General features: G+C 35.5%; 49 protein-coding genes (2 of these 49 cut by a window edge). 39 read left to right on the top strand and 10 right to left on the bottom strand.

Annotated features, from left to right (window positions below; genetic code table 11):
* Positions 1–3, bottom strand: partial view of a LacI family DNA-binding transcriptional regulator gene (locus CBF30_RS09525; RefSeq protein ID WP_126825858.1) — the 5' end (the start) only. Its footprint begins 978 nt before the window's first position; only the first 3 of its 981 coding nucleotides appear in the window; the start codon lies at positions 1–3; its stop codon lies off the left edge, out of view.
* Between the two features lie 13 nt (positions 4–16).
* A complete protein-coding gene (locus tag CBF30_RS09520; RefSeq protein WP_126825855.1) occupies positions 17–1,522 on the bottom strand; it encodes a sucrose-6-phosphate hydrolase in 1,506 nt (501 codons plus the stop codon).
* A 201-nt stretch (positions 1,523–1,723) separates the two neighbouring features.
* Here CBF30_RS09520 and CBF30_RS09515 point away from each other — a divergent pair, with 201 nt between their 5' ends.
* From CBF30_RS09515 to CBF30_RS09465, 11 genes are all read left to right on the top strand, one after another.
* The gene (locus tag CBF30_RS09515) at positions 1,724–3,685 is read left to right on the top strand and encodes a sucrose-specific PTS transporter subunit IIBC (protein WP_126825852.1); all 1,962 of its coding nucleotides are present in this window, start codon (positions 1,724–1,726) and stop codon (positions 3,683–3,685) included.
* Positions 3,686–3,882: 197 nt separating this feature from the next.
* Positions 3,883–5,601: an ABC transporter ATP-binding protein gene (locus CBF30_RS09510; protein ID WP_126825849.1), complete on the top strand. Its 1,719-nt coding sequence runs from the start codon at positions 3,883–3,885 to the stop codon at positions 5,599–5,601.
* Positions 5,598–7,367 (top strand): ABC transporter ATP-binding protein, encoded by a 1,770-nt coding sequence (locus CBF30_RS09505; protein WP_126825845.1) that lies wholly within the window; start codon positions 5,598–5,600, stop codon positions 7,365–7,367. Before CBF30_RS09510 ends, CBF30_RS09505 begins: the two co-directional genes overlap by 4 nt.
* Before the next feature lie 214 nt (positions 7,368–7,581).
* The gene (locus CBF30_RS09500; RefSeq protein ID WP_126825842.1) at positions 7,582–7,953 is read left to right on the top strand and encodes a YccF domain-containing protein; all 372 of its coding nucleotides are present in this window, start codon (positions 7,582–7,584) and stop codon (positions 7,951–7,953) included.
* A gap of 62 nt (positions 7,954–8,015) precedes the next feature.
* Entirely contained in the window at positions 8,016–8,672 is a 657-nt protein-coding gene (locus CBF30_RS09495) for a helix-hairpin-helix domain-containing protein (RefSeq protein WP_126825839.1), read from the top strand.
* A 53-nt stretch (positions 8,673–8,725) separates the two neighbouring features.
* Entirely contained in the window at positions 8,726–9,214 is a 489-nt protein-coding gene (locus CBF30_RS09490; protein WP_126825836.1) for a ComE operon protein 2, read from the top strand.
* Complete coding sequence (locus CBF30_RS09485) at positions 9,192–11,561, top strand: DNA internalization-related competence protein ComEC/Rec2 (protein WP_126825833.1); 2,370 nt, start codon at positions 9,192–9,194, stop codon at positions 11,559–11,561. Before CBF30_RS09490 ends, CBF30_RS09485 begins: the two co-directional genes overlap by 23 nt.
* Positions 11,562–11,569: 8 nt before the next feature.
* Entirely contained in the window at positions 11,570–12,589 is a 1,020-nt protein-coding gene (gene holA, locus CBF30_RS09480) for a DNA polymerase III subunit delta (RefSeq protein WP_126825829.1), read from the top strand.
* 83 nt (positions 12,590–12,672) lie between these two features.
* Positions 12,673–13,518: an aldo/keto reductase gene (locus CBF30_RS09475; protein WP_126825826.1), complete on the top strand. Its 846-nt coding sequence runs from the start codon at positions 12,673–12,675 to the stop codon at positions 13,516–13,518.
* Positions 13,519–13,816: 298 nt separating this feature from the next.
* Positions 13,817–14,974 (top strand): MFS transporter, encoded by a 1,158-nt coding sequence (locus CBF30_RS09470; RefSeq protein ID WP_126825823.1) that lies wholly within the window; start codon positions 13,817–13,819, stop codon positions 14,972–14,974.
* A gap of 13 nt (positions 14,975–14,987) precedes the next feature.
* Complete coding sequence (locus CBF30_RS09465; protein WP_245975062.1) at positions 14,988–15,836, top strand: YitT family protein; 849 nt, start codon at positions 14,988–14,990, stop codon at positions 15,834–15,836.
* 88 nt (positions 15,837–15,924) lie between these two features.
* Here CBF30_RS09465 and CBF30_RS09460 read toward each other — a convergent pair whose 3' ends face one another.
* Together CBF30_RS09460 and CBF30_RS09455 are read right to left on the bottom strand one after the other, a co-directional pair.
* The gene (locus CBF30_RS09460; protein ID WP_126825816.1) at positions 15,925–16,299 is read right to left on the bottom strand and encodes a DoxX family protein; all 375 of its coding nucleotides are present in this window, start codon (positions 16,297–16,299) and stop codon (positions 15,925–15,927) included.
* 71 nt (positions 16,300–16,370) lie between these two features.
* Positions 16,371–16,739, bottom strand: a complete 369-nt coding sequence (locus CBF30_RS09455) for a PaaI family thioesterase (RefSeq protein ID WP_126825813.1) — start codon at positions 16,737–16,739, stop codon at positions 16,371–16,373.
* A 138-nt stretch (positions 16,740–16,877) separates the two neighbouring features.
* On the opposite strand from CBF30_RS09455, the gene menB reads away from it, so the two are divergent.
* The 12 genes from menB to CBF30_RS09395 all read left to right on the top strand — a co-directional run bounded on the left by menB (position 16,878) and on the right by CBF30_RS09395 (position 30,926).
* Positions 16,878–17,693 (top strand): 1,4-dihydroxy-2-naphthoyl-CoA synthase, encoded by an 816-nt coding sequence (gene menB / locus CBF30_RS09450; protein ID WP_126825809.1) that lies wholly within the window; start codon positions 16,878–16,880, stop codon positions 17,691–17,693.
* Between the two features lie 12 nt (positions 17,694–17,705).
* Entirely contained in the window at positions 17,706–19,157 is a 1,452-nt protein-coding gene (gene menE / locus CBF30_RS09445) for an o-succinylbenzoate--CoA ligase (RefSeq protein ID WP_126825804.1), read from the top strand.
* A 51-nt stretch (positions 19,158–19,208) separates the two neighbouring features.
* Complete coding sequence (locus CBF30_RS09440; RefSeq protein ID WP_170169003.1) at positions 19,209–20,540, top strand: isochorismate synthase; 1,332 nt, start codon at positions 19,209–19,211, stop codon at positions 20,538–20,540.
* The gene (gene menD / locus CBF30_RS09435) at positions 20,534–22,240 is read left to right on the top strand and encodes a 2-succinyl-5-enolpyruvyl-6-hydroxy-3-cyclohexene-1-carboxylic-acid synthase (RefSeq protein WP_126825797.1); all 1,707 of its coding nucleotides are present in this window, start codon (positions 20,534–20,536) and stop codon (positions 22,238–22,240) included. Before CBF30_RS09440 ends, menD begins: the two co-directional genes overlap by 7 nt.
* Before the next feature lie 9 nt (positions 22,241–22,249).
* Positions 22,250–23,089 carry a 2-succinyl-6-hydroxy-2,4-cyclohexadiene-1-carboxylate synthase gene (menH, locus tag CBF30_RS09430; RefSeq protein WP_126825794.1) on the top strand — a complete coding sequence of 280 codons (840 nt, stop codon included), beginning with the start codon at positions 22,250–22,252 and terminating at the stop codon, positions 23,087–23,089.
* Positions 23,070–24,161, top strand: a complete 1,092-nt coding sequence (gene menC, locus CBF30_RS09425; protein ID WP_126825791.1) for an o-succinylbenzoate synthase — start codon at positions 23,070–23,072, stop codon at positions 24,159–24,161. Before menH ends, menC begins: the two co-directional genes overlap by 20 nt.
* A 103-nt stretch (positions 24,162–24,264) precedes the next feature.
* On the top strand, positions 24,265–25,200 hold the full coding sequence (locus CBF30_RS09420) for a hypothetical protein (RefSeq protein ID WP_126825788.1): 936 nt from the start codon (positions 24,265–24,267) through the stop codon (positions 25,198–25,200).
* A 167-nt stretch (positions 25,201–25,367) separates the two neighbouring features.
* Positions 25,368–26,075 carry a response regulator YycF gene (yycF, locus tag CBF30_RS09415; protein ID WP_126825785.1) on the top strand — a complete coding sequence of 236 codons (708 nt, stop codon included), beginning with the start codon at positions 25,368–25,370 and terminating at the stop codon, positions 26,073–26,075.
* Positions 26,076–26,090: 15 nt separating this feature from the next.
* Positions 26,091–27,920, top strand: a complete 1,830-nt coding sequence (gene walK, locus CBF30_RS09410) for a cell wall metabolism sensor histidine kinase WalK (protein WP_126825782.1) — start codon at positions 26,091–26,093, stop codon at positions 27,918–27,920.
* Positions 27,917–29,266: a YycH family regulatory protein gene (locus tag CBF30_RS09405; RefSeq protein ID WP_126825779.1), complete on the top strand. Its 1,350-nt coding sequence runs from the start codon at positions 27,917–27,919 to the stop codon at positions 29,264–29,266. The genes walK and CBF30_RS09405 overlap by 4 nt, the downstream gene beginning before the upstream one ends.
* The gene (locus tag CBF30_RS09400; RefSeq protein ID WP_126825776.1) at positions 29,247–30,071 is read left to right on the top strand and encodes a two-component system regulatory protein YycI; all 825 of its coding nucleotides are present in this window, start codon (positions 29,247–29,249) and stop codon (positions 30,069–30,071) included. The genes CBF30_RS09405 and CBF30_RS09400 overlap by 20 nt, the downstream gene beginning before the upstream one ends.
* Before the next feature lie 48 nt (positions 30,072–30,119).
* Positions 30,120–30,926 carry an MBL fold metallo-hydrolase gene (locus CBF30_RS09395; RefSeq protein WP_126825773.1) on the top strand — a complete coding sequence of 269 codons (807 nt, stop codon included), beginning with the start codon at positions 30,120–30,122 and terminating at the stop codon, positions 30,924–30,926.
* Positions 30,927–31,079: 153 nt separating this feature from the next.
* On the opposite strand, the gene CBF30_RS09390 is transcribed toward CBF30_RS09395, so the two are convergent.
* Positions 31,080–32,348, bottom strand: a complete 1,269-nt coding sequence (locus CBF30_RS09390) for a S1C family serine protease (protein WP_126826376.1) — start codon at positions 32,346–32,348, stop codon at positions 31,080–31,082.
* 379 nt (positions 32,349–32,727) lie between these two features.
* Between CBF30_RS09390 and rlmH the strand changes: the two genes are divergently transcribed.
* Positions 32,728–33,207, top strand: a complete 480-nt coding sequence (rlmH, locus tag CBF30_RS09385; protein WP_126825770.1) for a 23S rRNA (pseudouridine(1915)-N(3))-methyltransferase RlmH — start codon at positions 32,728–32,730, stop codon at positions 33,205–33,207.
* Positions 33,208–33,767: 560 nt separating this feature from the next.
* Here the strand turns inward: rlmH and CBF30_RS09380 are convergent.
* The 3 genes from CBF30_RS09380 to CBF30_RS11855 all read right to left on the bottom strand — a co-directional run bounded on the left by CBF30_RS09380 (position 33,768) and on the right by CBF30_RS11855 (position 38,587).
* Positions 33,768–35,777 (bottom strand): hypothetical protein, encoded by a 2,010-nt coding sequence (locus tag CBF30_RS09380; protein ID WP_126825767.1) that lies wholly within the window; start codon positions 35,775–35,777, stop codon positions 33,768–33,770.
* The gene (locus tag CBF30_RS09375; RefSeq protein WP_126825762.1) at positions 35,774–37,468 is read right to left on the bottom strand and encodes an Hsp70 family protein; all 1,695 of its coding nucleotides are present in this window, start codon (positions 37,466–37,468) and stop codon (positions 35,774–35,776) included. The genes CBF30_RS09380 and CBF30_RS09375 overlap by 4 nt, the downstream gene beginning before the upstream one ends.
* A 951-nt stretch (positions 37,469–38,419) precedes the next feature.
* Positions 38,420–38,587, bottom strand: a complete 168-nt coding sequence (locus CBF30_RS11855; RefSeq protein WP_170169002.1) for a hypothetical protein — start codon at positions 38,585–38,587, stop codon at positions 38,420–38,422.
* 778 nt (positions 38,588–39,365) lie between these two features.
* Between CBF30_RS11855 and CBF30_RS09370 the strand changes: the two genes are divergently transcribed.
* The 8 genes from CBF30_RS09370 to CBF30_RS09335 all read left to right on the top strand — a co-directional run bounded on the left by CBF30_RS09370 (position 39,366) and on the right by CBF30_RS09335 (position 49,330).
* Positions 39,366–40,568, top strand: a complete 1,203-nt coding sequence (locus CBF30_RS09370) for an MFS transporter (RefSeq protein ID WP_126825758.1) — start codon at positions 39,366–39,368, stop codon at positions 40,566–40,568.
* Positions 40,569–41,102: 534 nt separating this feature from the next.
* The gene (locus tag CBF30_RS09365; RefSeq protein WP_126825755.1) at positions 41,103–42,305 is read left to right on the top strand and encodes a PTS transporter subunit EIIC; all 1,203 of its coding nucleotides are present in this window, start codon (positions 41,103–41,105) and stop codon (positions 42,303–42,305) included.
* 1,131 nt (positions 42,306–43,436) lie between these two features.
* Complete coding sequence (locus CBF30_RS09360) at positions 43,437–44,393, top strand: radical SAM protein (RefSeq protein ID WP_126825752.1); 957 nt, start codon at positions 43,437–43,439, stop codon at positions 44,391–44,393.
* Positions 44,390–44,692 carry a hypothetical protein gene (locus CBF30_RS12185; protein ID WP_126826373.1) on the top strand — a complete coding sequence of 101 codons (303 nt, stop codon included), beginning with the start codon at positions 44,390–44,392 and terminating at the stop codon, positions 44,690–44,692. Before CBF30_RS09360 ends, CBF30_RS12185 begins: the two co-directional genes overlap by 4 nt.
* A gap of 17 nt (positions 44,693–44,709) precedes the next feature.
* Positions 44,710–46,293 (top strand): ATP-binding cassette domain-containing protein, encoded by a 1,584-nt coding sequence (locus CBF30_RS09350; RefSeq protein WP_126825750.1) that lies wholly within the window; start codon positions 44,710–44,712, stop codon positions 46,291–46,293.
* Between the two features lie 375 nt (positions 46,294–46,668).
* The gene (locus tag CBF30_RS09345) at positions 46,669–46,854 is read left to right on the top strand and encodes a hypothetical protein (RefSeq protein WP_126825748.1); all 186 of its coding nucleotides are present in this window, start codon (positions 46,669–46,671) and stop codon (positions 46,852–46,854) included.
* A 512-nt stretch (positions 46,855–47,366) separates the two neighbouring features.
* Positions 47,367–48,653: a lectin-like domain-containing protein gene (locus CBF30_RS09340; protein WP_126825746.1), complete on the top strand. Its 1,287-nt coding sequence runs from the start codon at positions 47,367–47,369 to the stop codon at positions 48,651–48,653.
* Positions 48,654–48,679: 26 nt separating this feature from the next.
* Entirely contained in the window at positions 48,680–49,330 is a 651-nt protein-coding gene (locus tag CBF30_RS09335; protein WP_126825744.1) for a mucin-binding protein, read from the top strand.
* A gap of 42 nt (positions 49,331–49,372) precedes the next feature.
* Here the strand turns inward: CBF30_RS09335 and CBF30_RS09330 are convergent, their stop codons facing one another.
* Complete coding sequence (locus tag CBF30_RS09330) at positions 49,373–50,764, bottom strand: helix-turn-helix domain-containing protein (protein WP_126825742.1); 1,392 nt, start codon at positions 50,762–50,764, stop codon at positions 49,373–49,375.
* 276 nt (positions 50,765–51,040) lie between these two features.
* Between CBF30_RS09330 and galE the strand changes: the two genes are divergently transcribed.
* On the top strand, positions 51,041–52,033 hold the full coding sequence (gene galE, locus CBF30_RS09325) for a UDP-glucose 4-epimerase GalE (protein ID WP_126825740.1): 993 nt from the start codon (positions 51,041–51,043) through the stop codon (positions 52,031–52,033).
* A gap of 115 nt (positions 52,034–52,148) precedes the next feature.
* Here galE and CBF30_RS09320 read toward each other — a convergent pair whose 3' ends face one another.
* Positions 52,149–53,120: a dimethylarginine dimethylaminohydrolase family protein gene (locus tag CBF30_RS09320; RefSeq protein WP_126825738.1), complete on the bottom strand. Its 972-nt coding sequence runs from the start codon at positions 53,118–53,120 to the stop codon at positions 52,149–52,151.
* Between the two features lie 242 nt (positions 53,121–53,362).
* Here CBF30_RS09320 and CBF30_RS09315 point away from each other — a divergent pair, with 242 nt between their 5' ends.
* The 6 genes from CBF30_RS09315 to CBF30_RS09290 all read left to right on the top strand — a co-directional run.
* Complete coding sequence (locus tag CBF30_RS09315) at positions 53,363–54,133, top strand: SDR family NAD(P)-dependent oxidoreductase (RefSeq protein ID WP_126825733.1); 771 nt, start codon at positions 53,363–53,365, stop codon at positions 54,131–54,133.
* A gap of 17 nt (positions 54,134–54,150) precedes the next feature.
* Positions 54,151–54,609 (top strand): MarR family winged helix-turn-helix transcriptional regulator, encoded by a 459-nt coding sequence (locus CBF30_RS09310; protein ID WP_126825730.1) that lies wholly within the window; start codon positions 54,151–54,153, stop codon positions 54,607–54,609.
* Between the two features lie 644 nt (positions 54,610–55,253).
* The gene (locus tag CBF30_RS09305; protein WP_126825726.1) at positions 55,254–56,207 is read left to right on the top strand and encodes a S41 family peptidase; all 954 of its coding nucleotides are present in this window, start codon (positions 55,254–55,256) and stop codon (positions 56,205–56,207) included.
* 30 nt (positions 56,208–56,237) lie between these two features.
* Entirely contained in the window at positions 56,238–56,462 is a 225-nt protein-coding gene (locus CBF30_RS09300) for a hypothetical protein (RefSeq protein ID WP_126825723.1), read from the top strand.
* Between the two features lie 81 nt (positions 56,463–56,543).
* A complete protein-coding gene (locus tag CBF30_RS09295; protein ID WP_126825720.1) occupies positions 56,544–57,092 on the top strand; it encodes a hypothetical protein in 549 nt (182 codons plus the stop codon).
* 348 nt (positions 57,093–57,440) lie between these two features.
* On the top strand, positions 57,441–57,671 hold the beginning of the coding sequence (locus CBF30_RS09290) for a mucin-binding protein (RefSeq protein ID WP_170169001.1). Its footprint extends 3,480 nt past the window's final position; 231 of the gene's 3,711 nt are visible here — the first part of the coding sequence; it begins with the start codon at positions 57,441–57,443; the stop codon falls past the right edge of the window.

The raw sequence follows: 57,671 nt of genomic DNA, 5'->3' as shown, positions 1-57,671 counted from the left end.
CATCATTTCTCATCCTTTAGTTATGAATTGCAGTATCAAGTGCCCAAATTTTTCCCGTATAAGAAGTTTGTTTTTCTCCAGAAATGAAAAGATTCGTTTGGTTTTCATTAGGGAAAACACGGGAAGTTAAAACACGATAGCCTTCATTTATATAGATTTCTACAACAGAATGATCGACAAAAACGTTTAATTTTAAGTCCGTATTTTTGGGAATAGTTGCGGTTCTAATAGAGGAGTATTCTGTTGCAAAGACTGCACCTACTTTGCTTCTATCAACAGTGATTGTTCCTGTACTTGTATCAAAAGAAAGTGTCAACCCGCTGGTATGATTCTCATCTGCTAAAAGTGTAAGAGTCCCAGATTCATTTTTGGAAATAGTCAATTCTAACTCATAAGCATTTGAATGATTTTCTGCTAATAAGGTGGTGGAGCTGTTTAAGTTTCCTGTAAGAGAGCGTTCGTTTTTTCTTAGGCTTATCGTTTCTTTAACAGGATACTGATAAAGATGGCCGTCTTTAAGCGATAGTTCTTTGACAAGACTGAGGCAGTGAGCCCAGCCTTCTGTATCGGTTGGATAAGCTATTTCTGGCAGACCAATCCAGCTGACACAAAGTGCACGACCGTCAGGAGCATTAATCGCTTGAGTAGCATACACATCAAAGCCTTCATCTAAATGAATTAAGTCAGAAGCATCTTCAATCGTTACGGTTTGTGGATTGAAAGCTGAACCAGTAATATAAGTATTTGGATAGATATTGTTGTAATCAAGGACTTTTTTATCCAAGCCTTGCGGACAAAAAATCAAGACAGGCTGATTATTGACAAAGATAATGTTGGGGCACTCTACCATAAAGCCCATTTGCTCAGGTGTATACTGAAGTTGACCTAAAAAGGACCAATCGGTTAAGTTCTGAGAAGAATAGAGCACAATTTGTCCGTTGTTATCTGTATCTTGAGCGCCAATAGTGGCATAGTAGTGCCCATCATACGCAAAGACTTGGGGATCACGGAAATCCTGCGTGTAGCCTACAGGAGGCGCTGGAATTAAAGGCTGATCTATTTTTGTCATCGTATTGTCGCTGTTCATCCAAGCCCCGTTTTGGTACGCATGTCTATTCCAGTCTTTATCACGCACATTTCCAGTGTACATTAGAAACAACTTATCATCGACTGGAAAAGCAGAGCCAGAATACACGCCGTGACTATCATATTCGGTATCAGGGAGTAGTGCTAAGCCTTCGTAGCTCCAGTGGATTAAGTCGTCTGAAATCATATGGGCCCAAGATTTTACTCCGTGGACCGGTCCCATGGGATATGCTTGATAAAACATATGCCATTGCTTGTTGAAATAAGAGAAACCATTTGGATCATTTAGCAACCCGCTTTGAGGTTGGATATGATAGGATAGCTTCCATTTGGATTGGTTTAAGTTTTCAATTAGTTTTTGGATATAGGTAGGATCCCACTCTTGGTAGTTTTTATAGCGTAATGCAGTGGTCCATTCTTTGATTAAGTCTGACATAAAAATCTCCTCTCATGAAAGTGTTTTCTCAAGTAATAGATTACGCTATAGCCTAAAATATGTCAAACGATTAACACAAATATTTTCATATTCTAATCATTATTTTTAATTTTTAATTTTTTTAGTGTCAAACGTTTGACATATTTATAATTTATTGTATGATAGTCTCTGTGAAAACGATTTTAAAAGGAGGAAAAAGTAATGAATCATAAACAAGTGGCTGCTGATATAAATAAGGCTTTAGGAAAAGATAATCTTCAAGCAGCAGCACATTGCGCAACGCGGCTACGCTTAGTTCTGAAAGACTCATCTAAGGTGGACCACAAAGCGTTAGACGTACACCCAGATATTAAAGGAACTTTTGAAACAAATGGGCAATTCCAAATTATTGTTGGGCCTGGGGATGTTAATAAGGTTTACGACGAGCTCGTTTCAATGACAGGGGTAAAAGAGACTTCGGCAGAAGATTTGAAAGCCGTTGCAAATCAGGATAAAAAAGTAAATCCATTAATGGCTTTTATTAAAGTATTATCAGACATTTTTGTGCCAGTTTTACCAGCTCTTGTTGCAGGTGGTTTGTTGATGGCGTTAAACAATTTGCTTACGGCGCAACATTTATTTGGGGCACAATCTATTGTTCAAAACTTCCCAGCGATTAAAGGGATTGCCTCTATGGTCAACTTAATGGCGTCTGCACCATTTGCTTTCTTGCCAATCTTGATTGGTTTTTCTGCGACAAAACGATTTGGTGGGAATGGCTATCTAGGTGCAGCAATGGGGATGGTAATGGTCATGCCAACGCTTGTTAATGGTTATGATGTTGCCAATGCGGTTGCGAATCATACCATGAATTATTGGCATGTTTTTGGACTAGATGTTGCTCAAGCCGGCTATCAAGGGTCAGTTCTTCCTGTATTAGCGGTTGCGTATATCTTGGCGACACTTGAGAAATTTTTCCATAAACATATTCCACAAGCATTTGATTTCACCTTTACACCAATGCTAGCTCTTATTATTACAGGATTTTTGACGTTCCTTATTGTGGGACCTGTGATGCGTACCCTTAGTGATGGATTAACGAATGGCTTAGTTTGGTTGTATCAAACAACTGGGTTCTTTGGAACAGCCGTACTTGGAACATTCTATTCTCCAATTGTGATAACAGGGTTACACCAAAGTTTTCCAGCAATTGAAACGACCCTACTTGCCAATGTTGCCAAAACAGGTGGATCATTTATATTCCCGATTGCAGCAATTGCGAATATTGCCCAAGCAGGAGCTTGTTTTGCAGTATTCTTTTTGACAAAAAATGAAAAACAAAAAGGCTTAGCGACTTCAGCAGGGATTTCTTCTTTACTAGGAATCACAGAACCCGCTATCTTTGGGGTAAACTTGAAGTTAAAATTCCCATTTGTATGTGCAATGATTGCATCTGGAATTGCAAGTGCTCTAATTGGTTTGTTCCATATTTTAGCAGTGGCTATGGGTTCAGCAGGTATTATTGGCTTTATCTCAATTGCAGCAAAATCCATTCCACTATTTTTACTAGCGATTATTATTAGTTTTGTGTTAGCATTCTTGTTTACTTTCATTTATGGAAAAAACAAAATGGAAGATGACTCAGAAGTAGTGACGAGCGAAACAACAGTAGAAGTCGATGAAGATCCAGAAACAACGACTGTTTCAGGTCCGAAAGACGAAATAATTTTCGCACCTGCAGCGGGAGAAGTGGTTGCTTTAAGCCAAGTCAATGATCAAGTTTTCTCCGCAGAAATCATGGGAAAAGGTGCTGCAATTAAACCTTCTAAAGGCGAGTTGTACGCTCCAGCTGATGGAGAAATAACAGTGCTTTATGATTCAAAACATGCATATGGAATTCAAACCAATGATGGAGCAGAAATTTTACTACATATTGGAATTGATACTGTAAATATGCAAGGTGAAGGCTTTGAAACAATGGTGAAACAAGGACAAAAAGTCAAAAAAGGCGAATTGTTGGGTACCTTTGATATTCAAAAAATTGAAGAAAAATACGATTCTACTTTGATGGTGATTATCACTAATACATTAATGTACGGCGATGTTGCAACGATTACAACTGGCGAGGTTAAAGCAACAGAGCAACTCCTAGCTTTAACGGCCCAAACTCAAAGTACGAATTAATCAGAAAAATTTTTGAGATGAAAAACCTTTAGAAATAGCTGAGATTGCTATTTCTAAAGGTTTTTTTATTCTTTAAAATAAAAAATATCATTGCTTTTTATAAATAAAAATGCTACATTATTAGTTACTGTTTTTTCATGAAAAATCATAAAAAAGCTTGAATGACCAAAGAAAACAAAGAAGAGAGTGGGGAAAAGATGGGAATTATTTTAACGCATATAAAGAACTACAAAAAAGAAGTCATTATATCACTGATTGCGGTTGTTTTAATGGTTTGTGCCTCCTTGTGGCAGCCTAAATTACTCCAGCAAGTGCTTGAGGCGATTATCAAAGAAGATAATAAAAAAATGGGACAAATTGGCATATACTTGATTGGATTAGCCCTCATGGGACTAATAGCAGGTGTCATCAATACCATTTTTGCAGCGAAAGTGGCACAAGGGATTAGTGCAGATATTCGGGAGGCTGCTTTTCGTAAAATTCAAACTTTTTCATTTGGGAATATTGAACAATTTTCATCAGGAAATTTAGTCGTCCGTCTGACAAATGATATCAACCAAATTCAAAATGTGGTCATGATTACCTTGCAGTCTTTGTTTAGAATCCCCATTTTATTTATTGGTAGTTTTATCCTAGCGATGTACACACTCCCTCAACTTTGGTGGATAATTGTAGTGTTAGTCCTTGTAATTTTACTAATTACGATGCTTTCTTTTACGCGGATGGGCAAACATTTTATGATAATTCAAAAGTTAATTGATCGAACAAATAATATTGCAAAAGAAAATCTTCTTGGCATTCGGGTGGTGAAATCGTTTGTACAAGAAAAAAATGAGTTGACTCGTTTTGAAAAAGTGAGTACCAAATTAACCGAGCATAATATAACAGTTGGTGTTCTTTTTTCTGTGATGATTCCTGCATTTATGCTGGCTGCGAACTTGGCAGTTGTAGGCGCTATTTTTTTTGTTGGAAATCTTGTAAAAGACGATCCAGCGGTGATTGGAAGTGTTGCTTCGTTTATCAACTATTTGGTCCAAATCATGATGGCTATTATTATCGGTGGTATGCTAATGATGATGACTTCAAGAGCTGCAGTTTCAATTAAGCGGCTCAATGAAATTATGACTACCGAGCCAGATATTATGTATCCAGATGTTCCTACTGAAAAATTAGCGGGAAGTGTATCGTTTGAGCATGTCTCTTTCCGGTATCCGGGGGACGAAGAAAATACCCTAACGGATCTTTCCTTTGAGATTGAACCAGGAGAAATGATTGGGATTGTTGGAGCAACGGGGGCTGGAAAATCAACGCTTGCACAGTTGATTCCAAGACTGTTTGATCCTACTGAAGGAGTCGTAAAGGTTGGTGGGAAAGATATTAAGCGTGTTAATGAAAAGAGCTTACGAGAAGCGGTTTCCTTTGTTCTTCAAAAAGCCATCTTATTTTCCGGAACGATTGCCCAAAATCTCCGCCATGGTAAAAGAAATGCAACAGATCATGAGATGGAACGGGCAACCAAGATTGCGCAAGCTCAGGAGTTTATCAGTAAACTACCACTCGGGTACGAAGCACCGGTTGCAGAAAGAAGTAATAACTTTTCTGGAGGACAAAAACAACGCTTGTCTATTTCTCGAGGCGTGATTGGACACCCTAGCGTCTTAATTTTAGATGATAGTACGAGTGCACTAGATGCACGCTCTGAACGCTTGGTTCGAGAAGCTTTGAATGACCAATTATCCGGGACGACTACGATTATTATTGCGCAAAAGATTTCGTCAATTATTAAAGCAAATAGAATTTTAGTGTTAGACAAAGGAAAACTTGTTGGTTGTGGGAGTCACGAAGAGCTTTTACGCGAAAATGAGATTTATCAAGAGATTTATGAGACGCAAAAAGGGACGGAGGAAGAAGTATGACAGATTTAATTAAAGCAAGTAAGTTTTTCTATCACTATTTAAAGCGATATAAATTTTCGTTTTTCTTAATTTTTGTGACAATCTTTCTTTCTACCTACCTTCAAGTAAAGGCACCGCAATATATGGGAGAAGCCTTTCAAGAGCTAGCAAATTATGTCGCTGGTCTAATGAAAGGAGTAGATGATAAAAGCAAATTTTTACATGTCTTGGGCTTGTTATTAATTTTTTATGTACTTGCGAGTGCGGGAAACTTTATTTACAATATTTTATTCACTCAAGTTGTAGGTAAAGCAACTAACCGGATGCGTTTAGGGTTGTTTAGCAAATTAGAAAAATTGACGATTCGTTTTTTTGATTCACATCAAGATGGAGAAATTCTTAGTCGATTTACGAGTGATTTAGATAATATCCAAAATAGTCTCAACCAAGCCTTATTGCAGTTTATGACAAACGTGGCGATGATTGTGGGAATTTTGATTATGATGTTTAAGCAAAATGTTATGCTTGCTTGGGTAACGATTGCTTCAACACCAGTTGCGATTATTATTGCAGCTTTTGTGATCAGCAAAGCACGTAAATATGTAGACAAGCAACAGGATGAGCTTGGAAAATTAAATGGCTATATAGATGAAAAAATCAGTGGACAACGCGTGATTATTACAAATGGACTACAAGAAGAAACGATTGATGGGTTTATCGAACACAATGAAGTCGTACGTCAAGCAACTTTTAAAGGTCAGGTTTACTCAGGGTTACTGTTTCCGATGATGCAAGGAATGTCACTTGTTAATACTGCAATTGTGATTTTCTTTGGTGGCTGGATGGCGTTAAATGGTGATTTAGAAAAATCTGTTGCTCTTGGTTTAGTCGTGACATTCGTTCAGTACTCTCAACAATATTACCAACCAATTATGCAGATTTCCTCTGGATACAACATGATTCAATTGGCTGTAACGGGTGCGAGAAGGCTAAATGAAATGTTTGATGAACCAGAAGAAATTAAACCTCAAAATGCCAAAAAAATCAGCGGAATTGAGCAATCAGTTGAGTTATCTCATGTGAATTTTGGCTATTCAAAAGAGACACCAATCTTAAAAGATGTTTCCATCAAAGTAGCAAAAGGTGAGATGGTCGCACTGGTTGGTCCGACTGGCTCAGGAAAGACAACTATTATGAATTTGCTGAATCGTTTTTATGACGTAAGTGATGGGGCGGTACTTTTCGACGGGGAAGATATTCGAACTTTGGATTTGGATAGTGTGAGACAGCATGTTGGAATTGTACTTCAAGAGTCAGTACTATTTTCTGGAACCATTCGAGAAAACATTGTTTTTGGGCGACCAGATGCAACGGATGAGGAAGTCGTTGCGGCTGCAAAGCAGGCAAATATTCACGATTTTATTATCGGATTAGAAGATGGATATGAAACCAAAATTTCCGAAGAAAACAATATCTTTAGTACAGGACAAAAACAGTTGATAAGCATTGCACGTACGATTATTACAAGTCCTGCATTGCTGATACTTGACGAGGCAACTAGTAATGTTGATACGGTTACAGAGGCAAAAATACAACAGGCAATGGATGAAGCGATTAAAGGTCGAACAAGCTTTGTCATTGCGCACAGACTTAAAACAATTTTGACAGCAGATCGAATCGTTGTGTTAAAAGATGGGGAAGTGATTGAAGAAGGCAGCCATCACGAACTCCTTCAAGCGCGAGGCTTTTATGCAGAATTGTATCATAACCAATTTGTCTTTGAATAATAGCAGTAGCTTGGGACTCAGTTTTTGAGATGTTCCAGGCTACTGTTTTGGCAACAACATATTTATAGGACTAGGAAAAAATATTAAGGTAAAATGAAAAACTATGCGTTGATTTTTTGATAGGTAATTTGATGGATGCTTTTTTTAAGCTCAACTTTTTTATGAATGACTAAAAACTGTTATACTGATAGAAAACGAAAGAGAGGGCATTATAATGAATCTTTTAGGAAATATCATCTGGTTTATTTTTGGTGGATTTGTAGGAGGGGTTTCTTGGCTCCTTGCAGGGATGCTGTGGTGTGTGACAATAGTTGGAATTCCAATTGGTCTTCAGTGCTTTAAGTTAGCCGGTTTGAGTTTTTGGCCTTTTGAAAAGGATGTTGTTTATGGAACAAGTAGTATCTCCTTACTTGTGAATATTATTTGGCTCATTGTGAGTGGGATACCGATTGCGTTGGGGCACTTTTTTAGTGGCGTGATTTTATGTATCACCATCATTGGGATTCCTTTTGGAAAGCAATCCTTTAAGTTAGCTAGACTTGCACTTATGCCTTTTGGGGCTAGAGTTGTCTATACTGGTTATTAAAAAGTCATCTTAATTGATGGCTTTTTTATTTTCGACGTATTTTCTATTGAGAGGAGGGAAATATGGAGCATATAAGCAGATGGATTGAAAAAGCGAAAGTAAAAGGGTGGATTGTCGGTATAGTTGCCGTGGGGGGCGTTTGTCTTGTAGTTGGGATATGGCTTATTGCTCAACAGACAAAAGAGGATAGTTCTGTTGAGAATCCATTTTCGAGTATGACAGGCAGCGAAAAACAAACGCGAGAGAAACAAGAAAACAAAAAGTTGAACCAGCCAAACTTAGGTTATGTAGATGTCAAAGGAGCCGTTTTAAAGTGTGGGATGTATCAAATTACAGAGGATATGCGTGTGATTGATGTGGTGCGACTTGCCGGTGGGTTTTTAGCAGATGCAGATGAGAATAGAGTGAATTTTTCATTGAAGGTCACAGATCAAATGGTTCTTTATATTCCAAGGATTGGAGAAGAACTATCCCAGATAGAAACACTACCCACTCAAGAAAGTAAAGCGGAAGCGACACAAAAAAAACAAGTAAACATTAACCGTGCAGATGTTGCAGAATTGAAAAACATTTCAGGAATCGGTGAAAAAAAAGCAGAAGAAATTATGAGGTACCGAGAAGAAAATGGTTCTTTCCAAAAGAAAGAAGAGTTAATGAATGTACCTGGAATAGGAAAAAAAATATTTGAAAGTTTAGAAAAATTGATCACAGTTGATTGATAGCTTAGGAAAAGTTGAGTACAATGAGAGAAAAAGAAAGTGAAGGTGATAAGATGTCACAGGAAAGAATTCCTTGGGATCAATATTTTATGGTGCAAAGTGTGCTGCTATCCTTGCGTAGTACATGTACCAGACTGGCGGTAGGGGCGACAATCGTCCGTGATAAGAGAATTATTGCAGGAGGCTATAACGGCTCTGTGAGCGGAGATGTTCACTGTATTGATGAAGGTTGCTATGTTGTGGACGGTCATTGTGTACGAACAATCCATGCAGAGATGAATGCAATCTTACAATGTGCAAAGTTTGGTGTGCCAACGGAAGGTGCAGAGATTTATGTCACGCATTTCCCTTGTTTGCAGTGTACGAAGATGATTTTACAAGCAGGAATCAAAAAAATTCATTATTTGAAGGACTACCATAATAATGACTATGCATTAAATTTAATAAAAGTTGCAGGCGCAACAGTCGATCAAGTGAAACTTTCAAATAAATATTTTAAAGATCTAGAGTTGGGAGAAGATGAGTCCGCATTTCTTTCGTAAATTCTCTCAGACTCTAGCAGGAAATTCGATTTTCTTAGCGTTTACTTTGTTGACATTGTTGCTTTTTCAACATGAGCCCTCCGTCCTTTCTGCTAGCATTCTAGGTTACTTTTGTGTTCGGTTGTATACAACCCGTTTACAGGTACTTCGTGTTACCTGTTTAATTGTTGGTTGTTTTTTTATAATTTTTATTCAAGTATGGTGTTATCAAGTTCGGTTGGAGGAAAAAAATCTCCCTGTAGGCAAGATCGAGACAATCTGTGAGGTATTGCCAGATACGATTCAAATTGATGGTGATTATGTTCAATGGATAGGGAAAGTCAAACAGGCTAAAGTCCAAGCGCATTACGTACTCAAAAATCAAAAAGAAAAAAATTACTGGCAAAAAATAGCGACCAAACAAAAAATTTTTTTACAGGGAACGGTAAGTTTTCCAGATGAAAAAAGAAATCTCCATGGATTTGACTATCGCAGCTATTTGAAAACCAAAGGAGTATACCGAATTTTAGAAGTAGAAATGATTACTGCAATGGATCGTCAAAAGGTAGCTTTTTTTACTAATCCATTCGATAAGATACGAGAATTTCGAAAGCAAATGGCCTGTCACATTGAGTCAGCATTTCAAGCTTATCCTAGTATTATAATGTATCAAAAACAGCTGATTTTAGGGATGATGGATGAAAATAGTTATGTTCAAGCAACCAATTTGCGTAAACTAGGAATTAGCTATTTATTTTTTGTGTCTGGAATGCATGTTTTATTTTTTGTTGCCACAATCCGGTATCTTTTTTTAAGAATAGGTTTAACGCTTGAGTTGACTTTTTGGATAGAAATTTTGGTTTTAACGATTTGTTTTTTGTTGACAGGTTTGGCAGTAGGTGTTGGAAAGAGTTGTTTTCAAAGAACACTACAACAAATCAATCGGCGATTTAGGTGGGGATTTTCGGCGCTAGATATCTGGAGTCTTACCTTGATTGTTTGTTTGATAGTAAAACCGCTATTTATTTTCCAACTTTCTGGGGTAGTTACTTTTTCAGTTTCTTTTTTTAGAATTTATTTGAGCAAAATGAAGAAGAAAAAAACAACTCGCTTATTTAGAAAATGGCAGTTGAATAGTCAAATTAGTTTTTGCATGATTCCGTTTTTAGCTTTTTTTACCTACGAGTACTCTTTTTTTAGCATATTTTTGGTTTTTGTATTTGGACAAATTGTTAGATTGAGTGTGTTCCCAATTTCCATAGGGTTATTTTTGTCTAGTTTTTCAATAAATGTAGCTTTTTTAAAAGGTATTTTGATAAAAATTGACAAAATGTTTCAAGGAATAGAAAAAGCAGTGGAAGCCCTAAGTACTCTGCCAAATCAACACCTTGTTATTGGGCAAATCACGCCTGTTCAGTTGTTACTTTTTTTGATTTTGATTCTTTTTTACCTCAGCGCCCACAAAAAAGAATCTTGGCGATGGAAAAGAATAGGGTATCTTTTTACTGTATTTGTTGGTTTGTTAGGAGGAAAATATTTAAATCCTAATGGGAAGATTGCTTTTATTGATGTGGGTCAAGGGGATGCACTATTTATTCAGCTACCATTTTTTCAAGGAAACTATTTGGTAGATACAGGAGGAAAGTTACCTTTTATTAGGGAAAAATGGCAGGATAGAAAAAAGCAGCGAAGTAATGCTTCGTATACACTGTTCCCTTTTTTAAAAAGTATGGGTGTTTCCACACTAGACAAAGTCCTGATTACACATGCAGATTTAGATCATATGGGGGACTTAGAGGAAATGAGTAGCCAAGTGAAAATTAAGGAACTAGTCTATCCTAAGGGAACGACAAATAAAAAAAGCTTTGATGTGGTGACCAAAAAATTAATTAAAGGGAAAGTCAGACAAAAAGAAGTATTAGCTGGTGAGAGAATAGAATTAAGGAATCTTTTGTTGTATGTGTTGCATCCAAAAGCTAGTGGAAATGGAGAAAATAATGATTCACTAGTGAGTTACCTAAAAATTAAAAAAACGGCATTCTTACTTGTTGGGGATCTAGAAGAGCCGGGGGAACAAGAGCTGATAAAAAACTATCCAAAGCTACAAATTGATTGTTTAAAAGTGGGACATCATGGGAGTCGTACCTCTAGTTCAGAAGCATTCTTAAAACAGTTGGGAGCCAAAACTGCGATTATTTCTTGTGGGAAAAATAATCGTTTTGGACATCCTCACAAAGAGATTGTGAGCCGAATCCAAAAATATACGCCAACCATTTACCGAACAGATGTCTCAGGTATGCTATACTATGAGTGGAACTTTTGGGGACAAGAACTTTCTCCAGTAAAATCAGTGAAGAAGGATGAGTGAGCACTTTTATGAATATACAACAAGTACTTGCCGAAATCAGAAAAAATAAGCTGGCACCCGTGTATTTGATTACGGGGAATGAACGATATCTAGCTGATACGTTTAAAAAAGAACTTTTACAACAAGTGCTAAATGGGGCGGGCGATGAGTTTAATTTATCCACTTTTGACATGGAAGAAACGCCGTTGTCTATCGCAGTGGAAGAAGCCTCTTCTGTCCCATTTTTTGGGGATTATCGCATTGTATTTATTGAGCGACCCTATTTTTTGACGGCAGAAAAAAAAGCAATCGAGATGGACCATCAAGTAGAGGAGTTGCTACAGTATTTAGCGCATCCTTCACCAACGACTATTTTGGTTATTTTTGCTCTCTATGAAAAGCTAGACGAACGTAAAAAAGTTGTGAAACAATTAAAAAAAGAAACCCAAGTGGTGGATGTCCATGCAATGAAAGAGGCAGAACTAAAGAGTTATTGTCAACAATACATTCAAAGTGAAGGCTACACAATCACTACGGAAGCTTTTGAACAACTTTTACGGTTGACGGATATGGAACTAACGAAAGTGATGGGCGAGATGGCGAAGCTTTTTCTCTATACAGCAGACTCTAAAAAGATTACCAAAGAAGATGTCCGCGGTCTTGTTCCTAAATCGTTGGAACACAATATTTTTGATATGGTTACGTATGTATTGAAAGGTCAAACAGAATCTGCTCTTTCTTTGTACCAAGATTTACTGCTTCAAGGGGAAGAAACAATCAAATTGAATGCGGTTTTGGTTAGTCAGTTTCGTTTACTTGTACAAGTGAAAATGCTTGGAGGACTAGGCTATCAACAAAAAAATATTGCGGATGTCTTAAAAATTCATCCATACCGTGTAAAACTAGCAATGCAACAGTGCAAACAATTCAGCTTAGATGCTTTAGGGACAACGCTTGATGAATTGGTTGAAAATGAATACAAAATGAAGACAGGAAAAATGGATAAAGAATTGCTTTTTGAATTATTTCTATTAAAAGAAAAAAGCTAACGATTTTTAATCAAAGAGGCGGAAGATTCGACCTGTTTATTCAAAGATGATAAGATTTAAACAAAGAAAGGTTGTGAGAAAAGATGACAGAGCTTATTCCAACTATTATGTTAAATGATGGAGTTGAAATTCCTGCATTAGGATTTGGTACGTATAAGTTAAAGGGCGCTACTGGGGTAAACAGTATTTTGAGTGCCATCAATAATGGCTACAGGCTGCTTGACTCTGCATTTAACTATGAAAATGAAGGGACGCTTGGAGAAGCGTTAAGAAGGACCCATGTCGCGCGTGAGGAGCTTTTCATTACTTCTAAGTTACCAGGTAGACATCAAAAGTACGATGAAGCAATCGCAACCATCCAAGAATCACTTTACCGAACAGGTGTTGACTATTATGATTTGTATCTAATCCATTGGCCAAATCCGAAACAAGGAAACTATGTAGAAGCTTGGCGGGCATTGATTGATGCGCAGAAATGGGGCTTGATTCGCTCTATTGGGGTATGTAATTTTTTACCAGAACATATTGCGACCCTAATAAAGGAAACAGGTGTGGTACCTAGTATTAATCAAATTGAACTACACCCTTTCTTTAACCAAGAGGTACAGCGCAATTATAATCAAAGCAAAGAAATTGTGACACAATCATGGAGTCCTTTAGGGCGTAAGCTTACTGCCTTGTTGGAAAATGATGCGTTGAAAAGGATTGCTCAAAAGTATCACAAATCAATTCCACAAATAATTTTAAGATGGCATGTGGAATTAGGAGCTATCCCAATTCCAAAATCCTCTTCTTCTAGCCGTCAAGTTGAAAATCGTCAAATTTTTGACTTTAGTTTAACTCAAGAAGAACGAGAAGTGATTAACCAGTTGACGAAGGAAAATGGTCGGTTGGCCAATCAAGATCCAGCAGAATATGAAGAATTTTAAAAGATTTAAGGTTGAAACGAAAGTCTGCATTTGTAGATTATACAATAAAATTTACAATTGATATATCGTAAATTTTGATGACTTCACATAAGTTTTAGCAACTCTTAATGGTGTCACTATTTAGAGGTGAACTGAGCGTAAGCATTACGTTCAGTTCACCTTTTCTTTTCGGATTGATCCAAAATAGTTCGTGTTTGTTCTGTTCCAAGCATAGGTACGAGTTCAGCTATTCTTTTTTTAGTGGAGATGTGATACTATAGCCCTTGTGAGATTAACTTATTTATAAGGAGCTTAAGAAATGCAAAATAAAAAAGTATTGGCAACCTTAATTGCCAATTTATTTCTGGTTTTTGTAGGAATTGGTCTAGTGGTACCTGTAATGCCAGTAATCAAAACAGAAATGGGGTTGTCTGGTACAACGATGGGCATGCTGGTGTCTTTTTTTTCTGTCGCACAGCTGTTAACTTCTCCAATTGTAGGGAGAATATCCGACAAGTCTGGACGGAAAAATCTCATTATTTTAGGTATGCTTTTATATAGCATTTCTGAATTTATATTCGCAACAGGAATGAATGTTTGGATGCTCTACCTATCTAGGATTGTTGGTGGGATAGCAGCTGCGATGATTATGCCCTCAATTACATCCTTTGCAGCTGATGTCACTTCTTTACCTGAGCGACCTAAAGTGATGGGGTGGATTTCGGCAGCAATTAGTGGTGGTTTTATTATCGGACCAGGTCTCGGAGGTCTTTTAGCAGGAATTAGTGACCGTATGCCCTTTTTTGTTGCAGGTTTTTTAGGTGTGATAGGCTGCATATTTGCGGTATTTTGTTTAAAAGAAGAACCAAAAGTACACCACGAAAAGGAAAAAGTAGGGAGTTATCAAATTATTCGACAAAAAAAATACTTTTTGCCGTTTCTAGTTATTTTAATTTCTTCATTTGGATTAGCAGCTTTTGAGGGGATTTATGGGATTTTTATGAACGTGACTATGAAGTTTACCCCGCAAGATATTTCTCTTGTAGTCGTGATTAGCGGCTTACTTGCGTTAGTCTTCCAACTATTTTTATTTGACTTTTTGATTCGAACCATTGGAGAAATTGGACTGATTCGTCTTTGCTTCTTAGCAAGTGCTATCTTTGTAGGAACGATGTTGTTCACACACACCAAACTATTGGTCATGCTGGCAACATTTGTCGTTTTTCTGGCGTTTGATTTAGTTCGACCGGCTATTACGACCTATTTATCCAAAGGAGCAGGAGAGAACCAAGGATTATTAAATGGAATGAATTCGTCTTTAACAAGTGTAGGGAATATTGTCGGTCCTTTTTTAGCTGGGGTCTTTTTAGATATTAATTATGCATATCCCTATCTATTTGTAGTGTTCGTGTTGACCATTACTTTTGGTTGTACACTATTTTGGAAAAAAGAAGAATTAAACAAAAATGAAAGTTAGGATGGAAACTCACATGCAGAAGAAAATAATCGAAGATATGTTGTTGGTGCTTGTCGGTTCTTTTTTTATTTCAATTGGGATTAATATGTTTTTTTTACCAAATCATATTGTCTCTGGTGGAATGAACGGGGTGAGTATTATTATCAATTATTTGACAGGAACAAGCCCCTCTACGTTTTTATTTTTAACGAATATTCCATTGCTTTTGATTAGCTATTTGTTTTTAGGAAAAGGATATACGGCAAAGACTATTTTTGGAGCCTTTACCTTGCCGTTTTTTGTTTATCTAACTGCGGGGTTCCCAGTAGCAACCAAGGTTCCTTTACTTGCGGCTTTATTTGGCGGACTGGTAACGGGTTTTGGATTAGGCGTTGTTTTTAGAGGAAAAGCTTCTACTGGTGGAACGGCTATTTTATCTCAAATTGTGGCTAAATATGCTAAAATCCCTTTGGGAGTGGCGGTTGGAATCGTCGATGGATTGGTAATTGCGGGTGCATTTGTTGCTTTTTCAGCAGATACAGTGATGTTTTCACTCATTTCTTTATTTATTATTAGTCGAATGATTGATTTGGTTCAATTAGGATTTAATCGTTCGAAGAATGTATTTATTATTTCAAAACAGTATGCTGCGCTAAAACCTGTTATTATTCAGCAGTTAGATAATGGGGTGACCACGGTACCCGTTCTTGGTGGTTTTGAAAATCAAGCACAAGAGATGCTGATGTGTGTCATTTCGGAAAAAAGATTTCCTAAGCTAAAAGAAACTGTCCTTCAAATGGATCCACAGGCGTTTGTCGTGGTGATGAGTGCCAGTGAAGTGATGGGACTAGGATTTAGCTTAACCAAAGAAAAATCTCATTAATTAGTAAGTAGTGGGTCAGATATAACAAAAAAAGTGCGCTACAAAAGGGATAATTACTTTTGTAGCACACTTTTTTTATGTAAAATAGCTAAACATTAGGTTTAAAAAATAATCTTTTTGTCTTGGTATGTAAAAGTGCAACACTTACGCTCATTATAATTAGAAGTAGCTCCAATTCGTATCCTCCAACAAAATTACTGCCTATTTTCAAGGTCAAGATAGCTCCCACTAGAACAGCAACAAATCCTAGAGAAACGAGTGGCACTAACAGTCCAATCATCATGAAAATCCCACCTACTAGCTCAATTGTGGCTACAAAATAAGGCAGAAATGCAGGTAGTCCGAGACTGTCAAAGAATGTAACCGTTCCAGCAATCCCTAGCACTTTTTGTAGGCCATGCAAAGCCATTGTCAAGCCTAATAATATACGTAATAACAAAACAGCTAATTGTTTTTTATTCATAGAACACCTCACTTACTTTTAGTATGCATAAAGCATAACTTTTTTTGTAAGCTGTGTCAAAATAGTTGCCTTTATTGTTTTTTAACGAGGAGGGTACATCTGCCAACACTTACCACTTTTTTTTGATCATTTGTGATAGAAGCTTGCCATACTTGAGTCGTTTTTCCAATATGATCAGCAGTTGCATGGGTCAGGAGAGTTCCAGTGTGACTGCTTTTCAAATGACTTGTCTGAATGTCTACACCTACTGCTATCTCTTTTTTCGTATCTAAATTTTCGTTTGCTCCGATACTACAGGCTGTTTCAATCAGTGTTGCATTTACACCACCATGAACTAGTCCGAATGGTTGCTTGTGAATAGCTGTAATGGGCATGGAAAGTATGACTTCTGTTGCGCTCTTTGAAAGCACAGTAATGCCCCAATTTTCAAGTAAGTCCATCAGTTTCAACTCCTTTAAGTAAACAGATAAGTTCAGTATAGCATTTTTTTTCTAATTGGGAATCTTAAGCAAGTTTTAGCCGAATTTAATCAAACTTGTGTATAATGGAGAAGCGAAACAAATGAGGAGGATTTACACATGAAAACTTGGACAATCATTAAGGAATATGAAGAAATTTTGTTTGAACAACAAGGGAAAGTAGCGAAAATTACGATTAATCGACCACATGTACATAATGCTTTTACACCTAAAACAGTCTTCGAATTATTAGATGCGTTTACGATTTCTCGTGATAAAACGGATATCGGAGTGATTATTCTAACAGGTGCTGGTGATCAAGCCTTTTGTTCTGGTGGCGATCAAAAAGTTCGTGGGAATGGAGGGTATGTCGGGGAAGATAACGTACCTAGACTAAATGTTCTTGATTTACAACGGTTAATTCGAGTGATTCCCAAACCTGTAATTGCGATGGTAAAAGGGTGGTCAATTGGTGGCGGGAATGTCTTACAACTTGTCTGTGATTTAACGGTTGCAGCTGATAATGCACGTTTTGGGCAAACTGGACCAAATGTGGGAAGTTTTGATGGTGGCTATGGATCAGGCTATTTGGCACGAGTAGTGGGACATAAAAAAGCAAAAGAAGTATGGTTCTTGTGTAAGCAATATACTGCTGAAGAGGCCTTAGACATGGGTTGGATTAATACAGTGGTACCACTAGATCAAGTAGAAAAGGTAACGATGGAATGGGCTGCAGAGTTGTTGACGAAAAGTCCGATCGCCTTGCGAATGATCAAAGCTTCAATGAATGCCGATACAGATGGCTTGGCTGGGATTCAGCAATTAGCTGGAGATGCAACCTTACTTTATTATACGATGGAAGAAGCAAAAGAAGGACGTGATGCGTTTAAAGAAAAACGCCAACCTGATTTTGATCAATTTCCAAAGTTTCCGTAAATGGAGGAGAGTATGTCTGGTCTATTAGGAGAAGTAGTTAAAAAATATCCCAATCGCCCTGCGTTATACTACGAGGAGAAGTGTTGGAATTTTAGAGAAGTACGTCAAGAAGTAGATGCATGGGTGAACTTTTTACAACAAAAAATCGGGGCAAAACAAACGCGTGTGGCCTTATTCAGTCGTAACTCTGAAAAGTTGTATTTTATTATACTGGCACTCTGGGAGTTAGACAAAGAGCTGGTTTTTTTGAACCGTCATCTTAGTAAAGAAGAAATTTTGTACCAAATAGAAACAGCAGATGTCCATTTTCTTTTAGCAGAAATGGATGAATGTAGTAAACTGAAAGAATTTCCAGTCGAAATCATTCCTATAGCTCTGCCAAATAGCACCGAGCAAAACCATAGTGAATTGCACAAAAAGGGTGATTTTTCCCCCAATCATACTGCCTCGATTATGTTTACCTCGGGTACTACAGGTAGACCAAAGGGAGTGGTACAACGCTTTTGTCATCATTTATCAAATGCGAAAGCAACTATTATGAGCATGAAGGTCACCCCTTTTGATTGTTGGGCTTGCTGTGTCCCTTTATTTCATGTGAGTGGCCTATCGATTTTAATGAGGCAGCTGCTTAGTGGCTGTAGCATCCGACTTTATGCCAAGTTTGCTCCAGAAACTATCTCCCAAGACCTACAGCAAGGGAACGTGACGCTGATTTCTTTGGTTAATGTTATGTTACAGGAGCTTTTAAGGATATATCCTAGCGTAGGCTACGCATCTAACTTTCGTACAGTTTTATTAGGTGGAAGTCCTGCTTCCTTGGAACTACTCACAGAATGCCAAGAAAAAAATATAGCCGTTATTCAGTCTTATGGTATGAGTGAAACTTGTTCACAAATTGTTGCGCTAAGTTTTCAAGATGCAAAAGAAAAAATTGGTTCATCAGGCAAGCCACTACCAGGAGTCCAACTTCAAATTCGAGTGGGAAATCGAGAAGCAAAAGCTTTTGAGGTGGGCGAAATCGTGGTCAAAAGTTCCTCTATTATTGAGGAGTATCTACTTAACAATCAAAACAATGCTTGTAAGAGTCACATGGAGGATGGGTGGTTTCAAACAGGTGATATAGGTTATCTAGATACAGAGGGGTTTCTTTACGTAAAAGCACGTCTCAGTGAACTAATTATTTCTGGTGGTGAAAATATTTATCCAGCAGAAGTTGAAAACTGTGTGATGAGCTACCCTGACATCGAAGAAGCTGCTGTAATTGGTGAAAAAGATTCGAAGTGGGGCGCGGTTCCAGTAGTATATTATCGCGCGAAAAAACAAATTGAAACAGAGAAACTAGTGCACTTCATCTCAGATAAGTTAGCTAGTTTTAAAGTACCAAAAAAATACTATCAAATCGAAAAAATGCCTCGAACTGCTAGTGGGAAAATTGCCAAAAGATTATTAAAAAAAGAAAGGTAGGCGACATCTAAAAAAATGGAGCTACCCCTTGAAATTAAACAAGCTTATCGAATGGGAAAACGTAAATTTAGTTGGATTGAACCTTTAGACAAAATAGAAAGTATTGTCGATTTTTTTTACCAAGGTGAACAAAAGTATAATCAAACGCGTTTTTTCTGGGAAACACCCGATAAAGCATTGACGCTAGTAGGGATTGAACCTTTAGTAGAGATCCTCACACCAACTCAAGACGAACAGTTATTAAGAGAAGAGATGCAAAAAATAACGAAAGATGTTTGGTGTAATTATCCCAAAGAACAAAATGGCTACTTTTTTTTGGGAGGACTCCCGTTTGACAAGAAAAAAAAGGCCAAAAAAATTTGGGGAGAGTTAGCTTCTGGCTATTTCTTTATTCCGAAAATTTTAATTAAAAAGATTCAAGATCAGTATTTTGTCGCGTATAATTTTCAGTGCCATGATTATGAAAATTTAAACGAAAAATGGCAAGAGGTTCACCAATTATTCTATCGGTTGCAACAAGAGCCTGTTGAATCAAGCAAATCACATATGTTGGAGCAAAAAGAACTGAGGGTCTCTGAGTGGTTAAAATTGGTCGCTCAGACGGTCCAAGAAATAAAAACGAGTCCAGTGCTCAATAAAGTGGTGCTGGCAAGAGAATTAGCTATTCGTAAGAGTCAACCAATATCCCTAAATGAAACAGTGAAACAGTTGCTAAGAGAACAAAAAAATACCTATATTTTTGCTTTAGAAAAAGATGGACATAAGTTTGTTGGGGCGACACCGGAACGCTTGCTTTGTGCAACAGAGAATACATTTGCGACTGCTTGTGTAGCAGGGTCTATTGCAAGAGGAAAGAATGAATCTGAGGACTTCCGTTTGGGACAGCAACTCTTAGAGGACCAAAAAAATCAACAAGAACATCAGTATGTTGTGCGCTATATCGAACAAATACTAGGACACTACACCCAAGAGGCATTGCCTAAAAGACCAGCAATTCTTCTTAAAAATCAAGATATTCAGCATCTATTTGTCCCATTTTCGGGTACAAGAACAGAGAATGCTTCTTTTTTGGAGGCAGTTTTTGCCTTACATCCGACTCCTGCCCTTGGAGGGGTTCCTCAAGGGTCAGCCCTTGAATGGATTAGCAAAAAAGAATCAGCTGGAAGGGGCATGTACGGTGCACCGATTGGCTGGATCCAGCCTCAAAGTGATAGTGGAGAATTTGTTGTGGCAATTCGCTCTGCTATTATTAGAGAAAATCAAGCGTTGCTTTATGCTGGATGCGGGATTGTCGAGGACTCCATTCCAAAGCTTGAACAAGAAGAAACAAAAATAAAATTTAGACCAATGCTTCGGGCAATTGGAGGAGAGATAGAATGTTAGAAGACCAAAACTTACGTGCATATTTGGATTACTTTCTAGGCGGGTTCGTGCAACAAAAGATTAAACGGGCAGTGATTAGTCCAGGATCGCGTTCAACCCCCATTGCTTTGTTATTGCACCAATGTCCGCAAATTGAAACGTTCGTCCACATTGATGAACGGTCTGCTGCTTTTTTTGCATTAGGAATGAGCAAAGCGAGCGAAGAGCCAGTTATTTTGGTCTGTACTTCCGGCACGGCAGCAGCCAATTACTATCCCGCCATTTGTGAGGCAAAAGAATCGAATACACCACTAGTCATTGTGACAACCGATCGTCCTTTGGAATTGCAACAAATAGGCGCTCCGCAAACGATGAATCAACAGTCATTATACGGACAACAAGTAAAATATTCTGTTTCAATGCCACTTGCTGACTCCACGCAAGCTGTGAAAGAATACGCACATTTTCAAGCAATTAAAGCGGTCCAAATAGCGCAACAGCGACCATTAGGGCCTGTTCATTTGAACATGCCTTTTCGTGAACCACTTCTTCCAAGTGTGCAGGAGACTAAAAACGTCCCAGATTTTCATCAAGCATTTTGTGGAAAAGCTGTCCTAACACAGGAGCAAATTACGCAAATAAAGAATAATTGGCAAGGGAAAAAAGGAATTTTGATTGTTTCAGGTAGTCAAAATCGTTCGACAGCAAAACAATATGTTGCTTTAGCAAACGAGCTAAGCTGGCCATTATTTGCAGATCCATTGTCAAATGTAAGAAACTGCGGCATGAAAAGTGATACGATTCTTAGCTACTATGATTTATATATGGGCTGCTTAGATGAACAGTGGATGCCGGAAGTGATTGTGAAAGTAGGCAATCCAATTATTTCTAAAAGTTTTAATCAATGGTTGGGGCAGCTGGTTGTTCCGATGTATGTCATTGATTGTGAGATGGAATGGAAAGAGCCCACGCTACACGCTAATTATGTGATTCAGGCAGAAAGTGAGACGTTTATTAAAATGATGCTGGCAAGCGAAGTCAAGCAAAGTGATCGTCAGTGGTTGAAACGATGGAATTCTTTAGAAAAGCGCGTGCAAGAAATTTGCGAAGCAGACCACTATCTTTGTGATTTTACAGAAGCAGCTTGTACGAAATTGGTGTTAGACTCACTTTCAGAAGATGCTCAGTTGTTTGTTTCAAATAGTATGGCAATCCGGTATGTCGACCGCTTTAGCGGACAAGCTAAAAACAGCTACACGCTTTTGGCCAATCGTGGTGTTAACGGGATTGACGGGATTATTTCAACAGCACTCGGGATGGCTCAAATCCATCAAGGTCATGAAAATGTATTATTAATTGGGGATTTAGCTTTTTGTCACGACATGAATGCTTTATTACTTGCTAAAAGCTATGACATTCCTCTTACCATCATCATTATTAATAATCAAGGGGGCGGAATTTTCTCTTTTTTACCTCAAAGTCAGTTGAACCCAGTGGACTTTGAAGCACTCTTTGGAACGCCGCAAGACTTAGATTTTACCTATGTAGCCAAGCTCTATGAAGCGCAGTATCAAGAGGTTAGGACCTTAGATGAGTTGCACAAATGTTTGTTGGAAGAAAAAAACGTGTCTCAATTACGGATACTAGAGCTTAAAACATCTCGAGCTGAAAATAGCTTAGACTATGAAAATCTTTGTAAAAAAATTGCTTCAGAAATATAGGAGAGAAAAATGCGTCAAGAAGTTAAGGGAGTGTCGTACCATTACGAGTGGTTAAATGAATATGATTGGAAGAAAAAAACGCTGGTATGTCTGCATGGATTTACTGGAACTAGCGCTACTTTTAAAGAATGCCTCTCTAGTTTTGCTGCATACAATATCCTAGCAATTGATTTACTGGGGCATGGACAAAGTGATAGCCCTGCTCAAGCCAAACGATATGAAATAGAGTCAATCGCACAAGATGTTACAGCACTTCTTACATTGTTAGGGTTGGATTCTTTTTCGTTACTCGGCTACTCTATGGGAGGACGTGTTGCTATATCTGTGGCTTTATTAAACTCTCGGCGATGCGAAACCCTGATTATTGAAGGGGGGTCTCCTGGTATTGAGTCAGAGCACAAGCGAGCAGAACGTCAAAAAAGAGATATTTGTCTTGCCACTTGGCTTTTAACAGTGGGAATTGAAGAGTTTGTCAACTATTGGGAAGCCTTACCACTATTTGCTACACAGAGAACATTGGCGTTAGAAAAACAATTGAAAATCAGAAAAGAGCGCTTGAGTCAGGATCCTTTTGGTTTGGCTTGTAGCTTGAAGTATATGGGAACTGGAAGTCAGCCTTCTTATTGGGCAAAATTAGGACAGTTAACAACAATTCGATTGCTCTATATTGTGGGGGAGAATGACCACAAATTCCAACAGATCGCAGAGCAAATGCAAGAGCTAGTGCCCTCATTGACTATTTCCAAACATCAAACAGGACACTGTGTTCATGTTGAGCGACCGGATGAGTTTCGTTTAGTTGTCCAAAAATTTTTGAAAGGAGAAGCATATGAAAATTCAAAAAATTGAATGTTTTCAGCATTTATTTGAGTTGAAGCAGCCCTTTCAAACCAGTTATGGTGTGTTGTCGCATAAGCCAGTTGCGATTTATTGTGTAACAGATGAACGAGGCAATCAAGGGTTTGGAGAATTGGTGGCGTTACCCTGTCCAGACTATATCGAAGAAACATTTCAAACTGCACAAGTCATCATTAAACGTTTTTTAGTTCCGCTTATAAGTAATCAGACGATTCAACATCCTAAAGAAATCCGGGAGCTTTTTCGAGCGGTTCGCGGAAACGAAATGGCAAAATCAGCACTTGAAACAGCCATCTGGGATTTGTATGCGAAACGACTAGGACAATCATTTTCGCAACTATTCTCAGTGAAACGTAAGAAAATACCAGTAGGTGTAAGTATTGGGCTTCAAACAGATGAACACAGCTTGCTAAAGAGCGTCGAAGAGTACGTTCAAAAAGGATATACACGTGTGAAGTTGAAGATAAAACCAGGATATGATATTAGACCCATTCAAGTAATTCGGAAACATTTTCCAGAATTAGAGTTGATGGTAGATGCGAATTCTGCTTATTCTTTTTCAGAAAAAGAAAGACTAACGGAATTAGATCAGTATCGTTTGGCTATGATTGAACAACCCTTTTCTGCTAGTGATTTTTTAGAGCATTGTGAGTTACAAAAAGAAATGACAACAAAAATTTGTTTAGATGAAAATATTCGGAGCTTAGAGGATGTAAAATTAGCGCATTTTTTGGGGAGCTGTGGAGCCATCAATTTAAAGATACCACGTGTTGGAGGGATTGCAGAGGCTCTAGATATTGTGCACTATTGCCAAGAAAATTCCCTTATGGTTTGGCTAGGTGGCATGTTTGAAACAGGGATTGGCCGCTCTTTGAATCTTAGTTTTGCAGCACAAGATGCTTTTTGCTTTCCAGGAGATATTTCCGCAAGTGAACGCTATTTTTTCGAAGATAGCATCGAAGAAACATTCAGTCTAGAAAATGGCTGTCTGACTTTGCCAAAGGGGAAAGGGATTGGCGTGCACCCCACTTTGAGTAAAATGAACAAGGAAGTTCTTTTTTAATATAAGAAAGCCTAAAGGAAACGTTTGTTCCTATTTGTATTACCTATTTAGAAAATATTTGTTATAATAAAAAAGAATAAGATCTTGGTAGGGAGAGGATTTTTTGAAACGTTGCGAATATTGTGGGAAAGAAATAGAGCAAGAGGTGGAAGTTTGTCCTTTTTGCAAGGAAAAACAAGGCATAGAAAAAACGGGAGATGCACAGATTATTCCTCTGAAAAAAGCAGAGAAGCAGTCTGAGCAAATGAGCAATCCAACAGGCTCTGATTCCACAGCAGAAAAAACAGAGCAAAAGAAAAGTGAAAAAAAACAAGCAGAAAAGGTAGTCGAGTTTAAGATGGAACAAGTGGAGCAAAACTTTAAAGCGCGTTGCTTCAAGCTTGGTAGCAAGCTGTTAAAAGCAACTCGTCAATATAGTTTGTTCTTTGTTGAAACACTTAAGCAGCCTACGAGTAAAAGAAAACAGGATCCGCTATATACGGGGATTATTTCATTTGTGTTACTTGCATTTTTTATGGCACTAACAGTTAGTAGAAGTATTGTCTTGTTTGTTTCAGGACTGTTCTCATTAGTCTTTTCAAAGACGGGTGTCTTGAGCACTGAATATTCAACGGGGATGTTGACACAGTTATTTCCAAAATTTTTCTTTATTTTTTTTGGGATTATTTTGACTTTTTTGATTATGATTATGACGGGATATATTGTTAGTACCAAAGTCTTTGACTTAAAGCAAAATTTTTGGGAGTATTGCAATCAATTTGCTGCGTTGTGTAGCAGTGCCTTACTTATTTCTGTACTAACGGTTATCTCAAGCCTGCTTGCGAAAAATGCGAGCGAACTTACGATATTAGGGATGATTGTGGTCATTATAGTATTGGTGACGGCGCAAGTTCGGTTGATGTTTAAAAGTGGCGAACTTTCTTTGAAACCTTACGTTTTTTATACGGTTGTACTCGCACAAATCGTGCAAAATCTACTGATTTATTATATTTTGCAAGGTGTCATGAGGGGAATTATTTCTAGTTATATTGGAGCATAGTTACGATCCGTTAAAAAGCAGGTAGAAGGTAAAGCAACTTTCTATCTGCTTTTTTGACAAACGAGCAATTAGAGGGAAAACATTTAATCTTACTCAAAAATAAGGTATAATAGCAAAGAGACGACGGAAAATACAATCCATTGAAGAGAATTGAGGAGGACAAATCCATGAAAAAAATTTTAGTTGTGGATGACGAAAAGCCGATTTCAGATATTGTCAAATTTAATTTAACCAAAGAAGGCTATGAAGTATTTACAGCGTATGACGGTGAAGAAGCTGTAACAATGGTCAAAGAAGTTGAGCCTGATTTGATTTTGTTAGATTTGATGCTACCAAAAATTGATGGTCTGGAGGTATGTAGACAAGTCCGCAAAGACTATGATATTCCAATTATTATGGTCACAGCAAAAGACTCTGAGATTGATAAAGTTTTAGGCTTAGAGTTGGGTGCAGATGACTATGTGACCAAACCCTTTTCTAATCGTGAATTAGTAGCTAGGGTAAAAGCGAATCTTAGAAGACATGGCGCAACTAACAATAAAGTTCAAGAAGAAGACGAGTCCAATGAGCTAGAGATTGGTGCACTGGTTATTCATCCTGATGCCTATATAGTATCTAAGCGAGGTGAAACGATTGAACTAACACATAGAGAATTTGAATTGCTTCATTATCTCGCCAAGCATCTAGGACAAGTTATGACAAGAGAGCATCTCTTGCAAACGGTTTGGGGCTACGATTATTTTGGTGATGTGCGGACAGTTGATGTGACCGTACGAAGACTACGTGAAAAGATAGAAGACAACCCCAGTCATCCTGGATGGTTAGTGACAAGACGGGGCGTTGGTTATTATTTGCGAAATCCAGAGCAAGATTAATTAGGAGAGCTGTTCATGAAAAAACGAATCCATTCTTTTCAGACGGTCAATTTTAAAATTGCCGTCGTATTTGTTTTGTTATTGCTGATTTTTGTTGAAATTATTGGGGCAATTTTCATCAGACAGCTAGAGCGAACCACCATCAATAATTTTGAAAGTAGCTTGAATAGCTCAGTAGATACGCTAGCAACAAACATCAGTAGCGAGTTGAGCAAGAGCGATCAAAGTACGAATAAAGCGACCATTCGGAGGATGCTAGCAGAGTTTGCTAAAAGCGAAATTCTCGAAGCGAGAGTGGTGGATGATAAAGGAATTGTAGTGGCAACAAGCGATGGAAATCAGCAAAGCATCGTAGGAAAGAAAAATGACAGTGATTATGGTCTTAGTAATGGCTTAACCCAAAAAAGACAAGAAGCCAAAGACCCAAAAACTGGAAAATTGATTTATGTCAATGTCCAACAAATTTATTCACCAACTGGTGATACAGCACTTGGTATTTTGTATGTCAAAAGTGACATTGCTAGTAAGTACGAAGAAGTACAAAGTGTGGCGTTGATCTTTTTCTCCGCTTCAATGATTGCCTTGGCGATTAGTATGGTGCTGGCATTATTAGTTGCGCGAAATATCACCAAGCCCATCGCTGAAATGCAGCAGTATGCGGTGAAAATAGCTCAGGGCGATTACTCTGGAAAAGTTAAAATTTATGGGCAAGATGAGTTGGGTCAGTTGGGTGAAACATTCAACGAGTTATCTGTTCGGATTTCTGAGGCGCAAGAAACTTTAGAAGCTGAAAGGCACCGTTTGGACAGTGTTCTTTCGCATATGTCTGATGGCGTGATTGCGACAGACAGGCGAGGAAAAGTTATTATCATCAATGAAATGGCACTAATGCTATTAAATGTTAATAACGAAGAAGCGATTGGGCAACCGATTGTTGAACTATTGAACATTCAAAAAGAGCATACTTTACGTTCACTTTTGGAATCTCAAGTTGAGATGCATCTCAATGTTCCAACAAGTGAAGGACGAGAAATGATATTGCGAGCTGAATTTTCAATGATTCGTCGTGAATCGGGCTTTATTAGTGGCTTGGTTTGTGTTTTACATGATGTCACGGAGCAAGAAAAAAACGAGCGTGAACGCAGAGAGTTTGTTTCGAATGTCTCTCATGAATTGCGCACACCGCTTACGAGTACTCGTAGCTATGTAGAAGCGCTAAATGATGGTGCATGGCAAGACAAAGAAATTGCACCACAGTTTTTAAATGTGATCCAAGAAGAAACCGATCGAATGATTCGAATGATTAATGATTTACTTCGTTTGTCAAGGATGGACGCGCAAAAAGAACCTTTGCGGATGGAGCTGATCAATTTAAATGAGTTGTTGAACTTTGTTTTAGATCGTTTCGATATGATGATCAAAAGTAAAAATCAACCCTATAGTATCAGGCGTGAATTTACAAATCGTTCTATTTGGGTGGATGCAGATGCAGATAAAATGATTCAAGTTTTGGATAATATTCTAAACAATGCTCTGAAATATTCTCCAATGGGTGGAACCATTACCTGTCGATTGATTGAGACTCACCGTAATGTTGTCATCAGTATTTCGGATCAAGGACTTGGAATTCCAAAGAAAGACTTAACCCGTGTATTTGATCGCTTTTATCGTGTCGATAAAGCACGTTCAAGAGAAATGGGTGGGTCTGGATTAGGACTTGCTATTACAAAAGAGGTAGTGAAAGAGCATGGTGGTGCCATCTGGGCAGAGAGCAAAGAAGGGAAAGGTTCTACATTCTATATCTCGTTACCTTACGAACCCTATGAGGAGGATTTGTGGCTATGAAAATAATGCATCGTCTTATTCGTGTAGCATTGCTTGCGATGATTCTACTCAGTATTTTCTTATCTTCAAAAATTTGGAGTAACTCTGGTAATACAGTTTCAACAAGTGAAAATCAAATTAGGACAAGCATGGTTCAGCTAAAAAGTGCGCCCGAAGTGTTCTTGCCGACTAAGTTGATTTATCATAAAGAGAATCAGTTTTCGTATACAAATCGTGAGAGTTTAATTTCAAGTTTGTTCAAGCAGACATTAAAATTTAATTACAAAAGTTTAGCTACCTCCAAGCAATCAGATGGAGAGTTGATGAACAAGATACAAAAGCAAGAAAAAAGTATTTCTTTTGTATTTCCTGCACCCGTTTCGTTAGAGTATTTTCTAACAATCAACAACATTTCTATGAAAAATAAACGTCTAAGTGCAGATATGAGTTTTGATCAGATGATCCTTTCAGTCACAGATAAAAAGATCTATTATTTCAATGACCAAACAAACGAAATGGCTTCGGTAGGAATTTCATCTTCTATGAATCGTTTGGTTAACACAATTGAAAATAAAAATAATCAGTACTATGTTGTGTCGAAAGATCATGAGATTTTACCCAATGCGTATTATTTTGATACAGAAGTTCAATTGAAAAAATATAGTTACATCTTATCTACACAGAGCTACAGCTTATTTACTCAAGCTTTTTTTAATCAAGTAAATGATTTAAGTTCAAATGATGAGAATGACACTAAAAATACAAACATTACCAATTCTAGCGGTGAAATTCTTTCCATTCAGTCTGATTCAGGAGAGGTTAGTTATCTAGGAAAACTACAAAAAAATGAAAAAAAAGAGCAAAATAACATCTACGGAAATACGTTCCAATATGTAGCCAGAATCGGGAGCGCTTTTGGAAATCTACGATACTTTGATCAGTCTTCTGGTTCAGTGACGTATCGGAATTATATTGAAGGCTTTCCTCTTTTTAGTAATTACAGTAGGGGGCGGATCATGCTTACAGTGGTCAACAATAATCTCAGAATCCAAGCAAATCAAGAGACGATTCAAGTGCCCATCCCCTCAGATGAAAAAGTAGTTTTAAAAACCACCGGGGAGACCATCCAGGATCTTTTGGATGCTGGGGTTCCTAAAATGGATATTCAAGACATTCAAATTGGCTACACTTGGGAGCAAAGCACACAAGATGAACAACTAGTGAATTTGACTCCCAATTGGTATGTTAAGTATAAAAGAAATTGGGAATCTGTAAGCGAATTGATCAAACAATTCCAAACGAATACAGCAACCACCACAGAGACTACGACAAAGGAGGCAGCATTAAATGGATTTTCGCAGGATTGAGCTGATTTTTTTGTTTGTCTTTTGTGGTCTTAACTTATTTCTATATACGAGTTATAAAAATAGTGTGACGGAAACAATGACACCAGAAACTAATTTGTCGACTACCTTAGAAAAAAGATTAGCCAATGATAATATAAGTTATAGTGGAAATTTTTCGACAGAACAACAGTCAGGCTATTATCTAACTGGCGAGCAGAGCAATTTGTTCTCAAAAGTTAATCAATTAAAAAATCAATCCTATAAAATTGAAGAGAACAAATTAGTGGGGACTTTTTATACAAGTGAGGAAGTAACGGTCAAATCTAAAGACAGTAAAAAGAAGTTTGGCGATTTTATTAAGAAGCCTGAGAATATTATTTCTGGGAGTTCCTACACTTTTTCTGAAAAAGCTTCGCAAGTAGATGGGCAATTAGTATATGTTGAAAATTGGGAAGGGATTCCTTTCAATGATGATACGGCAAAATTAACACTGCTTGTGACAGAAGATAGCCATAAAAATATGACGCTTACAGGGTACGAGCAAGAACATATCGAAAATATTGAGCCTTTGAGGGAAAAACAGGGTTTAATCTCGGAACGCGATGCAATCATTACCTTATATATGAATATGAAGTTGCCTGCAGAGTCCAAAATAAAATGGACACAGCTCGCGTACACACGTATCTTTACTGCACAAAATAAGAATGTCTATATTCCAGTCTGGTTTGTCGCGATTCAAACGAATAAAAGTAGTGTACAGGTAGAGAGAGTCAACGCCTTTACGAACACGATTTTATCAAGCAGTGTTTCAGATGTAAAAAAATAGTAAAAAGTATACAATAAGAGTGAAACAATAAGAGATGAGGTGTTGGAAATGGGAGAAACGCCGTCTTTTAAAGTCAGTATTCTGGCAAGTGGAAGTACCGGAAATTCTTTATATATAGAAACCGATAAGAAAAAATTACTCGTAGATGCTGGTTTGAGCGGAAAAAAAGTAACGAACTTGTTACAACAAATAGGACATTCTCCAGAAGAATTAGATGGAATTTTGGTGACACATGAGCATCGTGATCACATACACGGTGTTGGCGTTCTAGCTAGAAAGTATCATCTAGATGTCTTTGCAAATGAAAAAACTTGGCAAGCAATGGCTCCTTTAATCGGGGAAGTAAAAAATGAGCAAAAACATTTGTTTGAGATGGAAGCAATTAAAACATTTGGTGACATGGATATTGAAAGTTTTGGTGTTTCACATGATGCGGCGCAGCCACAATTTTACCGATTTCATCGCAATGGCAAATCATTTGTGATGCTGACAGATACTGGGTATTGCAGTGACAGGGTGCGTGGAATCATTCGAAATGCGGATGCTTATTTGTTTGAGAGTAATCATGATATTGAGATGCTGCGCATGGGGTCGTATCCTTGGAGTACGAAACAGCGTATTTTGGGAGATAAAGGCCATCTTTCAAATGAAGATGGTGCGTTAGTGATGACTGATATTATCGGGAATAAAACCAAAAAAATATTTTTAGGACATTTAAGCAAAGAGAATAACTTCAAGGAGCTTGCGCACATGACCATGGAAAATACCCTGATGGAGCATGGACTAGGGGTTAATCATGACTTTGTTGTCTGTGACACCGATCCAGAATTACCAACTGAATTATTTGCTATTTAAAAAGAGCCTAGCACTTAACCTGTAAGTTATGTGCTAGGCTCTTAGCATTAGACTATGCTATGGAAGCCGAATTTATTTTTTGAAACATGCTGAAACTTTCATCAGTTCTTTCTTATTTATCAGATGAAACACGGCTATCTTACTCTTTTTTTGTTAGTTAGATTCAGAAGTTTTCAAAGAGGATTGATCTAAAGTAAGAGAAACGGTCGCCGTTTTCTTAGTCGTACCACGGTAATACGTAATCTTGATAGAGTCTCCAACTTTTTTCTTATAAAGTGCTGTTTGAAGTTCTGTCCCACTTGTAATGGTGGTATCATCGATTGCAACAATCACATCATATTGTTTTAATCCAGCTTTTTCAGCAGGAGAGGCGGATTGAACGCTGCGAATAATTACACCAGAAGTGACAGAACTTGGAATTTTAAGAATTTCTTGCTGTTGCGCACTGGTAATATTGGCTAAGTCTGTCATCGTTACTCCCAGCATTGGTCGACTGACTTTTCCGTTTGCTTCTAACTGATTGATGATTGAAACTACTTCATTACTTGGAATTGCAAAGCCCATACCTTCGACAGAAACACTAGAGCTACTGCTAGATTCAGCAATTTTTACAGAATTAATTCCAATGACTTGTCCAGCAGCATTGACTAGTGGACCACCTGAGTTTCCTGGATTGATAGCAGCATCTGTTTGGATGGCATTAATATTGATAGTCTGTCCATCATCAGAAGTATTTGAGATATTTCTATTCTTAGCAGAAATAATCCCTTGCGTTACTGAGTTGGCATAGGTTGAACCAAGAGGAGAGCCAATTGCGATGGCGGGTTCTCCGACTTTAAGTGCATCAGAATCACCAAAAGTCGCTACTGTTTCAACTTTTGATGAGGAGATTTGCAAGACAGCTAAATCAGAATAAGTATCTTTTCCGACTAACTTAGCAGTAACTTTTGTCCCATCATTTAAAAGAACTTCGATTGATTCAGCACCATCAATCACGTGGTTATTGGTCACGATATAAGCTTTGTCGCCACTTTTTTTGTAAATGACCCCACTACCTTCACTACTCGTTTGAAGTTCAGAGCTACTAGAGGATTTGCTACTAGATTGAGAACCAAACAAGTTGGATGAGCTTTGTGCTTTTTGAAGATTCAGTACAGATACCACTGATTTTTGGACTTTATTAACCGCAGTGGTGGTGTCACTTTCTACGTTGTATTTAATAGTGCTTACCTTGGTAGAGCCACTGGAAGAAGTAGTAGTGTTGGAAGAGCTGTTTGTATCTTGCTGATTTAAAGCATAGGCACCACCAAGTACTAGCATCCCCCCTAGTACTCCGCTGAGAAGACCTACCCCAAAGCGTTTAAGTAACCCAGTGTTTTTTTGTTTATTGGGTGTTACATCTTTAAAATTTTTATTTGCCATAATGATTGGTGTGAAAAACACCTTTCCTCCCTTTTATTAAAGTGAAAATAAGTATCTACTTATAAGTTCTAAACTAATCATAATGCCATTTTTTGAAAAAAATATGAATTTATCAAGATAAAATCCGTTTCTTTTCTTGAAAAATAACAATTAAGAAACTGTGTATAACTGAATAACTTATCCACACTTGTTGTGGATTGTGGATATCTAATTATATGAGTCGAACCAACCGCTACTATTAATAATAAGATAAGTAGAGGGAAAAGACAATTATTTTGTATACTTGTGGAAAAACCTGTGTATAAATGTGGAAAACTCAAAATAAGCATGATAAAATAAAAAAGAATTTTTATAATACCTAAGAAAAGAAGTGGAAAGCTTGCAAATAAAAATAATCACCGTCGGAAAGCTTAAAGAAAAATACTTGAAACAGGGGATTGAGGAGTATGCAAAACGTCTAACAAAATATGCCAAGATAACTATGGTGGAAGTTCCAGATGAAAAAGCTCCAGAAAACTTAAGTAGCGCAGAAATGGAACAAGTAAAAGAGAAAGAAGGGAGAAGAATTCTGGCAAAAGTCAAGGAAGGAGAGTATGTTCTGGCTCTTGCAATAGATGGCCAACAGCATAGTTCAGAATCTCTAGCTCAAACGATTGAAACTTTAGGGATACAAGGGAACAGTCAACTTACCTTCATCATCGGTGGCTCATTAGGGCTTTCACCAGAAGTTATGCACAGAGCACAGGATACCTTGTCATTTGGCAAGATGACGTATCCACATCAACTTATGAAATTGATTCTAACTGAACAAATTTATCGTAGTTTTCGAATTATTAATGGCCACGCGTACCATAAGTGATGATATTTTTGAGTTTAGGAACAATGTTGTTGGAAGTAAGCACTGTTAAAGGTTACTGATAGAAAAATAAAAGAGGTGCCTAGAGAAATTGAAGATGTTCTAATCGCGTAAGCAATAGAATCTCGTTCAAATAGGCGACAAGATATTATCTTACTTTCATTCTTTCCTGAAATGAAATATGTAGATATTGCTTGCTTGAGAAAGCTTGCAAAAAAAACATTATCGCAAAGAAAGTGTGCTGAAATAATTGCGAAAATACATGGAGGAACACAACAATGGAAAATAAATCAGAAGTATTACATTTTCCAATTATAGTACTAGTATTCACATAGATGTAATGGTAATGCAGCTGATATTGAAATTTACTATAATACAGATCCAGAGTGCACAGAATATGAAGTTTGACTACCAATTATCAAAAAATCTTAACAGTTAAGAACATATTTTTAAATAGTAACACCGATTTAAAGTATTATAACTCTTTAAATCGGTGATTTTTTATTAGTGTCGAAAAATTTACTTTTAATATTTTAACTCACAAAAATTAATAAATGACTATTTTATTCTTCAAGTAGTGCTACTAAATTGTCAATCTTATCAGTTGAAAGTTTTTCCCAGTTCTCCCCATATATATGGTCAATACACCCATAAGAATTAAATGAAAGAATCATTAATAATTTATCGGTTTTGTCAAATATAAGATCATAGGCCTTCTTTTCATCAGGATCTACTACTAATTTATCGTAAGCATTCTTGAATCTTTCTTCAGTTGTAAGATCTATGTTATGGTCAATAAGCGCAAGAACGTCATCTGTAAAATATTTTTTAAAAGTTTCCGAAGAACTTTCAGCTTTTCGATTTTTACTTAATAGAAAACTTAAGAAAAAAATATTGCTACTAGTTGAAGGCCTTACTCGAATATCTTCAATTAGGGCAGTCCAATCATTATCTGAGAGTTCATCAAAGCCTGGTCCAAGAATGTTAACTACTATATCATTTTCTTTTTGTAAAACGAATAAAGGATTAGATAAAGAGCTGTTACCTACAGCTTCAACATATCCATATTTTTCGACAAAATCGATTGTAGGGAAAACACCAAATGAGTCATTTTTAGTAAGTTTAGACTTATCTACATTCAATACTTGTTCTTTTGCATGCTCACTAAAATAAGTATCAAGGAATTTCTGGAAATCCTTCTCATCCTCCTCTGAACTATAATTCAAGTAGTAAACCAGCTGGCTACTTAAGTCGCTAGCGTCTTTTAATCTAGTATAACGGCTATTATAGATTGAAGAGTAGGCTGATATTGAAGTTAGCTGTTTACTAATTTTTGTATTTTTGCTAGTTAAGGAAAAGCTTCGCCCTAGTGCGGTAATTACAATTAAAGCAAAAAAGGCTACCATTAGGAACTTACTAAGATTTTTTTCATCTTTGGCTACTGGTTGATGTTGTTTATTTTCAAATTTAAAACCGATTTTTATCAACGGTTGCCAGTAGTCCTGTTTTAACCGATTATTTTTTTGTTTATAAGCAATATAGCCGGCAGACAATTTAAATGGGATATCCGGAATGAGTCTTTTGGTATTGATGTATTCACTTGGTAACACATATTTATGTTGACCCGAACAAGCTAAAATATACATTCTAAGGTAGTCCTGCACCTTAGAGTAGTTTAGAAAATCATTATCTTCTAGTTGATGCAATAAATTATTTACTATAGCCTTATCATTAGTTTGCAATGAATAATCTAAAACAATTTGATAGCAAATCTGTAAAATAATTAAAGCAGGGTCAGTATTAGTGATTTTTAGACATGCTTCAGATAATTCAAGGATAGTATCGTGATTGATTGGCACAAAATTCAGATTGAGATACAAAAGATATCTAGATCTAAAATATTTTTCTCGACTTTCTTCAGAAATATTTTGATAAATACTAAAATCGAAGTCAGGTGTGCATAATAAATCTTCTAAAAAATTGAACATTTCCATGCTATGTGAGTTTTCAATCAAGCTATGCAAATCAATTGTGTCTACAATATACTTTAAAACACGATGACTCATTATTTGATAATGATTCTCAGATAAAAAACTGTAGATTATTTGCTGATTAGTTGAAAAAGTATCAATATCCCAATCTTTGCTACCGGCCAAAAGTAATTGCCAACCAGCTAAATCATCAAAATAAGTTAATTCAGCAGTGAAGGAGTTTAATTTGGTAAAGAAATTATTTACTATAGCGCAAGGTTCTTCAAGCAATTCCGATTGGTTATCATCTATTGTAAATATAGCTTGATCAGTAATTTCCATTGAATTCAGTTTTTCGGCATGAGAATCATCAGATAATGGTAATTCATCAGTAGAGCTAGTATTGGATAATACTTCTTGATTTTGATGAAGCTCGCTTTGGATTTTTACTTCATTAATAGCGCAATCAAAAGCCTCTTTTAATTGTTGAAATTTATCTGGTTCATTATCGATATCAATTTTTTTTAGTTTTATAGCGTAAGCACGCTTTATTTTTTTAATATCTTTTGTACTCTCAATCTCTAAAACTTGCCAATGAGTCATAGCAATAGCTCCTGTTCCAAAGTCATAATTATTTGGTTATATTCAACAAGTTGTTCTTCAAGTAGCTTTTCATCTTGTTCATCGAGTAAAGCTTTGAATTGGATTAATAAATGTTGAATATAATTGCGACGCTCTCCAATAAATTCCATATAGAGTCTCTCAAGTCGAGCTATAATCAATTGATTTTCACTACGATTTTTAGGATGAATTTTTAGTCCTGCTAATTTCTCTAATGCTGAATCTATTTCTTCACTAGTCAAACTTCCTGGATTTTCTTCAATTACTAATCTTTTTTCTGAATTTGCTGCTGCATCCTTGACGATAACTTCAAGTAAGCCATTTTGATCGTAAGTAAAGCGGATATCAATAGGGTACCCAGCTGATTTTTGAGGCAGCTTCATACTGATTTCGCCAATTTTTAAATTATCAGACGATCTGGGGTTTTCTCCTTGATAGATAGGAAAAACGATCTCCTTTTGATTATCAATAACGGTATAGTACGTTCTCTGCTTGCTGACTGGAATGGACGTATTCCGCTCAATAATGGGGGAAAATATGCCATCAATCCATTCACCGTGAATATTTTTACTCATGCTGTCCACACCCAAAGTATGCGCACAAACATCAGTTAAAATCATCTCGTCTTTTAACATTAAATCACTTTTCATTGATGCTTGGATACCGACACCATAAGCGACCGTTTCATCAGGAGCAAGTTTTGTATAAGGAAAAATTTTTAATAATTTCCCAATAAAATTACGAATCATTGGACTTTTTGTTGCACCACCAACTAATACGACACGATCAATTTCGGTAAGTGTTTTATTGGCATCATGGATTGCGCGAATAATTGGTCGGCGAATACGTCCAAGTAATTTTTCACATAGTTGCTCATATTTTTTAATGTCAGTTGAATACCTGTAAATTGTATCTTTAAGAGTAATTTCGATTTTTACAGCCTCATGAATACTTAAAGCTAGTTTGACGTGCTCCATTTTACTATAAAGTAATGCTTGTTCCTGAGTGGTTAATACTAATTTTTCGAGACTATTTTGCTGTAAAAAATCCAGCATTAAAATTCTAGTAAAATCCTCTCCACCTAATTGATTATCACCAGCAATTGCCTCGACTTGCAGAATGCCTTCAAAAAGTTCTAACAAGGACACATCGAATGTGCCACCCCCCAAGTCAATAACTATTATTGTTTGATCATCTTCTCTATGTAATCCGTAAGCAACAGCAGCTGCAGTAGGCTCACTCACGAGCTGCTGAACGTTAAGCCCCGCTAATTGAGCCGCTTGTTTAGTAGCTTCTCTTTGAATATTGTTAAAATAAGCTGGAACACTGATGATAGCTTCACTACATGGTTCTCCAAAAAAATTTTCAGCATCCTGTTTAAGACTTTTTAGAATTAATGCCGATAATTCGGTTGATGAAAATTCTTTATCACCAAGAGTATATTTTTTTTCTGTACCAATAAATCTTTTAAATGTGGTTGCTGTTTTGTGTGGATGAGTGAATTGTCGTTCTTTAGCAATCGACCCAACTACTATTTCTTTTTTTTCGTTAATTCCTACAGCAGATGGTGTTAAGTATTCACCAAACTGATTTGGAATAAGTTCAGATTGTTCACCATTCCAAAAACTAACTAAGCTGTTTGATGTGCCTAGATCAATCCCAATTTTCTTCATCATATTTACCTCTCAGTTTACCCTATTTTATAAAAAGACCACTTATTAATCAAATTTTATCATAAAAATTTAGTGTTGTAATCTCTTTATGAATAGAGTAAATAAATATAATATAATAAAAAATGTTATTTAAATTATTTGGTCATATTTGCCTAAACTTTATGAGCGATAGCCCTTTGGGTTACTGGATTATATAGGCTATCTAAATTAGATTTGATAATTGAGTGACTTCACAGCTGGTTTTAGGCTTTTTCATTTTCTTGATCGTTTGAGATGACTCTCTAATTCGCTCATCAGTCAATAAATTAGATAGCGACTGACGGAGATAGCTAGGTCATCATTAAAATACTTTGTCATTCTTGGATAGCCACACATTGGGTATGATAGATAGGAGTTTAACACTTTTTCTTTCAGCTGTTGTCGCTGTTTTTTTTTGCACAATAAAAAACGCTTTAATAGATTATAACGAATAACTTGCCCGTATTTCTATTATAGGAGCCAAAGAAAACGCATGTTTTAGATTGATATAGATCCATTCAATAGGGACGCTTTTTTCGCAGTTAATATTTTTTGTTCAATTTATGATAATAAACCTTTACCTATACAAAATGCTTATACTCAAATGTCTAATAAGATTTTTTGGATACCGAGTCATAAAGACTCATCCTACCGTAAACAAGTTTGTGTATTTTTGTTTACATGAAATTTTATGCTGATACCAAGATAAACAAACACATAAAAAAAGAGTGGATATTTCCACTCTTTTTTTATGTGAGCCCTACAGAGGCATCCATTTTTTCAAGAATTTGATCTATATCTGAATAAAAATCACAAATTTTATTTTTTATTATAAAATTATTTTTGGAAAATAGACAAATTATTGTAAGTGTTGTCTAATTCATAGCTAAACTTTCACCATCAATATCAGTCAAATATTTTTGTACATTTGAATTATCTTCTAGCAACCACTTTGTTGTCTTCAACAACCAATGGTGAAATAGCTTCAGCAAAAGCTTGTTGACTCTTAGCTTCATCAGCTAATGTCATACCTCCACTAAAAACTATTGCTTGTTTATATTTTCCTTCAAAAATAGAAGAAATTAATGGTGCCATCTTCAATTTTAGGATCCCCTTTTTCAAATTTTGCTTGGTTATAGTTGATTTATGCCTAAATTTTTCTAGACCCAAATTAGTTCTCTAGTTGAACCAAGGTTAAAAACTGGGATTTAAGATTTTGAAAAATTGCCCCCACATTTTTAGCTAGTTCGCAGAGATTAATAGCGATAGTATTTTTTATTGGCAATGATGATAGTTCCTGTTAAATCTGAATTTAAAAAAATGCGATAAATTTAGGTATAAGAATCTATAAAATGGGGTGGAATCCTCTAAAAATCATAAAAACAAAATTAATAGTGAAATAAATGGCAGAATATAGGCTAATAGTAATGAAATTTTTTCGGTTTCGTTTTGTCTTAGCGCTCCTCTTCGTCTCACCCGTTTTACGAAAATCAATGATTTACAAGCAAATTCACAATTGCTAACCATAAGAAAAGAGCGGAGTGGAGAAGTTTCTTTATGGTATGACAACAACTGATCATAATTATCGCTTCTATTCATAACTCAAAAAAAATTTTCCAAAACTATTATTTTAATAAAATAAAAATAGAATTAAGGTTTACCTAAAAAAAAAAGTGTGCTACAATGCTTTTTGTAAGAGTACATAAATTATTTTATTACGTCCCCTCCGTAATATTAGTTTAATTTACTGCTTTACATTAGATAAAAAATTTTCATTCTCTATGATTATTTTTTTAAATACAAAGTGAGTGAATTTTTTTTATCTTTAAGATAACAATGTTATCTTAATTCTGGATTAATCAGGTAGGAGGAAATTTTTATGAAAAATAAGTTGTTTTTTGCAACACTAATTTCTTATTTAGGAATCTATATCACAATGCCCGTTCTATCAGCAATATCAACAAAAGCACATATGTTGCCTAATCAAATTGGAATTATGATTTCATTGGGAGCTTTTGCAATGCTTATATTTGCACCAATTTGGGGGAAGTTAAGTGATAAATGGGGAAGAAAAACGGTTATTGTAACTGGGTTATTAGGAATGGCTATAGGCTTTGTATTTTATACAATATTCTTCAAACTTGCTATTTCATCAGAAAAAGCTGTTAATTTTTTGATATATGGATTAATGCTAGTGAGGTTTATCATGGGAATGTTTATGACGACAGCACCTACTGCTGCAAATGCATATATGGCTGATATTTCTACTGTAGAAAACAGAGCGAAAGATATGGCCTCACTGGGGGCGGCTACAGGATTGGCAATGGTCTTAGGCCCAATTATAGGAGGTCTTTTATCCTCTAGTGGCAATTTGTTTAATCCATTTTATGTGACAAGTATTATGTTAGCTGTTTTTGGAATTTTATTAATTTTTTGGTTACCTAAGGGAAATAAAAGTAATTCTTCTGAGAATTTGAGCCAAAAGAACACAGTTAAGACTAACAAAAAATTCTTTACAGTAAGTCTATTCGGATGGTTATTAGTAGGGTGTTCAATTATGTTTATTGTAGTTGGGTTACAACTTTTGACATCACTTTATATCAAAGACGTATTGGTTCAAACAGTAGCACAAAGTGCAAAAACAGCTTCTTTATTATTTGTAGTTCAAGGTGTTATGCTCATGTTGACTCAAGTTGTGCAAATTAATATATTAAATTGGCATGCTAAAAAAATGATGTTAGTAGGGGTCCCTATTTTAGTCGCAGGATTATTATTACTAACAGCTCAAAGTAGCTTTGCATTAATAATTGTTAGCTATGTCTTAATAGGTATCGGGGCTGGCCTTGGAATAAGTTCCTTATCAGCAGGTGCATCGCTTACGGTTTCACAAGAACATCAAGGATCCGTTGCAGGTGCGGTTGCCATGACACAAGGAATTGCGGGAATTGTTTCTCCGTTATTTGGTACTTCCTTATTCCAAATTAATATTAGATTGCCTTTTTATGTATTTGCCCTATTTTGTTGTTTTTCTTACATAGTTTTTATTTTCTTAACTAAGACCAAAAAAGAACAACATAGTTGAATTTGCTAGCAAGACGAGAGTGGGACAGAGGGGTTTTACTTCGGAAAATTAGTAGAGATTCAGGGGGAGTTCTCTTCAAATCTTGCTAATTTCAACCTAAGCTGTCTATTTGGCTACTAAGAGCCTGGGACATAACTTTTAAGTTATGTCCCAGGCTCTTTTCTATGATTATTCAAGTTGAAAACTAAGCTATTTCAATCGGTATAAATGATTAAGGGAACAACTCGTCAAGCGTTAATGCTTAATTTAATAAGAGACTAAAAAATGGAGCTCAAGTTCTAAAACCTAAGCTAAGGAGCGGTGTGAAGGGATGTTCTTATCCAAACTTTCAACTGGTTGTTGCGGGTACAATTTGTCCTGATGCGACTACAAGTTTACGAGTAAATTTATTTGCTTTGTTTAGGAGGCTAAAAGTAGTTTGTTAGGTCTCAATCTTTGGACTTAGGTCCAGAATCCCTTCAAAATATTGAAAGCGCTATCTTAAAATTGTAAACTTTGTTTAGATACGTATCGAAAGAATTGGGAGGTTAGTTTATGAAAGGGAAATTTGCTGAAGCTATGCAAAAGTTTTCAAGATCAATTATTGTACCCGTTAAGTTTATGGCGGTAATGGGCGTATTCTTAGCAATTTCTGTTATTTTACAGATGAATTTTATGCCTTTATTTTTACAAACTATTGGGACATTGGGTAAAACGATGATGGATAGTATGCTCAACAATCTAGCCTTGATTTTTTGTGTGGGCATTGCCTCCTCTTTGGCGAATAAAAAGAAAGTGGAAGCAGGGCTAACAGGACTAATCAGTTTTCTTCTTTTTTTAGCAGCAAACAACGCTTGGCTAACAATGAATAACCTGCTAGCAGAACCGGGAGAAATGGGATTATATGGTACAGGTCAAGGGCTGGTTTTGGGATTTCAAGTTGTCGATATGAACGTGTTTTTGGGAATGGTCATAGGTTGTTTAGTTGGCTATATTCATAATAAATTTTCTGAGGTTCAGTTCAATGATATTTTTAGTATTTACGGTGAATCACGGCTGAGTTTTATGGTTTTAACGCCTATCATTTTGGTGTTAGCTGTTGTGTTTAGCTATGCTTGGCCGGTTGTAAACAGTTGGATTAATGAGTTATCAAATGTAATTTTAACTGCGGGCTTACTAGGCGTTTTTATCTATTCATTTGGCAATCGATTTTTAATTCCTACAGGATTACACCATCTCTTATGGATGCCCTTTTGCTTTACGGCAATTGGTGGGACAGCAGAAATAAACGGGAAAATCTATACAGGGGCAGCCAATATCTTTTATGCAGAAATGGCCAATGCAGGTTCGATTGTACAAATGGATTCCTCCTTAAGGTTTGCAACCTTTGGCTTTGTTAAAATCTTTGGTTCTGTTGCGGTGGCGTTAGCCATTATCTATTGCGCAAAAAAGGAGCGCAAAGAAGAAGTCAAAGGAATGATGTTGCCTTCAATGTTTGTTGCGAGTATCGCAGGGATTACAGAGCCTTTGGATTTTTCATTTTTATTTTTTTCTCCATTGTTATGGTTTGTTCATAGTCTCTTAACGGCTGTATCTGAAACCTTACTGTGGGTGCTAGGTGCAAGAACTTTTATGCTATATGGACTATTGGATACTATCATTTCAAATTCAGTCTTTAAACCAACCGTAACCAAATTTTATTTAGTGATAATCATAGGAGGAGTGATGAGTGTTATCTGGTTTTTTATCTATTGCTGATTTTGAATCGTGTTCCCTCTGATCAAAGCATCCAACTAAAAAAAGCATCATTGCAAGGATACCCATAGCTAGTAGAGGTCTCTTTTTCAATTTGTTTCCTCCTTTTGTTATAAAAAGTTATATTTATGTAAATATTTTAACATAAAAATATAAAAGAGTAGCCAAGAATGAAATTTTTTATTTTGATTAGATATGATCCTACTATGGACAGAGTTATATGGAATGAAAAAATTTGTAAGAGGAAAACTATTTTTTTGTTATTCAATAAATCAGAAAGTAGTAGAAGATGTTTGTTCACTAGAAATAAGTGCAAGAAACATGTAGTTAGATGGTACTTTTTATTTAGGAAAAGAAATAGTTGAATCGAACAACTCTAGAAACATCAAACATATCGAAAAAAAATAAAGGGAAGCAGAGGCTAGAACTGTGCAAATTTTAATTCCGTTGATACATAGCATAACCAATGTAAAAATATGTTCGATGTAGATTTCGTTCATGGATTTTTGCATGCTATATATTCAAAAAATCATTTGATAATGATCCTGCACGTGGGGATGCGGTAGAAGTAAGCACAAGTCTTTCTAATACACTTGTACTCCTTCGTAAATAAGTGGTTAAATAAATAGTGGGATTTCGTGTCTGTATTATCTTAGTTTCTCCATTATTTCTAATGTATCAAAGAAGAAGTTGTTAGCGTGCTATTGAGGAGTAAGTAGCAAATGGAAGAAATTGCAACTAAATATAATAGTGATTATGTTGAATTTGTTCCATTGAAAATGTGGTATAGATGAATTTGAAGAGATAGGAAGTGATTATCTGGTTGTTTTTAAAAATATATAATTGTTTAATTTTAAAAAAACTTGTTTTTTATATTAATTTTATGTATTATATATATATCGTAATTATCTATTTTTTTATACGATTATAAATATGGAAAAATGTATTTTTTTGTTTATTCCGATGATGGAAGAAGGATATTATTATGTTTAAAATTACTAAAAATGATAGTTCGCTATATGAACAAGCGGTAAGAAGAACAACAAATAACTGTAACTGTAAACAACCAATTTAAGAGCTCACGATAAGTGAGCTTTTTTTATTTATATTTATAAAAGGTGGTTATGATTTAATATGAAAAATATACTAAAATCTTGTGATCCAACAGGTAGGTACACTTTTTTGTTTAACACATTTAATGGGTGTTCTATCAAATATTCTAATAATATATTTAAAACGGAAGAAGATTTTTTAAACAATAAAGAAATCAAACAATTATTAAAAAAAGAAGATTTTTTTCAGTCATGGGAGTATAAATATGAAAAAATTCTAAAAAATGAAGAAAAGGTTTTAAATATATCTTTATTAATCCATGAAAATTGTAACTTTCGATGTACTTATTGTTATGAAAAGTTTGAAAAAAAAGAAATGAAAATAGATGTTATGGAATCTGTAATTGAGTTTATTAAAAATAGTATTTATAGTAATGCTGAAATTCAACATCTACACATATCATGGTTTGGGGGAGAACCCTTATTAAATATTAAAGGTATTGAATATTTAAGTAATATTTTTATAGAAATCTGTGATGAATTTAATATTGAATATTCATCAGATATTACAACTAATGGATATATGTTAACTTTAAGGAATTATAGAAAACTATCTCGATTAAAGGTAAGTAATTATCAAATAACTATAGATGGTCCTAAGAAATCACATGATTCTCAAAGGGTTTTAACTAATGGAGGAGGCACGTATGATCGAATTATAAATAATCTGATTAAAATTTCAACAGATACATCAGATAATAATTTAATAGCTATTAGGACAAATATAGGACCTGACAATATAAGCTATATGGAATTTCATATACAAAATCTAATAAATATTTTTGGAGAAGATAAGCGTTTTGATTTTAATTTCCACAATATAGGAAATTGGGGAGAAAACTGTATAGATGTAATAAGTAACAATGTAGCTTTAGATTTTTCTGAATTAACTGTGGAATTGGGTGGGAAATCAGAAGGTATATTATGGAATCTAATGCCAAATACATATTGTTATGCAGGTAAAAAAATAATTATATAATAGGTGCGGATGGTTTAGTATATAAATGTACAGTTTTACTTTATGATGAAAGAAATATAATTGGTAAACTATCTAACGGGAGACTGGATATAGACTATAGCAAAGAATCTATTTGGACTAAGGAAAAATTGACCGATAAATGTGATGACTGTTCAATATCTATTAGTTGTTTAAACAAAACTTGCCCAGCTAGTACACTAGAAAAAGTTGTGCCTAACTGTATGTTTACGAGAAAAGATTTGGTAAGATTGATAAATTTAATGGATAAACAAAATCTATTTACATACGTCATAGAATAGGATGGAGGGAAAAGAGTATGGTTTTTAAGACAATAAAAAAATTTTGGAAATATAACTTTTTACTTACTTTCCTAATAACTTTAGAGTCAGGTGGCATAATACTCTCTACTGTTTATCTATCTAAAATAATGGATAGTTTAATTAACAGTGATAAATACGCTTTTCTTGAGTCTTTCGCTATTTCACTTTTTTTATGGTTAATAGCTTTAATCTTAGGCTATATTAAGAATATTCATGTAGAATATGCTAAACAAAAACAAGTATTATATATTCGAAATAAAATTCTATCAAGTATATCTGTTAAATCATATGAAGAATTTCATGAGAAACAAATAAATGAGTATATATCTTGGTTGACTCTTGACATAAATACACTAGAGGAACAATGTTTTGGAAATTTTTATTTAGCTATATCAAGTTTTACTTTAATTGTTTTTTCTGCAATAGCAATACTTAAATTTAGCTATGTGTTACTGATAATAGCTATAGTAGCAGCGATTATAATGACAATAGTTCCAAATAGATTACGGAAACAACTAGATATTAAAAATACATCTTTATCTAAAAAATATGAAAAGTATATTTCAAAAGTTGATGAATGGATTAAAGGATTTCCAACATTAATATCGTATAATAAAAACTATTTATTGAAACAACAATTGAATATAGAGAATGAAAAAATAGCTAATTTGAAAAGTGATTTAGGAAAAACAAAAGCAATAATAAATTCTATTATTAGATTTCTTTCAGTTGTTTTTCAATACAGTATTATTTTTGTGACGGGCATATTTGTTCTATCAGGAAGATTATCAGGAGGGGTGATATTTTCCATTGGTGATTTGACTGGCAATTTTTTCGGTAATATGAGCTTCTTTATAAATGAGGTTACAATGTTTTTTTCTACATCAAAGATTATTGATAAAATAAATTTTGATAATAGTTTAGATGTGCCTAGAATTCCTTTAAATGATAATGAATTTACTTTTTTTAATCAAATAAAGATAAAAAATCTAGAGTATGATTTTCCAAATAGCCAGAAGATACTAATTCCAGATATGAACTTTATTAAAGGTGGAAAATATGCCATTTTAGGAAAGAGTGGTACAGGAAAAACTACTTTTTTAAATATATTATCTAAGAATTTAGGTTATACCAAAGGTACTATAGAAATAGATGGTCAGAATATAAATAACATAGATACTAAAAAATATAGAGACAAAATATCTTATGTAAAACAAAAGCCGTATATATTTGATTTGAGTCTCTTTGATAATGTAACTTTACTAGATAATTTTGATAAGGAAAAAGTGGAAAAAATAATAGATAAAATTGAACTGACAGATTTAGAGAATATTGATTCTTTAGGTTTGTTCGGCAAGAATATATCTGGAGGACAGGCTCAAAGAGTTGAAATAGGGCGAAGCTTAATACAAGAAAAGGATATTTTATTAATTGATGAAGGAACAAGCAATTTAGACTCAGAAACGTCGTACATAATAGAAAAAGCAATCTTATTAAATCCTGAATTAACAGTTATTTTTGTAACACACCATTTAAATCCTGTTTTAGAAAAAATGTTTACTGATATTTATGAATTTTAATTTCATTTTTTACTTAATTAAACGTTAAACTAAGTTATCGGGTTATCCGAGGGGGGGTTAGATTGTAAATGTATGTGATACTTATTAATAGTCTACAAGCTGTTTCGTATAGGTAGAAATATTTGTGGTTACATTCAAGTACTGCTAACGAAGATTATGGAGAGATAACAATTCGCTTAACTTCTACTTTAAAACATGGATTTATGCAAGTAAAGGGTTCTATAGAATAGCATGTATAGTATTTGAACTGTTTTTTTAGCAAATTTGAATTATTTTATATTTCCACAAAGATTCTCAGAACCTTGGGTACCAATAGTTATTGTCGTAGCATGCTTATGTTTAACGTTTGTTTTTCCTGGCAATAGGGTTGAAGAAATGGAAGATACAGCCAAGCAGATATTAACTGAAACTTACGGTGTAAGTGTGAAGGGTATAACCATCACAGAAAAAATTAGTAAGAATAAATACAAAGCAATTGTTGACCTAACTGGAGACACTGCTGGAAATATTATAGTTCAATATGTTCCAAGTACCAATAAAGTATATGTCAATCCGGAATAACATTATTGTACTTGGTTAAGAATTGAGGAGTGGCTAAGTCGGAATAATTTGGACCACAATTTGAAAGGAATATGGGGAAAAAACAAAGAAAGTTTTTCATGAAAATGAAAAGAAATTTGTGCAATAATATGGAAAGTGTAGCGAAGTGAAAAAGATGGTGCCGAATCTTTTGAAAAAAATATTTAGAAGTAAAAATTCATACAAAAATAGGAACTAGTGGGATTTAATTCTCCAGTTCTTTTTTTAGTTTGTTTTTATAGAAATAGTAGAGTTTTTTTGAATGTCAACTAATTGGTATAACAAAGAAAAAGTAGTGAGTACCTGCACTATTTTTTACATGAAGGTAGAATTGACCATGAAAATCAGATGACTGAAAAGCAAATTAGAGTAGTAATGAAAAATTTTTAACATATAGTCTTTTTAAATAGAAAGGTATAAGCAAATCTACGAACGAGCTATTTTACACATTTTTATTTTTTATCAAAAAAAACATACAAAATTTTCGAAGGTGAATGTGTCAGTCGGGGAATGTTGCTTTTTCAGGGGCAATTGATGTTAGAAATAATTTCGAAATTGATGGGGCAATTAACTTAGGAGAAGTGACAAGTAATCGGGGCTACACGGGAATTGCAGATGGGATAGGTTTTGTTTTCTATAAAGGGGAGAGAAATCAAGTTGTAGGAACAGGTGGAGATCTTGGAATTTATGGCGTAACCAATGCATTTGGCTGGAAAATTGATACATGGTTAAACGATTCCAAACATTCCAAACATTCCAAACATTCCAATACCAATCAGATTCTTAAAGGAGATTATGATGATGGGCACACCAACCCATATGGTACTTTTATTACAACTGATAGTAAAGGTTATGGGACCATTGATCAAAGTTCAGCAGCTGAAATCAACAAAGCAATTGAAGACAATCAATTTCATTCTATTAAATTTATATATACCGCAGCTACGAAGAAATTCAAAATTATTTTGAATACACCAAGTGGAGATGTGACATTTACGAAGACATTTGAATATGATGCTAGCAATCCAGCTTACTATTTCACTATTGCAGCGTCTACAGGGGCTTTGCCAACACATCAAGCGTATAAAATTGATAATATGGTATATTCACCCATCCAAAAGGCAATCGTAAATTATATAGACGATAATAATGGAAAAGTACTTGCTTCTGATTCATTAACAGGGTCAAGCAGTTCAGTTATTCAATACGCTACAGACTCCCAGTTTGCTTTTTTCAAAGCAAAAGGGTACGAGTTGGTAAGAGATGGCTTCATTTCCGGCAGTAAGTATGATACGAAAGATCAAATTTTTGAATTCCACTTGAAACACGGGACAACGAGCGCCTCAGAAAATAAAACTATCACCGAAACCGTTCACTATCAATATAGTGACAAGAGCCAAGCACATGCAGACCAACAAGCAACACCTGTGGAGTTTAGCCGAACGGTAACGACAGATAAAGTCGATGGAACAAAAACATATAGTGAGTGGAGTGCAAAAGAAAATCAAACAAGCTTTGCTAAAATTGTATCGCCAACAATTCTCGGCTACACCCCTGATCAAGCAGAGATTGCAGAAGTAACGGGTCTAACAGCAGAGAGTAAATCGATTGAGAAAACGGTGATGTATACTGTTAATAAGGAACAAGCGAAAGTCACCTACATTGATGATACAACTGGAAAACCAATTACGAGCAAAGAGTTAAGTGGAGATTACGGCACAACGGATGGGTACCGTACGAGTGACACAATCAAAGAGTTGACGGATCAAGGATATAATTAGTAAAAGACGATTATCCAAAAGACGGTGTGACGTATGATAAAGACGGAAGTCCCAAAACATACGAAGTCCATTTGAAGCATGGGACTATAACCATTAATCCGGCATCTCCTGGTCAACCAGGAACACCAATTAATCCAAATAATCCTGAGAGTCCCAAATGGGCAGAAGACACAGATGGTGCTTCTCTAACGAAAAAAGTTACTGAAACCGTTCATTATGTATATGAAGATGGATCGAAAGCAGTAGACGATCAAACCGAAACATTGACGTTTGAGCTGGAAAGAACGTTTGATAAAGTAACAGGAAAAGAGCTTAAAGATAATGGGTGGAAAGAGATCCAAAATCGCACTTCTTTTGATGAAAAACTATCGCCTAAACTAGAAAATTATACGCCTGACCAAGAAAAAATCGCAGTTGTTAATGGGATTACTCCTACGAGTAAAAGTGTTGAAAAGACGGTTGTCTACCATAAAGATGGAACAACACACGCAAAGGATACATCAAACAGCAGAGTACAAGTTACAAAAAAGGCTACGCAAGACTCGAATTCTAGTAAAAAAAGCTTCCCACAAACGGGCGAACAAACTCAAGTAATCTTTTCAATTTGGAGGATGAATGTATCGGCTATTAGTGGAATGGTTGCTTACTTTATGAGGAAAAAAGCAAAGAACAAGTAAAAAAGTTAGAGAATTTCTCTCCAACTTTTTTATTATGTTGACTCATGAAGAGCAATCTGCTTGTGAAAATAATTTGATTAAATGAGAGGAATTTTGAAGCGTTAAATTATAGGGGATGAGAATAGTAGCAGAATTTTCAGTTTTAATTGTAGATAGTGAAAAGTCATATTCATTTTTAGCATCAATATGTTTTAGTTGATCGAGTTCTATTACTGTTATTTCGTTAGGAATATTTGAAAATTCAAGCAGCCCAGCAAGTTGACGTGCTAAGTAATGACCATGTTCTTGACCAAGCTCGGTTGTCACTAATATGGTTAATTTTGGAATCAAATGTGCTACACCTACTTCAGCTAATAAACGATAAAAAGTAGCCTCGAAAACTTTAATCGTTTGTAAATCAAATTCAGTGTCAATTTTATGAATAAGTGTTTGAATCGAATAAAATAATCGCGGATTTTGTTTTTTTATTTCATCTATAAAAATACATAGTTCCGGATTGAAATTTTTAGAGGTAAAAGGGCATCTTTTGAAAAAAACAACACTAACAGAAAGCAAAGTGATTATTTTTTGTTTAGAAGTATTACTGAGCTCTTTTTTTGACCAGTTAAAATGTGTTTGCACAACTTTTGTAACGCCACAAGTGATCTCATTAGAAATTCGAACCGTCATAAATTTTTTGAACTTATCTATGGCAGTAACTATTGCTAAAGGTGTTAGTTTTGGAAATAGTTTTTTTAGCATGAGAAAATCATCTTTAGGTAAAAGTTTATTATTGGGCAAAACCTCCGAGTGCAAAAGTTCGGAAGATTGGGTTTCTCTCAATAGATAGACAAGAAATACACAAGCAAAGAATTGTTCATTCCAAAAGCCACCTAGTGTTCCAAAGCTACAAGGACACTGATACTTTTTTAAAAGGGTGACGATTTCAGTATACTCAATGGGTCCTATAAAAATTTCTGTGTGAAAAGCATAGATACAAGTGGTAAGGAAGAAACAAAATTGATCTTCATTTTGACCGAAAATCCGATACCCTTTCTTTACTTTAATTTCAAGCGAGTATCGTGATAGAAAGTTATTGAGTTGACGGATCCGTTTAGCAAAAAGTGGCGGGCTGATTGCTAATGTATCACAGTAGTAATGGGCAGAATGACCAGGAGAAAAAATTAATTCTTTTAGGATGGCTAAATTTATGGATTTCGATACGGTTTGTTCGTATATTTTTTTATATTCTTCATTGGTAATCAGAAAAGGTTTTAGAGGTTCTGAAATATTCGCTTCATTAAAAAGCTGATATAGATAATTTCTCGTTGTTTCGTAAGATAAATTCAAATATTCAGAAATCTTTTTTTCCTTTACTAAGATAGATTGATTCGTGTACATATAATTTAACATATCTAATTGATTTTTAATATGATGCTCTAATAGACTCAGCATTTAAAAGTAAAGGCTCCTCTCAAATTTCTACTCTAAATATAGCAAAAATTAGCTTGAAAGTGGCAGAAAAAAAATTTTTTTATAAATAGATCTTAAAATGAAACGGAAAGAGCGTTTACACTATTTGCTTTTGAGTGTATAATAATTATTGGAACTTTTTTAGTAAATAGTACTTTGCTATTCTCTAATAATAGATTGATATCGGCTTGAAATTTAGAGAGAGCGTTTTAATAGAGAGTAAAGCAGTATAAACAGAATGGGAGAGGATGTAGCAAATTGGCGATATTAGTCTTAGGTGGTGCAGGTTACATTGGTTCTCATGCGGTAGACCAACTAGTTGAAGTGGGAAAGAAAGTAGTGGTGGTGGATAATTTACTTACAGGACACAGAGCTGCGGTTCATCCAAAGGCTTCTTTTTATAAAGGAGACATCCGGGACAAAGAGTTTTTAAGTCAAGTCTTTGAAAAAGAGATCATAGACGGGGTGTTCCATTTTGCAGCAAGCTCTCTTGTTGGAGAATCGGTTGAAAGTCCGCTAAAATATTTTAATAATAATATTTACGGTACGCAAGTTGTTTTGGAAGTCATGCAAGAGCGAGGGATAAAAAATATTGTCTTTTCCTCAACCGCAGCAGTATATGGAGAGCCCAAAGTCATGCCCATTACGGAAAAAACGTCAACCAATCCTAAAAATCCGTATGGTGAAAGTAAGCTAATGATGGAAAAAATGATGCATTGGTGTGAACAAGCTTATGGAATTCACTATGTAGCGCTTCGATATTTTAATGTGGCCGGAGCTAAGTTAGATAGCACTATTGGAGAGGACCATTCACCTGAGACTCACTTAGTACCGCTGATTTTACAAACCGCTTTAGGACAACGAAAAGAAATTGTTGTTTTTGGAGAAGATTATGAGACTCCAGATGGTTCGTGTGTGAGGGATTATGTCCATGTGGTTGATTTGATTCAAGCGCATTTACTGGCACTAGAATATTTAGAACAAGGCAATGAGAGTACGGTTTTCAACTTAGGAAGTAATCAAGGTTTTTCTGTAAAAGAAATGGTCACAGCAGCTCGGAAGATTACCGGTAAAGAAATCCCTACAAGAGTTGGTCCAAGAAGAGCGGGTGATCCGAGTATGTTAGTGGCATCACCGGATAAAGCCTGTCAAATTTTGGGTTGGAAACCAAGGTACACGGACGTTGAAACCATCATGACTACAGCGTGGAATTGGCATCAAACTCATTTAGATGGATATGAAAATAAGTAAGGATGTGTCCTTTTTAATAAGAGATTGAACAATGCTAGTTTGTTTTTTGAATACAAGAAAAAAGAAGAAAACCCCACCAATTGAAAGAACAATTGGTGGGGTTTTTAGCTAGACATCATATGGAATGATTTTCTTCAATCCGCTCAAGTGGACAAGAAGCGCAACGAAAGGCACCATCCAAACGTGCGTGCCATGTGAAATCTAGAGGGAAGACAGTATATCCAAGTGCTTGAAGTGACTTTTGTAAAGAGAGGTGTCGCTTCTGAACGATTATTTTTTTAGGACCGATAACAAGAACATTTCCACCCATTTCCTTATTGGTTTTTGTGTCAATTTCAATGAAGTGATAATCTTCGAGTTCTTTAGGGAGCGCTTTTAAAGAGTCCTTATGAATAATAGCTGTTTTAGGACCAATAATAGTAAAACAACAATCTAAGTGATGTAAGGAGTCGTCATTCAGATAGACTGGAATGACACGCCAATTTTGGTCAGGATGCTGTTCTTTTTGGCTGATATCTAATAAATTTTGTAGCCAGTTGATGCCATTCTCGTTACTTGCATATTTCCCAATGCCAACAAATACATAGGGATAATCAACAAGGACGTCGCCACCTTCTAAAAAAGCAGTTTCTGAAGGATGCAATTGGTGAATTGAAGATTGATTTTTAATAGATTGTACGATAGATTGATAGCCGCGCATTTCTTTTTTTCGCATTTCGAGTTTTAAATTTCCCTCAATTAGTAGATTTCCGACACACATCACACTATCGCGTGCGTACATTTGGGCCATTCCTGGTTCCTCTTTTTTAGAAGGAACCACCGGATCAACCGTTAAAACTTCCACATTATTTTTTTCTAATATTTTTTTAAAGTCATGTAATTCCCGTTGATATTTTTTCGCTAAAAATTGAGGGACTTTTTTTCCTTTTAGTACTTTATAGAGATACTTATTCAACAATTTTTTCCATGTTGCAGTATGGGCTTCTTGTTCCATTTCCATAGCATCCGGTATATAAATAGTTTCAGCGTTCCCAATAATAACAGTTTTTAAAGTGGCATATTCATTGTAAACGGTAATATTTTTCATTGATATCCTACTTTCTCAAGTTGATAAGTAACCGAATTTATTTCTCAAGAGATTTTCGTTTAGTAAATTAGTTACCTTTGTTAACTAATTTACTATGGAGCCTCAAAATTGTCAAATAATGATAGTGTTAAAAGAAAAAGTTAAGGTTTTCTTGTAAGTGATAATCTTTGCAATTTTGTGTAGTCATGTTATTATGTGTTTAGACATACGTGCCTAGACATGTAAAAAGGAGAGATTCAACAATGTATACACTCATAACTGGAGCATCATCAGGAATAGGACAAGCTTTTGCGGTTGAGTACGCGAAAAAAAATAAAAACTTAGTACTTTTAGCACGGTCCAAAGAGAAGTTGAAAGCAATAAAAGCTGAGCTCGAAAAAAAATATCAGGTTAAGGTTGAAATTGTAATGTATGATTTATCTGTTCCAAATGTAGCACAACACGCTTATCAAAGGATTCAAGAATTAGGAATTATGATTGAAACCTTGATTAATTGCGCAGGATTTGCGACTAGTGGCAAGGTAAGCGATGTGAGTTATGAACAACAACATAATGAAATCATGGTAAACACTGTCGCACTATTCGACTTGACAAAGCTGTTTTTAGATTCTATGCTAAAGAAAAATAAAGGACTCATTATAAATGTTGCGTCAACATCAGCTTATCATCCTATCCCTACAATGGCTGTTTATGCTGCCAGTAAAGCCTTTGTACTTTCCTTTACTGAGGCCTTAGCGATGGAGTGCCAGGAAAGTCAAGTACGTATTTTTGCTATTAGCCCGGGCGCAACAGATACTAATTTTTTCTCTAGTGGTGGTGGGGTTTCATATGGAAACTTGCGAACGCCACAGCACGTAGTAAAAGTCACACTTGATGCGATTGAGAAAGGGAAGATTTCTAAAATTGATGGACTTAATAATTATGTGACAAGTACTATATTGCCAAGAATTTTACCGAGAAAGAATATGGTCACAATGGTAAATACTATCATGAAAAAACAGGTGAAAAAGTAAGAGAGGACAGCAAACGAGTGGAAAAGATTGAAGAATTACGTTATTTGATAAAAGCCGTAGATAAAGAAGGGGAAGAGCAGCACACTAAGATGCTTGCACCATTTGGTGTTACACCAAGCCAGAATGAAGTTTTAAAAATTTTAGACCAACAAGATGGACTCGCTACAACTCAGATCGGTGAATTATTAATATGTGGTTCGGATAATCCAAGTCGCGTGCTGGATCGATTAATCCAAAAAGAACTAATAAAAAAGGAAAAAGACACAATAGATTCTAGAAAAAATAATATCTACCTCACCGTAAAAGGTCGAGCGGTATTAAAAGAGACAAAAAAAATCGAAGTGGAATTTAATGAAGTTATAAAAGAAAAGTTAGGAAATCAGATGAAAATAGATGAATTTATTACTATTTTAAATAGACAGATTGAAGGGACAAAAACACTTGCACAAATACAAAAGAAAAAATTGATTGAGTAGGAAACGAATAATATTTATTTCTGCTGTGCATTCAGATTTAAGGTGCCATACAAAAGGAATGATTCCTTTTGTATGGCACTTTTGTTGTTTTTTTAATCGTGAGTGTGATAAACCATTATAAATAAGTAAGTCATAGCAGAATGCAACTAGGTTAGTCAAGAAAAAAAAGGATAGGTATGGACTGGTGAGCAATGATAAAAAAAGAAGAGATGCCTTTATGTAATGCTGCAACAACAGTTCAAGTGATGATAGTAAACTGGCTCCATTAAAAAATGAGGATGAGGCAAATGAAACAGGCATTCTTCAACGACACAGCAATTTGTGGGGGCGATAGCTACTGCTAGGGTGTCACTGCCTGCCTCAGCCTCAACTATAAAACAGGACATGACCATACTGTGCGCTAATGCTTACTTTCAATCTTTGCTCCTTTTTTATGTTTGTTCTTCGATTTAAATTAAAAGAAAACCAAAAATAATTTTTATTTATTAAGACAAGTAGAGAATATGTCGCTCTAGTTGTCTTTTTGTTTGGCGCAATAAAAATACTAACAAAACTGTAAGCCTACTGTAAGTAATGTGTTCGTTACTTTTGTTGATCTTGATTATATAATGAATTAGATTTTAAAGAAAAGCGGGGCTGTTCGAATGAAAAAAATGCGTGTTTTTGTGGGTTTCTTTTTAGTAATGATTGTTCTTATTCTTGGAATAGGGGGATATAAATACGGGCCGTTGTTCAATTTTTACATAATTCCACCATCACCGCAAAAATTTGCATCAATTGCGGTAAATGAGATGAATCAAAAGGGATTGTTTGCTAGAGGCAATTATTGGGAAAAAGTTAAACAAGAAACATTGCATAAAGTAAAGGGAGCGAAAAGTTATGCGGAGACACTCCCGGCACTCTCAAAAGCCGTGGAAGTAGCCGGAGGAAAACATTCGGCTATTTACCAAGAGAATCAAGTGGATAAAACGAATGTAGTAATGCCCACAGCTAAGGTAAATCAAGGAATTTTGACAATAGAAATTCCAGAATTTGTAGGCAGTGAGGCACAAGCTAAAACGTATGCAAAAAAAATTTCAAGTGCACTACTAAACACCTCTTATAAGGACTTGATTATTGATTTAAGTAAGAATCAAGGTGGGGATATGGGACCGATGATTTCTGGTCTTGCACCTATTTTACCTGATGGAACATTGGTTTTTGCTATTGACAAAAATCACTCAGAGCGAGAAGTTACTCTATCAAACAACCAATTATCAGGTGGAGGAACACCTGTGGATATTGGTTCCGCTAAGAAAATCAAGGACTTGCGAATTGCTCTTTTGCTTGGCAAGGAAACTGGAAGTTCGGGAGAGATCACGGCGATGAGCTTTTTAGGTCTTAAAAATGTAAAAACCTTTGGTACTCCTACAGCTGGATATACAACAGTAAATTGGCAATATAACATGTACAATGGCTACACCATGCAATTAACAACGGAGATGTTGAAAGATCGAATGGGAAAGGTATATAAAAATAGTCCTATTGAGCCAGATGTTCAAACAGATCAAGCTTATGAAAAAGCCACTCAATGGCTTAAGAGTGAAAATAGTAAATAAGATGGCACCAAAAGGAGAGTCCGTTTGAGCATGGAAAATAAAGAGAGAAAGTCTAATTCATACAATCCCAAAGAAGAGCCAAAGATTTGGTTTATCATAGATAATGTGATGGAATTGTATACAAAATTGGAAAAAGAAAATAGTCACTTTTTTTGTGAGCCATATAAGGTAGAAAAGGGAATTGCCATGGAGTTTACTAGCCCTTTAGGAAATCAATTGTATATAAGTGATTGTTCGTTGCTTAAAAAGTCATGATTAGATGACTTTTTTTGTAGCGTTTGGATGATATGTAACGTGCAGGTATGAGGCAAATGGAAAAATAAGGAGAAAATCAATGTGATTTATTTAATTGTTGGGTGTGAGCTAGTTTTTTGGGGGCTTGTATTGGCTGGCTTTGTTGTAAGGTATGGTTGTAAAAAACGCAAGCTTAGTTCGTGGATACTGAGCCTGGTTTTCTTTGTCGATAGTTTATTACTATTTTTTACTATTTGGGATATCAAACAAGGAAATCAAGCAACGTTTAGTTCCACAATTGGACCCTTTTATTTAGGGTTTTCTTTCATGTGGGGGCACAGAATGATAACGTGGTGTGATCGTTACCTTCTTTATAAACTAGGGCAAGGAAAAGCACCAAAGTATTATCTTCCAGTTGAACGAAAGCAACGTAAAAGATACGAATGGCAAAATTTTTTACTTGATAGTGGCTCGATTCTTTTGACAGGTATTCTACTACTTTTCTGCGTCTATGTTGGTGGAGGAATTCATAAAAGGACTCTACCTTTTATTGAAAGCTTTCAAACTTTAGGATTTATAGCAGTTTTATTGTTGGGGATTGATCTCAGTTACATTGTATTTCCTAGCGATTTAGCTAAAAAGAAGCGTTGAATTCATATAAAAAATAGGGTGTTACTTATTTTAATAAGTAACACCCTATTTTTTTAGAAAGCGTTTTGTTTGATTTAAGTATCTGCTAATGATATTAAAAATATTGCTCTTATTAAGAATTAGTTAATATGAAAAGCTATGATTTTTAATAAAAAAATGAATTTTCTTCTAAAAATATATATCAAAAAAATAGTAAGAGAGATGATAAACTATTGCTAATGTTGGTGGGTAAAAATAAGTCTGTTTAGTAGTAAGTTTGAACAATCTATCAAATGATTCAATTTCCAACATAATTTTTAACAAGCTTTTCTAAAAATAAAAAATAAAATGAAGATGGAGGGGTTTTTTTTGAAAAAGAAAAACAAAAGTAGGGTAATTACGACAGCACTCGCTGTAACTTCTTTAACTGGAAGCCTATTACAGGGACCAATTTTGACTTATGCAGCAGAAAGAGTAGAAAAAACAAGTCAAACTACAGGACAAACCACAAATCAAACGACTGATTCAACTAGTGGTGAAAGCACAAGTAGCACCACAACATCTACAGAAGTATCAAGACTAAATCAAACGTCACAGACA

It is taken from the genome of Vagococcus entomophilus (assembly GCF_003987595.1).
Taxonomy (GTDB): Bacteria; Bacillota; Bacilli; order Lactobacillales; family Vagococcaceae; genus Vagococcus_E; species Vagococcus_E entomophilus.
This window is presented reverse-complemented; position numbering and strand designations above follow the sequence as displayed.

Bases quoted from the DNA above. Each gene is read 5' to 3' on its own strand.
- CBF30_RS09400 (WP_126825776.1), top strand. From the start codon at position 29,247: ATGGATTTTCGCAGGATTGAGCTGATTTTTTTGTTTGTCTTTTGTGGT.
- CBF30_RS09380 (WP_126825767.1), bottom strand. From the start codon at position 35,777: ATGACTCATTGGCAAGTTTTAGAGATTGAGAGTACAAAAGATATTAAA.
- CBF30_RS09405 (WP_126825779.1), top strand. From the start codon at position 27,917: ATGAAAATAATGCATCGTCTTATTCGTGTAGCATTGCTTGCGATGATT.
- CBF30_RS09495 (WP_126825839.1), top strand. From the start codon at position 8,016: ATGGAGCATATAAGCAGATGGATTGAAAAAGCGAAAGTAAAAGGGTGG.
- CBF30_RS09350 (WP_126825750.1), top strand. From the start codon at position 44,710: ATGGTTTTTAAGACAATAAAAAAATTTTGGAAATATAACTTTTTACTT.
- CBF30_RS09470 (WP_126825823.1), top strand. From the start codon at position 13,817: ATGCAAAATAAAAAAGTATTGGCAACCTTAATTGCCAATTTATTTCTG.
- CBF30_RS09510 (WP_126825849.1), top strand. From the start codon at position 3,883: ATGGGAATTATTTTAACGCATATAAAGAACTACAAAAAAGAAGTCATT.
- CBF30_RS09315 (WP_126825733.1), top strand. From the start codon at position 53,363: ATGTATACACTCATAACTGGAGCATCATCAGGAATAGGACAAGCTTTT.
- CBF30_RS09395 (WP_126825773.1), top strand. From the start codon at position 30,120: ATGGGAGAAACGCCGTCTTTTAAAGTCAGTATTCTGGCAAGTGGAAGT.
- menB (WP_126825809.1), top strand. From the start codon at position 16,878: ATGAAAACTTGGACAATCATTAAGGAATATGAAGAAATTTTGTTTGAA.
- menD (WP_126825797.1), top strand. From the start codon at position 20,534: ATGTTAGAAGACCAAAACTTACGTGCATATTTGGATTACTTTCTAGGC.
- CBF30_RS09305 (WP_126825726.1), top strand. From the start codon at position 55,254: ATGAAAAAAATGCGTGTTTTTGTGGGTTTCTTTTTAGTAATGATTGTT.
- CBF30_RS09375 (WP_126825762.1), bottom strand. From the start codon at position 37,468: ATGAAGAAAATTGGGATTGATCTAGGCACATCAAACAGCTTAGTTAGT.
- CBF30_RS09515 (WP_126825852.1), top strand. From the start codon at position 1,724: ATGAATCATAAACAAGTGGCTGCTGATATAAATAAGGCTTTAGGAAAA.
- CBF30_RS09300 (WP_126825723.1), top strand. From the start codon at position 56,238: ATGGAAAATAAAGAGAGAAAGTCTAATTCATACAATCCCAAAGAAGAG.
- CBF30_RS09340 (WP_126825746.1), top strand. From the start codon at position 47,367: ATGTGTCAGTCGGGGAATGTTGCTTTTTCAGGGGCAATTGATGTTAGA.
- menE (WP_126825804.1), top strand. From the start codon at position 17,706: ATGTCTGGTCTATTAGGAGAAGTAGTTAAAAAATATCCCAATCGCCCT.
- CBF30_RS09520 (WP_126825855.1), bottom strand. From the start codon at position 1,522: ATGTCAGACTTAATCAAAGAATGGACCACTGCATTACGCTATAAAAAC.
- menH (WP_126825794.1), top strand. From the start codon at position 22,250: ATGCGTCAAGAAGTTAAGGGAGTGTCGTACCATTACGAGTGGTTAAAT.
- CBF30_RS09475 (WP_126825826.1), top strand. From the start codon at position 12,673: ATGACAGAGCTTATTCCAACTATTATGTTAAATGATGGAGTTGAAATT.
- CBF30_RS09465 (WP_245975062.1), top strand. From the start codon at position 14,988: ATGCAGAAGAAAATAATCGAAGATATGTTGTTGGTGCTTGTCGGTTCT.
- CBF30_RS09505 (WP_126825845.1), top strand. From the start codon at position 5,598: ATGACAGATTTAATTAAAGCAAGTAAGTTTTTCTATCACTATTTAAAG.
- holA (WP_126825829.1), top strand. From the start codon at position 11,570: ATGAATATACAACAAGTACTTGCCGAAATCAGAAAAAATAAGCTGGCA.
- CBF30_RS09390 (WP_126826376.1), bottom strand. From the start codon at position 32,348: ATGGCAAATAAAAATTTTAAAGATGTAACACCCAATAAACAAAAAAAC.
- walK (WP_126825782.1), top strand. From the start codon at position 26,091: ATGAAAAAACGAATCCATTCTTTTCAGACGGTCAATTTTAAAATTGCC.
- CBF30_RS09460 (WP_126825816.1), bottom strand. From the start codon at position 16,299: ATGAATAAAAAACAATTAGCTGTTTTGTTATTACGTATATTATTAGGC.
- CBF30_RS09330 (WP_126825742.1), bottom strand. From the start codon at position 50,764: ATGCTGAGTCTATTAGAGCATCATATTAAAAATCAATTAGATATGTTA.
- CBF30_RS09485 (WP_126825833.1), top strand. From the start codon at position 9,192: ATGAGTCCGCATTTCTTTCGTAAATTCTCTCAGACTCTAGCAGGAAAT.
- CBF30_RS09360 (WP_126825752.1), top strand. From the start codon at position 43,437: ATGAAAAATATACTAAAATCTTGTGATCCAACAGGTAGGTACACTTTT.
- CBF30_RS09365 (WP_126825755.1), top strand. From the start codon at position 41,103: ATGAAAGGGAAATTTGCTGAAGCTATGCAAAAGTTTTCAAGATCAATT.
- CBF30_RS09320 (WP_126825738.1), bottom strand. From the start codon at position 53,120: ATGAAAAATATTACCGTTTACAATGAATATGCCACTTTAAAAACTGTT.
- CBF30_RS09345 (WP_126825748.1), top strand. From the start codon at position 46,669: ATGGAAGATACAGCCAAGCAGATATTAACTGAAACTTACGGTGTAAGT.
- yycF (WP_126825785.1), top strand. From the start codon at position 25,368: ATGAAAAAAATTTTAGTTGTGGATGACGAAAAGCCGATTTCAGATATT.
- CBF30_RS09490 (WP_126825836.1), top strand. From the start codon at position 8,726: ATGTCACAGGAAAGAATTCCTTGGGATCAATATTTTATGGTGCAAAGT.
- CBF30_RS09500 (WP_126825842.1), top strand. From the start codon at position 7,582: ATGAATCTTTTAGGAAATATCATCTGGTTTATTTTTGGTGGATTTGTA.
- menC (WP_126825791.1), top strand. From the start codon at position 23,070: ATGAAAATTCAAAAAATTGAATGTTTTCAGCATTTATTTGAGTTGAAG.
- CBF30_RS09455 (WP_126825813.1), bottom strand. From the start codon at position 16,739: ATGGACTTACTTGAAAATTGGGGCATTACTGTGCTTTCAAAGAGCGCA.
- CBF30_RS09370 (WP_126825758.1), top strand. From the start codon at position 39,366: ATGAAAAATAAGTTGTTTTTTGCAACACTAATTTCTTATTTAGGAATC.
- CBF30_RS09440 (WP_170169003.1), top strand. From the start codon at position 19,209: ATGGGAAAACGTAAATTTAGTTGGATTGAACCTTTAGACAAAATAGAA.